The 57,671-nt window shown below is 55.6% G+C and carries 51 protein-coding genes (1 of these 51 running past the window's edge); 27 read left to right on the forward strand and 24 right to left on the reverse strand.

The window, feature by feature from the left end:
- Window positions 1–211 precede the first annotated feature (211 nt).
- Window positions 212–1,495, forward strand: a complete 1,284-nt coding sequence (locus tag ACXAIA_RS00005; RefSeq protein ID WP_475347528.1) for an MFS transporter — start codon at window positions 212–214, stop codon at window positions 1,493–1,495.
- 168 nt (window positions 1,496–1,663) lie between these two features.
- Here the strand turns inward: ACXAIA_RS00005 and ACXAIA_RS00010 are convergent, their stop codons facing one another.
- Complete coding sequence (locus tag ACXAIA_RS00010) at window positions 1,664–1,840, reverse strand: hypothetical protein (protein ID WP_475347529.1); 177 nt, start codon at window positions 1,838–1,840, stop codon at window positions 1,664–1,666.
- A gap of 139 nt (window positions 1,841–1,979) precedes the next feature.
- Between ACXAIA_RS00010 and ACXAIA_RS00015 the strand changes: the two genes are divergently transcribed.
- Window positions 1,980–2,963 (forward strand): LysR family transcriptional regulator, encoded by a 984-nt coding sequence (locus ACXAIA_RS00015; protein ID WP_044830178.1) that lies wholly within the window; start codon window positions 1,980–1,982, stop codon window positions 2,961–2,963.
- A 9-nt stretch (window positions 2,964–2,972) separates the two neighbouring features.
- On the opposite strand, the gene ACXAIA_RS00020 is transcribed toward ACXAIA_RS00015, so the two are convergent.
- Window positions 2,973–3,518 (reverse strand): GNAT family N-acetyltransferase, encoded by a 546-nt coding sequence (locus ACXAIA_RS00020; protein ID WP_475347530.1) that lies wholly within the window; start codon window positions 3,516–3,518, stop codon window positions 2,973–2,975.
- A gap of 164 nt (window positions 3,519–3,682) precedes the next feature.
- On the opposite strand from ACXAIA_RS00020, the gene ACXAIA_RS00025 reads away from it, so the two are divergent.
- Window positions 3,683–3,934, forward strand: coding sequence for a hypothetical protein (locus tag ACXAIA_RS00025; RefSeq protein WP_475347531.1), 252 nt, complete (start codon window positions 3,683–3,685; stop codon window positions 3,932–3,934).
- 54 nt (window positions 3,935–3,988) lie between these two features.
- Here ACXAIA_RS00025 and fmt read toward each other — a convergent pair whose 3' ends face one another.
- Complete coding sequence (gene fmt / locus ACXAIA_RS00030; RefSeq protein WP_475347532.1) at window positions 3,989–4,918, reverse strand: methionyl-tRNA formyltransferase; 930 nt, start codon at window positions 4,916–4,918, stop codon at window positions 3,989–3,991.
- A 71-nt stretch (window positions 4,919–4,989) separates the two neighbouring features.
- Between fmt and ACXAIA_RS00035 the strand changes: the two genes are divergently transcribed.
- Window positions 4,990–5,994: a methyltransferase type 12 gene (locus ACXAIA_RS00035; protein ID WP_475347533.1), complete on the forward strand. Its 1,005-nt coding sequence runs from the start codon at window positions 4,990–4,992 to the stop codon at window positions 5,992–5,994.
- A gap of 72 nt (window positions 5,995–6,066) precedes the next feature.
- On the opposite strand, the gene def is transcribed toward ACXAIA_RS00035, so the two are convergent.
- Together def and ACXAIA_RS00045 are read right to left on the reverse strand one after the other, a co-directional pair.
- Window positions 6,067–6,585 carry a peptide deformylase gene (def, locus tag ACXAIA_RS00040; RefSeq protein ID WP_475347534.1) on the reverse strand — a complete coding sequence of 173 codons (519 nt, stop codon included), beginning with the start codon at window positions 6,583–6,585 and terminating at the stop codon, window positions 6,067–6,069.
- 154 nt (window positions 6,586–6,739) lie between these two features.
- Complete coding sequence (locus ACXAIA_RS00045; RefSeq protein WP_475347535.1) at window positions 6,740–8,275, reverse strand: DNA recombination protein RmuC; 1,536 nt, start codon at window positions 8,273–8,275, stop codon at window positions 6,740–6,742.
- 802 nt (window positions 8,276–9,077) lie between these two features.
- Between ACXAIA_RS00045 and acs the strand changes: the two genes are divergently transcribed.
- Window positions 9,078–11,021 (forward strand): acetate--CoA ligase, encoded by a 1,944-nt coding sequence (acs, locus tag ACXAIA_RS00050; protein WP_475347536.1) that lies wholly within the window; start codon window positions 9,078–9,080, stop codon window positions 11,019–11,021.
- Between the two features lie 113 nt (window positions 11,022–11,134).
- Here the strand turns inward: acs and ACXAIA_RS00055 are convergent, their stop codons facing one another.
- Complete coding sequence (locus ACXAIA_RS00055) at window positions 11,135–12,043, reverse strand: LysR family transcriptional regulator (RefSeq protein ID WP_475347537.1); 909 nt, start codon at window positions 12,041–12,043, stop codon at window positions 11,135–11,137.
- 235 nt (window positions 12,044–12,278) lie between these two features.
- Here ACXAIA_RS00055 and ACXAIA_RS00060 point away from each other — a divergent pair, with 235 nt between their 5' ends.
- The 8 genes from ACXAIA_RS00060 (at window position 12,279) to ACXAIA_RS00095 (ending at window position 23,050) form a co-directional block, all read left to right on the forward strand.
- Complete coding sequence (locus ACXAIA_RS00060) at window positions 12,279–13,226, forward strand: tripartite tricarboxylate transporter substrate binding protein (protein ID WP_475343710.1); 948 nt, start codon at window positions 12,279–12,281, stop codon at window positions 13,224–13,226.
- Window positions 13,227–13,268: 42 nt separating this feature from the next.
- The gene (locus ACXAIA_RS00065) at window positions 13,269–15,335 is read left to right on the forward strand and encodes a tripartite tricarboxylate transporter permease (RefSeq protein ID WP_475347538.1); all 2,067 of its coding nucleotides are present in this window, start codon (window positions 13,269–13,271) and stop codon (window positions 15,333–15,335) included.
- Between the two features lie 46 nt (window positions 15,336–15,381).
- Window positions 15,382–16,458 (forward strand): tartrate dehydrogenase, encoded by a 1,077-nt coding sequence (locus tag ACXAIA_RS00070; protein WP_475347539.1) that lies wholly within the window; start codon window positions 15,382–15,384, stop codon window positions 16,456–16,458.
- A gap of 17 nt (window positions 16,459–16,475) precedes the next feature.
- Window positions 16,476–17,768 carry a glycerate kinase type-2 family protein gene (locus tag ACXAIA_RS00075; RefSeq protein ID WP_475347540.1) on the forward strand — a complete coding sequence of 431 codons (1,293 nt, stop codon included), beginning with the start codon at window positions 16,476–16,478 and terminating at the stop codon, window positions 17,766–17,768.
- A 31-nt stretch (window positions 17,769–17,799) separates the two neighbouring features.
- Window positions 17,800–18,882 carry a tartrate dehydrogenase gene (locus tag ACXAIA_RS00080; RefSeq protein WP_475347541.1) on the forward strand — a complete coding sequence of 361 codons (1,083 nt, stop codon included), beginning with the start codon at window positions 17,800–17,802 and terminating at the stop codon, window positions 18,880–18,882.
- Between the two features lie 322 nt (window positions 18,883–19,204).
- The gene (locus ACXAIA_RS00085) at window positions 19,205–20,695 is read left to right on the forward strand and encodes a SulP family inorganic anion transporter (protein WP_475347542.1); all 1,491 of its coding nucleotides are present in this window, start codon (window positions 19,205–19,207) and stop codon (window positions 20,693–20,695) included.
- A gap of 24 nt (window positions 20,696–20,719) precedes the next feature.
- Entirely contained in the window at window positions 20,720–21,574 is an 855-nt protein-coding gene (locus ACXAIA_RS00090; RefSeq protein ID WP_475347543.1) for a universal stress protein, read from the forward strand.
- A gap of 420 nt (window positions 21,575–21,994) precedes the next feature.
- Window positions 21,995–23,050, forward strand: a complete 1,056-nt coding sequence (locus tag ACXAIA_RS00095; RefSeq protein WP_475347544.1) for an alpha/beta hydrolase family protein — start codon at window positions 21,995–21,997, stop codon at window positions 23,048–23,050.
- Here ACXAIA_RS00095 and ACXAIA_RS00100 read toward each other — a convergent pair.
- From ACXAIA_RS00100 to ACXAIA_RS00125, 6 genes are all read right to left on the reverse strand, one after another.
- A complete protein-coding gene (locus ACXAIA_RS00100; RefSeq protein WP_475347545.1) occupies window positions 23,010–24,137 on the reverse strand; it encodes a helix-turn-helix domain-containing protein in 1,128 nt (375 codons plus the stop codon). The genes ACXAIA_RS00095 and ACXAIA_RS00100 overlap by 41 nt on opposite strands.
- Window positions 24,138–24,269: 132 nt before the next feature.
- Window positions 24,270–24,866 carry a hypothetical protein gene (locus ACXAIA_RS00105; protein WP_475347546.1) on the reverse strand — a complete coding sequence of 199 codons (597 nt, stop codon included), beginning with the start codon at window positions 24,864–24,866 and terminating at the stop codon, window positions 24,270–24,272.
- Between the two features lie 145 nt (window positions 24,867–25,011).
- Window positions 25,012–25,983, reverse strand: coding sequence for an Hsp33 family molecular chaperone HslO (hslO, locus tag ACXAIA_RS00110; RefSeq protein ID WP_475347547.1), 972 nt, complete (start codon window positions 25,981–25,983; stop codon window positions 25,012–25,014).
- A 138-nt stretch (window positions 25,984–26,121) separates the two neighbouring features.
- The gene (gene argF, locus ACXAIA_RS00115; protein WP_475348225.1) at window positions 26,122–27,039 is read right to left on the reverse strand and encodes an ornithine carbamoyltransferase; all 918 of its coding nucleotides are present in this window, start codon (window positions 27,037–27,039) and stop codon (window positions 26,122–26,124) included.
- Window positions 27,040–27,061: 22 nt separating this feature from the next.
- The gene (locus ACXAIA_RS00120; RefSeq protein WP_475348226.1) at window positions 27,062–28,219 is read right to left on the reverse strand and encodes an acetylornithine transaminase; all 1,158 of its coding nucleotides are present in this window, start codon (window positions 28,217–28,219) and stop codon (window positions 27,062–27,064) included.
- 232 nt (window positions 28,220–28,451) lie between these two features.
- Window positions 28,452–29,261, reverse strand: a complete 810-nt coding sequence (locus ACXAIA_RS00125) for an ABC transporter permease (protein WP_475347548.1) — start codon at window positions 29,259–29,261, stop codon at window positions 28,452–28,454.
- Between the two features lie 85 nt (window positions 29,262–29,346).
- Here ACXAIA_RS00125 and ACXAIA_RS00130 point away from each other — a divergent pair, with 85 nt between their 5' ends.
- The 5 genes from ACXAIA_RS00130 (at window position 29,347) to ACXAIA_RS00150 (ending at window position 33,045) form a co-directional block, all read left to right on the forward strand.
- Complete coding sequence (locus ACXAIA_RS00130; protein ID WP_475347549.1) at window positions 29,347–30,063, forward strand: regulatory protein RecX; 717 nt, start codon at window positions 29,347–29,349, stop codon at window positions 30,061–30,063.
- Between the two features lie 288 nt (window positions 30,064–30,351).
- A complete protein-coding gene (locus tag ACXAIA_RS00135) occupies window positions 30,352–31,311 on the forward strand; it encodes a hypothetical protein (protein ID WP_475347550.1) in 960 nt (319 codons plus the stop codon).
- 91 nt (window positions 31,312–31,402) lie between these two features.
- On the forward strand, window positions 31,403–31,738 hold the full coding sequence (arsC, locus tag ACXAIA_RS00140; RefSeq protein WP_475347551.1) for an arsenate reductase (glutaredoxin): 336 nt from the start codon (window positions 31,403–31,405) through the stop codon (window positions 31,736–31,738).
- A gap of 216 nt (window positions 31,739–31,954) precedes the next feature.
- On the forward strand, window positions 31,955–32,323 hold the full coding sequence (locus ACXAIA_RS00145; protein WP_475347552.1) for a CidA/LrgA family protein: 369 nt from the start codon (window positions 31,955–31,957) through the stop codon (window positions 32,321–32,323).
- Complete coding sequence (locus ACXAIA_RS00150; RefSeq protein ID WP_063085879.1) at window positions 32,320–33,045, forward strand: LrgB family protein; 726 nt, start codon at window positions 32,320–32,322, stop codon at window positions 33,043–33,045. The genes ACXAIA_RS00145 and ACXAIA_RS00150 overlap by 4 nt, the downstream gene beginning before the upstream one ends.
- Window positions 33,046–33,122: 77 nt before the next feature.
- On the opposite strand, the gene ACXAIA_RS00155 is transcribed toward ACXAIA_RS00150, so the two are convergent.
- Both ACXAIA_RS00155 and ACXAIA_RS00160 read right to left on the reverse strand, forming a co-directional pair.
- The gene (locus ACXAIA_RS00155) at window positions 33,123–34,826 is read right to left on the reverse strand and encodes a methyl-accepting chemotaxis protein (protein WP_475347553.1); all 1,704 of its coding nucleotides are present in this window, start codon (window positions 34,824–34,826) and stop codon (window positions 33,123–33,125) included.
- A 451-nt stretch (window positions 34,827–35,277) separates the two neighbouring features.
- Complete coding sequence (locus tag ACXAIA_RS00160) at window positions 35,278–35,748, reverse strand: hypothetical protein (protein WP_475347554.1); 471 nt, start codon at window positions 35,746–35,748, stop codon at window positions 35,278–35,280.
- Between the two features lie 159 nt (window positions 35,749–35,907).
- Here ACXAIA_RS00160 and ACXAIA_RS00165 point away from each other — a divergent pair, with 159 nt between their 5' ends.
- Window positions 35,908–36,381: a MarR family winged helix-turn-helix transcriptional regulator gene (locus ACXAIA_RS00165; protein ID WP_475347555.1), complete on the forward strand. Its 474-nt coding sequence runs from the start codon at window positions 35,908–35,910 to the stop codon at window positions 36,379–36,381.
- Here ACXAIA_RS00165 and truA read toward each other — a convergent pair.
- Together truA and ACXAIA_RS00175 are read right to left on the reverse strand one after the other, a co-directional pair.
- Window positions 36,375–37,121 carry a tRNA pseudouridine(38-40) synthase TruA gene (gene truA / locus ACXAIA_RS00170; protein ID WP_475347556.1) on the reverse strand — a complete coding sequence of 249 codons (747 nt, stop codon included), beginning with the start codon at window positions 37,119–37,121 and terminating at the stop codon, window positions 36,375–36,377. The genes ACXAIA_RS00165 and truA overlap by 7 nt on opposite strands.
- A gap of 83 nt (window positions 37,122–37,204) precedes the next feature.
- Window positions 37,205–38,425, reverse strand: a complete 1,221-nt coding sequence (locus ACXAIA_RS00175; RefSeq protein ID WP_475347557.1) for an argininosuccinate synthase — start codon at window positions 38,423–38,425, stop codon at window positions 37,205–37,207.
- A gap of 288 nt (window positions 38,426–38,713) precedes the next feature.
- Here ACXAIA_RS00175 and ACXAIA_RS00180 point away from each other — a divergent pair, with 288 nt between their 5' ends.
- On the forward strand, window positions 38,714–39,430 hold the full coding sequence (locus tag ACXAIA_RS00180; protein ID WP_475347558.1) for a M48 family metallopeptidase: 717 nt from the start codon (window positions 38,714–38,716) through the stop codon (window positions 39,428–39,430).
- Window positions 39,431–39,442: 12 nt separating this feature from the next.
- Window positions 39,443–40,072 (forward strand): LysE family translocator, encoded by a 630-nt coding sequence (locus ACXAIA_RS00185; protein WP_475347559.1) that lies wholly within the window; start codon window positions 39,443–39,445, stop codon window positions 40,070–40,072.
- An 82-nt stretch (window positions 40,073–40,154) separates the two neighbouring features.
- Here ACXAIA_RS00185 and ACXAIA_RS00190 read toward each other — a convergent pair whose 3' ends face one another.
- Window positions 40,155–41,060, reverse strand: coding sequence for a LysR family transcriptional regulator (locus tag ACXAIA_RS00190; RefSeq protein ID WP_475347560.1), 906 nt, complete (start codon window positions 41,058–41,060; stop codon window positions 40,155–40,157).
- 186 nt (window positions 41,061–41,246) lie between these two features.
- Between ACXAIA_RS00190 and ACXAIA_RS00195 the strand changes: the two genes are divergently transcribed.
- From ACXAIA_RS00195 to argE, 4 genes are read left to right on the forward strand one after another with little or no spacing between them, the layout of a single operon-like run.
- Entirely contained in the window at window positions 41,247–42,236 is a 990-nt protein-coding gene (locus ACXAIA_RS00195) for a Bug family tripartite tricarboxylate transporter substrate binding protein (protein WP_475347561.1), read from the forward strand.
- Window positions 42,237–42,288: 52 nt separating this feature from the next.
- Window positions 42,289–42,816 carry a tripartite tricarboxylate transporter TctB family protein gene (locus ACXAIA_RS00200; protein WP_475343652.1) on the forward strand — a complete coding sequence of 176 codons (528 nt, stop codon included), beginning with the start codon at window positions 42,289–42,291 and terminating at the stop codon, window positions 42,814–42,816.
- Between the two features lie 18 nt (window positions 42,817–42,834).
- Window positions 42,835–44,337 carry a tripartite tricarboxylate transporter permease gene (locus tag ACXAIA_RS00205; RefSeq protein WP_475347562.1) on the forward strand — a complete coding sequence of 501 codons (1,503 nt, stop codon included), beginning with the start codon at window positions 42,835–42,837 and terminating at the stop codon, window positions 44,335–44,337.
- A gap of 28 nt (window positions 44,338–44,365) precedes the next feature.
- Window positions 44,366–45,529 carry an acetylornithine deacetylase gene (gene argE / locus ACXAIA_RS00210; RefSeq protein ID WP_475347563.1) on the forward strand — a complete coding sequence of 388 codons (1,164 nt, stop codon included), beginning with the start codon at window positions 44,366–44,368 and terminating at the stop codon, window positions 45,527–45,529.
- Between the two features lie 286 nt (window positions 45,530–45,815).
- Here argE and ACXAIA_RS00215 read toward each other — a convergent pair whose 3' ends face one another.
- Window positions 45,816–46,238 carry a hypothetical protein gene (locus ACXAIA_RS00215; RefSeq protein ID WP_475347564.1) on the reverse strand — a complete coding sequence of 141 codons (423 nt, stop codon included), beginning with the start codon at window positions 46,236–46,238 and terminating at the stop codon, window positions 45,816–45,818.
- 152 nt (window positions 46,239–46,390) lie between these two features.
- Window positions 46,391–47,311: an EamA family transporter gene (locus ACXAIA_RS00220; protein WP_475347565.1), complete on the reverse strand. Its 921-nt coding sequence runs from the start codon at window positions 47,309–47,311 to the stop codon at window positions 46,391–46,393.
- A 146-nt stretch (window positions 47,312–47,457) separates the two neighbouring features.
- On the opposite strand from ACXAIA_RS00220, the gene ACXAIA_RS00225 reads away from it, so the two are divergent.
- Window positions 47,458–47,922, forward strand: a complete 465-nt coding sequence (locus ACXAIA_RS00225) for an Lrp/AsnC family transcriptional regulator (RefSeq protein WP_475343637.1) — start codon at window positions 47,458–47,460, stop codon at window positions 47,920–47,922.
- Window positions 47,923–48,161: 239 nt separating this feature from the next.
- Here the strand turns inward: ACXAIA_RS00225 and ACXAIA_RS00230 are convergent, their stop codons facing one another.
- A complete protein-coding gene (locus tag ACXAIA_RS00230; RefSeq protein WP_475347566.1) occupies window positions 48,162–50,177 on the reverse strand; it encodes a transglycosylase domain-containing protein in 2,016 nt (671 codons plus the stop codon).
- Between the two features lie 172 nt (window positions 50,178–50,349).
- A complete protein-coding gene (locus ACXAIA_RS00235; RefSeq protein ID WP_475347567.1) occupies window positions 50,350–52,278 on the reverse strand; it encodes a transglycosylase domain-containing protein in 1,929 nt (642 codons plus the stop codon).
- Window positions 52,279–52,672: 394 nt separating this feature from the next.
- Between ACXAIA_RS00235 and ACXAIA_RS00240 the strand changes: the two genes are divergently transcribed.
- Window positions 52,673–53,875, forward strand: a complete 1,203-nt coding sequence (locus ACXAIA_RS00240) for a M24 family metallopeptidase (protein ID WP_475347568.1) — start codon at window positions 52,673–52,675, stop codon at window positions 53,873–53,875.
- 56 nt (window positions 53,876–53,931) lie between these two features.
- Here the strand turns inward: ACXAIA_RS00240 and ACXAIA_RS00245 are convergent, their stop codons facing one another.
- The 3 genes in view from ACXAIA_RS00245 to ACXAIA_RS00255 are tightly spaced (at most 21 nt apart) and all read right to left on the reverse strand, a layout consistent with a single transcriptional unit that may run on beyond the window.
- Entirely contained in the window at window positions 53,932–55,335 is a 1,404-nt protein-coding gene (locus ACXAIA_RS00245; protein ID WP_475347569.1) for an amidase family protein, read from the reverse strand.
- Window positions 55,336–55,356: 21 nt separating this feature from the next.
- Window positions 55,357–56,262: a 2-hydroxyacid dehydrogenase gene (locus tag ACXAIA_RS00250; RefSeq protein WP_475347570.1), complete on the reverse strand. Its 906-nt coding sequence runs from the start codon at window positions 56,260–56,262 to the stop codon at window positions 55,357–55,359.
- A protein-coding gene (locus ACXAIA_RS00255; RefSeq protein ID WP_475347571.1) for an ABC transporter ATP-binding protein crosses the window boundary here: on the reverse strand, window positions 56,259–57,671 show its 3' portion. The gene runs 207 nt beyond the window's last position; 1,413 of the gene's 1,620 nt are visible here — the last part of the coding sequence; its start codon lies off the right edge, out of view; the stop codon is at window positions 56,259–56,261. Before ACXAIA_RS00255 ends, ACXAIA_RS00250 begins: the two co-directional genes overlap by 4 nt.

The raw sequence follows: 57,671 nt of genomic DNA on the forward strand, positions 1-57,671 counted from the left end.
CGTCATGCGCAAAATCATTGTAAGGGCAAACGCAAGGATGCGCATATATCATGCAGCGGTCCTTGACACTTAACACCGCTGCTTTTTCTTTGGGCATACCCCATCCATGCGGGCGGGTAGACAGCTGGCCTTGCCACCGATAAATTCCTCATACCATTTGATTTGCGCGCCCCGCTCTTTGACGAGCCCACTCTTGCCCGCCGGAACCTGCATGCAATTTCTGTCCTTGCTCCGACAAGCGCCCCGACAACTGGCCTTTGGCGCGCTCCACAGTTTCGGCTCCTCCTTCGGGCAGACCTTTCTGGTAGCACTTTTTGTGCCGTTTATCTCGGCCAGCCTTGCGCTCAATGAAACCGAATTTGCCAATATCTATGCCGGAATCACCATCGCCAGTGCGCTCTGCCTGCCGGTCGTGGGCCGCTGGATCGACAAGGTCGATATCCTGTCCTACAGCTTGGCGACCATGGCGCTGCTTGCACTTGGCTGTGTACTGATTTCGCTGGCAAGCAATGTCTGGATGCTGATCGCCGCCCTGTTTGTGCTGCGTCTCGCCGGTCAGGGCTTGATGAGCCATGTCAGCATGACCGGCATCGCACGTTATTTCTCGCGCAGTCGTGGCCGGGCGCTGGCGATTGCCAGTTTCGGCTTTCCGCTCGCCGAGGCGATCCTGCCCGCGACCTTGCTGGCCCTGATTGCCGCCTTTGGCTGGCGCACTACCTATGCCGGTTCGGCCGCCTTTATTCTGATCGTGCTGCTGCCGGTCGCGATTTGGCTGATCCGACGCGATGAGACATTCCGCAAGGCACCGGCAAAATCAAACGAGTCGCCAAGCACATCAAACGCCGACAGCACCACAACGGCCGAGCCCCCGACACCCGACTCGCCAATCGATCACCCCCGCCTGTTCAAATCGCTCTATGTCTGGTTCTGCATGCCGATGCTGGCCGCCCCGCCGCTGATTATGACCGCCCTGTTTTTCCATCAGGGCGCAATTGCCAGCCACAAGGGCATTGATCTTGGCTGGTTTGCCGCCGGCTTTACGGTTTTTGCCATCACATCGGTACTGGGGGCCTTTGGCAGCGGCCCGCTGATCGACAAACATTCCGCCCGCCGTCTGTTTCCCTGGCACCTGATTCCCATGATGGCCGGCATTGTAATCCTTGCCGCAACAAGCACACCCTGGGTCATCCTGATCTATATGGGCTTGGTAGGTATCACGACCGGTTTTGCCACGACATTGCGCACCGCCATCATCCCGGAACTGGTTCCGCTTGATGAAATCGGGGCGGTGCGCAGCACATTGACCGCGGTCATGGTTTTGGCATCCGCCATGGGTCCGGCGATTTATGGCTGGATGTTTGCCGCTGACATTTCGATTGCCATGATGCTCGTCGTTACACTGGTGGCATCCGCCGTCGTCAGTCTTGGCTCGTGGTTCTCGGAGCGGCCGGGCTTTTATATGCCGCCGGGCATCGCCCCAAAAGAAGCCGATTAACCAAAAAAATGGCCCGGATCACAAAAGTGACCGGGCCAGTCGGGAAAACAGCGTCAAATAGGGAGGAAGACGCTAGATAGAAACCGTAGTCGTAGTCCCTGCCTGCGGGAGCACCTCTTGGGGAGGAATATCAATCAGTGCTCGACCGCATACAGTTAGGAAAGTTCGTTAGGCTGCACCGCCAACGGTACCTGCCGGGTGTTTGACGTCTTTGTCATCACCTTTGAACAGGTTACGGAAGAAGGCGCCTACGAATTCAGCGCGGAGCTGCTGACCTTTGCGTACACCTGCCTCGATTTCGGTGGTGGAGATGTAGCGGGTGGTGATTTCTTCGTAAGTGGCCATGGTGACCTCCTCAAAATTTCGTTCGTTGCGACGCCATGTCGCTCTCGATGAACTCAATCTAATTTTCTTTACGGGGAAAGAGAATTCCCTCAATATGCACATTACTTGTGAATGATCGTCATAAATAGGAAGCCTGAATATGGATCGCGCCGCGGAAATGGAAATCTTTGTCCATGCTGTCGAGGAAGGAAGCTTCTCGGCCGCCGCCCGGACAATGCGCCTGTCGCCGTCAGCCGTCTCGAAATACATCTCGCGCCTTGAGGATCGCCTCGGCGCCCGACTTCTCATGCGGACCACCCGTCAGCTCAGCCTGACCGAAGAAGGCCGTGCCTTTTACGAACGTGCGCGCACGATCTTAAACGAGATCGAAGAAGCCGAAGAAGTCGTCACCCAGCTTTATGCCGCCCCGCGCGGGACCCTTCGCATCAACGCATCGGTCGCCTTTACCAAAATGCAGGTGGTGCCGCTGATCCCGGAATTCCTGGCGCGCTATCCCGATGTGCGGATCGAATTGACGCTCGATGACAAATTCACCGATCTGGTCAACGATGGCTATGACTTGGCCATTCGTCTGTCAGCACTTGAAGACTCGTCCTTGATTGCGCGTAAATATGCGGTCAACCGTCGCATGATCGTCGCATCGCCGGAATATCTTGAAAAGAACGGCATTCCGCGCAAGCCACAGGAACTCGAAAACCACAACTGTCTGCATCTGTCATCGCGCGAAAGCTTCAATGACTGGCATTTCGAAACCCCGGACGGCCATGTGTCCTTCCGCGCGCAGGGCTCATTCTCGGCCAATGATGGCGATGTGCTTCACGAGGCGGTTCTGGCCGGGCTTGGCATGGCGCGGCTGGCGGAATATCTCGTGCACGAAGATATCCGCACCGGCCGCCTGACCCCGGTTCTGACCGAATATGTCCATGATCAGGCGTGGATTTCGGCGGTGTATCCGCATAAGCGCCACCTCTCGCCCAAGGTCCGCGCCTTTGTGGACTTCCTGGCTGAAAAATTCACCCCGGTCCCGCCGTGGGAGCTCGGCTTCCGCGATGCCCGTGCCGTGCGCCGCAACAGCGACGGCACCACGGATACGACAACAACGGCGCGCGACCTCGGGAAATAGGGGAACCCCCTAGAACATCAGGGCTTCCTGATAGGCCTGAAAATCAAACCGGAACTGCCATTCCGACGAATTGGAAAGATCATCAAGAATGCGGCTTTCGCCGGTGCGCGCAAAGCCGCATTTTTCATAAAAGCGATGCCCTGCCTCAAAGCGCGTGTCGGTCCACAGCATCACGCTCTCGCATTCCGGATGCGTTTGCCCCAGCCACGCCAGCGCCTTGCCCATCAGTTTTTGCGCCATCCCCTGCCCGCGTGCGGCCGGATGCAAATAGACTTTATGCAGCTCACCCTCGCGGGTCGCGATGTCATACTTGACCCCAAAGCAGCCGACGACACGATCCTGATCATCGACCGCGACCCAGATGCGGCCATCATCGGCCTTGAAGTCATCGGCAATCGCATCAAGCTCGGGAAATTCCCCGGCGCGATCAAACACGCAACCGGGATAATCGGCAAAGACCAGCTCGATCAAATCGGCAATGCCGTCCCCATCACGGTTAAAGGCGGGCCGGATGAGCGACGGGGCAATCCAATTTGAAGCGGCAGATTTAACCATTGAGACTAAATTCCTTAAGAAAAATTACTCATTTCATAAGTCTCTGATTTTTCTTATGCTCTAGTATCGTCAATATCCACCTAAGAAGCTCAACCGAAACAACTTAAAGCTTCTTAAAATTAAGAGCTTTTCATGCAATTACTGCCATTGAAAGCGAGATGATCATGACTGATTTATACGTTTACACTCAATATGACGGCAAAGACTTGATGTCAGTGGTTGAAATTATGGGATTAGACTCAAACGGGGAAGAAGTGCTCCACAAAAAAGCCACTAGAGCTTGCGATGATATCGCAACATGTGCAGACCAAGGAGTAGACCTGTGGTCATGGCTACGAAACCAAATAGAAATACGATTGACCCAGGCAAAAATTCCTTACGACAATATATGGTTTAATGATGATCGCGGAAACTAATTTAGGCTTCCATCAATCTCTGAAACAAACAGTGTTTTGCACAACTTTTGTTTCTTAACCGCCCAACACGACTCCCTTGGCAAGCTTGTCATAGCCACGCAGCACGGCGTCGGTATCCATCACCGATTTGCCCGGGCGCTGGATCCGCGTCGGGCGAAGTGCGCCTGTACCACAGCCAATCGTCAGCTTGTCATCAATGATTTCGCCAACCGGCACGGATTGATCAATCACCTCGGCCGCCTGCACCTTGATGCGCTCCTTGCCAAACTCGAAATAGGCCCCCGGCCACGGGGTAAAGGCGCGAATTTTACGCTCAAGCGCGGCCGCATCATCGTTGAAGTCCAGCTTCGCCTCAGGCCGCTCAAGCTTGGCGGCATAGGTGACACCGTCGTCTGGCTGCTTTGTCGCGGTAAGCTGCCCTGTGGACAACTTGTCCAACGCCTCGACAATCATTTCCCCGCCAAGCTTGGCCAGATCATCATGCAAGGCATTGGCATAGGTGTCCGAGGTAATCGGCAGTTCGCCAATCAGAAGCATGTCACCGGTATCAAGCCCGACATCCATCTGCATGATGGTCACCCCGGTCGCCGCATCCCCGGCCAGAATGGCGCGTTGGATTGGGGCCGCCCCGCGCCAGCGCGGCAGAAGCGACGCGTGAATGTTCAAACAGCCATATTTCGGAGCATCCAAAATGGCTTTCGGCAGGATCAGGCCATAAGCCGCCACCACCGCAACATCAAGATCAAGGTCGGCAAAGGCCTGCTGTTCCTCAGCCGATTTCAGCGACACCGGATGGCGCACCTCGATGCCCTGCTCGGCGGCCCAGGCATGGACCGGGCTTGGTGTTTCCTTGTGCCCGCGGCCCGCCGGGCGCGGCGGCTGGGAATAGACGCAAACCACATCATGCCCGCTCGCAACCAGATCCTTCAGCGCCACAAGGGCAAAGTCCGGGCTTCCCATAAAGGCAATGCGCAGCTTGGTCATATCGCTCGTCCATTCATCTCTTAAGGCAACTTTTGACTCTTCTGGCGGCAATTTGGCGCTATCCTGCCAAAATGACAAGCCAAGCCTTACCTCAAGCTCGGAAATACCCGGTCACCCACATCTGGCATGCGGATTGGAGCCTGTCGGCCAAGGGCCGCTGGGTCGCCAAGGCCACCCGCAATGACATGGGCTGGCACATCCACGCCATCGAGCCGGTCGGAATGCTCGATCAATTCCGGCAATCCCTTGCCACCCATGGCAAGAAAGATGCGATCTGGCTTGGCCTTGATATGCCGATCGGGTTTCTGGATGCGTGGTATGAGGGCACAAAACATGATGGTGCGCATGTCAAAGACTTCAAAACCCTGCTGACGCTGCTTCAAACCGACGACTGGCAGGATTTCTTTGATGTCTGCAAAATACCGGATGTAATCCACCGTCACCGGCCATTTTACCCACAAAGCGCCGGCGCAAAGGGAAGTGTTAAACGCGATCACCTGATCACCGCCCTCGGCCTGCCAAGCTTTGATGCCCTGCATCGCGCCTGCGAATTCCCGACCGCCAAACGCAACGCCGCCTGCCCGTCCTTCTGGACACTCGGCGCCAATCAGGTCGGCAAGGCCATGCTGCACGGCCTTAAAAACCTGATCATCCCGGGATACGAAGACGGCTTTCATATCTGGCCCTTCTCGGGCGATCTTGAGACCTGCTGCAATACATCCGGTGTGACTCTGATTGAAACCTATCCCGGTGAAATCTATGGCTGGCTTTCTGATATAAGTGAGTTAACTAAATCAAATCAAAGCAGCCGCCAGAAATACCTGCACCAACTGCGCGATGACGCCCATGCCAGGGGCATTGATATCAGCCCCACGGTCTGGGCCGATATTGCGGATGGATTTGATCCGACGCACGGCAAGGACGATGCCTTTGACGCCTTGATCGGAGTGATGGGCCTGATCGAAATTGCCGAAGGCCGCCGGCCCGAAAACCTGCCGCGCACGCCAAGTGTGCTGGAACGCGAAGGCTGGATCGTCGGGCTTGATTCACGCGACCTCAAACCCCGCAAATCGTAACCCCCGTAAAACAAGCCGCAAAACAAAAGGGCCGGAAAACCGGCCCTTAGCATGCGATGCTCATCAGAAGTCTCAGGCAGATTTTTTGGTTTTCTGCAGCTTCTGGACTTTCTTCATGATCATATTGCGCTTAAGCGCGCTGAGGTAATCGGCAAACAAAACCCCGTCCAGATGATCAATCTCGTGCTGGATGCAGGTTGCCAGCAACCCGTCCGCCTCGATCTCGTGCGTTTCGCCGTTTTCATCCATATAGCGCATGCCGACTTCGGCCGGACGTTCGACATCGGCATACTGTTCCGGGATCGACAGGCACCCTTCCTGATAGATCGAGGTTTCCTCAGACTCCCAGATGATCTCCGGATTAATCAGTTTAAGCGGTTCGGGCTTTTCCTTGTCATCGGACACATCCATGACAACCACGCGCTTCATCACCCCGATCTGCGGCGCTGCCAGACCAATGCCCGGCGCTGCATACATGGTTTCAAGCATGTCATCGAGAAGGGTTTTGATCTCATCATTCACGGCTTCGACCGGTTCGCATTCCTTCTTCAGGCGCGGGTCTGGAACGATAAGAATTTCACGCAGGGCCATGGGTCTCTGATCCGGTTTCAATCGTAGTTCGGTAACTGATTATAGCGAATTTCGCGCTTCGAGATAAGGTCTCCCCACGTCCAAGTCAAGCAAACTGCCCGATTTGCGCGTGATGGCTGCCATGCCCCCCCGAAAGCCGCCTTAACGCCGCGCGCTATTCTTGCGCATCAGGCTTGGCATCTTCGCTCGCACCTTCTGCGGCATCCTCGGGCCCTGCCAGCAATTCCATCTTGGTGATATCGCGCACATGGGTTTCCGACGGGGCCGGTTCCTCGATCATGCGGTCATCGGCAACGATATGCTTTTCCTTAAGCTTGCGCGCCGACACCAGAACCGATCCCTCAAGCGTACCCAGCGTCTTGTTGTAATTCTTGACCGTGCTTTCAAGCGACTTGCCCATGGAACTGAAGTTCTTGGCAAGCGTGCCCAGGCGGTCAAACAGCTGCTGGCCGATCTCGCTGATATCGCGGGCACTTTCCGCCAGGGCTTCCTGGCGCCAGCCATAGGCCACCGCTTTCAGCAAGCCGAGAAGCGTGGTCGGCGTTGCCAAAATCACCCCGTCACGGAAGCTGTCTTCAATCAAACGCGGGTCACGTTCAAGAGCGGCCGAGAAGAAGCTTTCACCGGGCAGGAACAGCACAACAAATTCCGGGCTGTCCACCGACTTCCAATAGGACTTTTTCGAAAGCTCCGTAATCACCTTGCGCACATTGGTGACATAGGTCGCCATCAGCGCTTCGCGGCGGTCATCGTCATATTTCTCGTCAATCGCCTCGAGATAGGCCGAGGTCGGCGCCTTGGCATCGACGACGATATTCTTGCCGCCCGGCAAGTGAATGACCATGTCGGGCTTCTGAACGCCCTCGTCGGTATTGAAATGGACCTGCTCGTCAAAGTCACAGTGCTTGAGCATCCCGGCGAGCTCGACAATCCGCTTCAGCTGCAATTCCCCCCACTTGCCCGAAACCGACGAACTCGACCGAAGGGCGGAGCTCAGCGTTTGCGTTTCCTTGGAAAGCCGGGTTTGCGATTGCACAAGGGTCCCGACCTGCTCGCGCAACTCGCCGTAAGCTTCCTTGCGGTTTTTCTCAAGCTCGTTGACCTTGGTATCAAACGCCTCAAGGCGTTCCTTGATCGGTTTTACCAGCCCGTCAATTGCCTGCTGGCGCTTTTCAAGATCGCCCTTTGCCCCTTCCTGCAGGCGCGAGAAATTCTCACGTGCGAGCTTCATGAACTCGTCATTATTGACCTTAAGCGCATCAGACGACAGCGCCTTGAAGCTATCAAGCAACTTGGTCTTGGCATCTTCAAGCATCTCGAGCTTTTCTTTGGTCGCCTCACGCTCTTTCTCAAGTGCTGTTTCAAGCTCGGATCCCTTTTCGCGCCACTGATCAAGGGCAGTGCGAAGCTCCTTTAGCTCGGCCTCAAGCACCGGCACCCGGTTGGCCGTGGTTTCGGCAATGGCGCGCTTTTCCGATGCCTCAGACAGTTTTTCACGCATCTGGGCCACCTCGGTCGCAAGGTCACGGCGCGTGGTTTCCGCATGTTCGAGCTGCGATGTCAGAAGGGCTGTGCGCGACTCCGTCTCGGCCCTAGTAGCATCCTTGATGCGCTTGACCATCATGATGCTAAAGACAAGTGCCAGAACAGATGCGCCAAGCGCCCCTGCTGCCAAAGAAATCGGATCCATTATCCCACCATTCGATTACGTGCTGGATTCTTTGTATCTGTTTTGTTCCGTCAAATCCAGAACCGAACCAGCCAAATCCCCCATGCCGACGCCAAAGAAATCTAAACCGCTTCACCGGCGACTTTGGGAATTCAGACTACATTTCAATGACATAATTGAGTTCAAGCATAACAAAGCCGCCAAATTCGGCACATGCCACCCGCGCAAAAGACGGCACCGAAATGTCCCACAGCGGCCCGGCTAACCCATCGCACAAACCACAGGGTCAAAACTCATTCACATGACCGCCCCGGCAATTGATATGAGAGAAAGAGCTAGGAAAAGCCCGCAGATCGGGGTGATCCCCGGTCAAGGGGTTTGACGCAGAGGCTTTCTCTCATATCAGTTGTCCTTCGGATCTTCCGGATTTGCACGGGCTACTTTGTCGCAAAATCTTGAAAGATATAGACCTTCCTAAGATTTTGCTCCGCGTATCCGCACAAATCCGGAAGACCGGGACGATTATGTGAATGAGCTTTGACCCTTAGGATTGTTACATGCATCACCCCAAAGCCCCCCGTCTTAAGTTGTATTTCCTCAATACCTTCTGCGCACTAGCATAGGGCTCAAGCGACAGGATTGTTTTTGCCATGCCCGAACGAGCACTGCCCATGAAAACCAACCGGGCAAACTGGCAAGGCAATTCCTGAACCGCACCGAAATTACCGCATCGGATGGATGCCTTTTTCGAGCCCCTTCGAGAAGTCATCAAAGTGACCCGATGCCGACCTAGAGACCACAGGAAACGAACAAGAGGCCACATATGTCTGCGAACGTTTATCCCGTACCTGGCGACATCGCGAAGGGTGCTTTAATCGACAAAGCGAAATACGACGCCATGTACAAACAGTCGGTCGAGGATCCGGAAGGCTTCTGGGGCGAACATGGCAAACGCATCGACTGGATCAAGCCCTACAGCACCGTCAAAAACGTCAGCTACGATGCCAAAGATCTCTATATCAAATGGTATGAGGACGGCACGCTCAACGTTGCGGCCAACTGCCTTGACCGTCACCTTGAAAAGCGCGGCGATCAGACCGCGATTATTTTCGAGGGCGATGATCCCAACGTCTCCGAACACATCACCTATCGCGATCTTTATGAGCGCACATGTCGTTTCGCCAATGCGCTGAAATCGATGGGCGTTGCCAAGGGCGATCGCGTTGTCATCTATCTGCCGATGATCCCCGAAGCCGCTGTTGCCATGCTGGCCTGTGCGCGTATCGGCGCGATCCATTCCATCGTCTTTGGCGGTTTCTCGCCCGAAGCCCTTGCGGGCCGTGTTGAAGACTGCGGTGCCAAGGTCGTTATCACCTCGGATGAAGGTCTGCGTGGCGGCCGTTCGGTCCCGCTCAAGCGCAACGCGGATGAGGCCCTGTCACACCCGGGTGTGAAATCGGTCGAGAAAATGGTCGTCGTCAAGCATACCGGCAAGGACGTTGCCTGGAACGATGCGCGGGACGTCTGGTATCACGAAGTCTGCGAAGCAGCCTCCACCGACTGTCCGCCGACCGAAGTCAACGCCGAAGACCCGCTGTTTGTTCTTTATACCTCGGGCTCGACCGGCAAGCCGAAAGGTGTTCTGCACACCTCGGGCGGTTACCTCGTCTACGCCTCGATGACCCATGAATATGTCTTCGACTATCACGAAGGCGATATTTACTGGTGTACCGCTGACGTCGGCTGGGTTACCGGTCACAGCTACATCGTTTACGGTCCGCTGGCCAACGGTGCCACGACCCTGATGTTTGAAGGTGTGCCGAGCTATCCGGACGCATCGCGCTTCTGGCAGGTTTGCGAGAAGCACAAGGTCAACATCTTCTACACCGCACCGACCGCAATTCGCGCCCTGATGCGCGAAGGCGAAAGCTATGTGAACAAGGCTGATCTGTCCTCGCTTCGCATTCTTGGCTCGGTGGGTGAGCCGATCAACCCGGAAGCCTGGGAATGGTATTACGAGCATGTCGGCAAAAAGAACTGCCCGATTGTCGATACCTGGTGGCAGACCGAAACCGGCGGCATCCTGATTACGCCGCTGCCGGGGGCAACCGACCTGAAACCGGGTTCGGCGACCCTGCCGTTCTTTGGTGTTCAGCCGGCCCTGCTTGATAACGAGGGCAAGGAACTTACCGGTCCAACCGATGGCAACCTTGTCATCAAGGACAGCTGGCCGGGTCAGATGCGCACGGTCTACGGCGACCATGAACGCTTCATCCAGACCTATTTCAGCACGTTCAACAATGTCTACACCACCGGTGACGGTGCCCGTCGTGACGAGGACGGCTATTACTGGATTACCGGCCGTGTTGATGACGTGATCAACGTGTCGGGTCACCGTATGGGCACGGCTGAGGTCGAAAGCGCACTGGTCGCACACTCCAAGGTGGCCGAGGCCGCCGTGGTCGGCGTCCCGCACGACATCAAGGGTCAGGGCATCTATGCCTATGTGACGCTGAATGCCGGCGAAGAACCGACCGAGGAACTCCGCATTGAGCTGGTCAAATGGGTCCGTAAGGAAATCGGCCCGATCGCAAGCCCGGATTACCTGCAATGGTCGCCGGGTCTGCCGAAAACCCGTTCGGGCAAAATCATGCGCCGTATCCTGCGCAAGATTGCCGCCAACGAATATGACCAGCTTGGCGACACCTCAACGCTTGCCGATCCGGGCGTTGTCGATGACCTGATCGACAACCGCCAGAACCGCTAGGCTCAACAGCCAGACTATAAATTTCTGGTGGCGCCTGTCGCCAGAATACCCTTACAAGGAAAGGCTCCTGTCCCTGACAGGGGCCTTTCTTGTTTCTTGGTCACCCGCGCAGATCACTGAATCCGCGCGGTCGAGGTTTCGCGAAGTTTCCGATGAAGGAAATCGATGAAAATGCGCACCTTGGCAGAAAGATTGTGGCGTTCCGGATAAACCGCATAAATGTCCGCATCGACATGGGCATATTGTGGCAACACCAATCGCAGACGGTCCTCTTCGACGTGGCGCGCAATATCCCATTCCGAACGCATCATAATCCCGTGACCATCCAGAACCCACTGAAGTGCGATCTCGCCGTCGTTGCTGCAAAGGGTCCCCTGCACCTTGACCGTCTCCGAATGTTGCCCGCGTTGCAATTTCCACATATCGTGCACATCCTTACCCTGACGCAGGATAATGCAGTTGTGGTTGGTCAGATCCGACAATCTGCGAGGCCCCCCATAGCGTTCAAGATAAGACGGTGCCGCACAAAGGAACCGTCGGTTGCCTTGCAGCTTGCGCGCACGAATACGCGAATTCGGCAACCCGCCAAACCGAATGCCAAGATCAATCCCCTCTTCGACCATATTCATCGGAATATCGGTTAAAAGAAGCTGCACTTCGACTTCCGGATAAAGGTGGGAAAACTCTGACACCACCGGTGCGACATATTCACGCCCAAACCCGAATGTCGCATTGATGCGCAAGAGCCCCGTGGGCGTTTCACTGGCATGCGAGACCCGCTGCTCAAGATCATCAATCTGGCGCATGATCTGCTCGGCACTCTGGAAATAGGCATCCCCTTCACTTGTCAGGCTGATCCGCCGCGTTGTCCGATTAAGCAACCTGACCCCCAAACGGTCTTCAAGCTTTGCCAATCGTTTGCTTACCGCAGGGGGCGAAAGGTTCAGCTCCTGTGCCGCCGCCGACAAGCTGCCCTTACGGACCAAAAGTACAAAAAAGCCCAGATCGCTGTCGACCGACATTATTAACCTCCACGACATAATGAAGTGAGAAGTCGGAAATTATAATGAATTTCTCAAAAATATAAACTGAGGGAGTCGATCGGGCCAAAAACAATAGCCGAGCGCAGACGTCCTACAACGTCAAAACCCGATGCGACATCAGGGAAACAATGGCAACGGGATCGATCAACACGAGCCGTTCTGGTTGCCAGCACCGGCGAACTATCCGGTGAAAATTATTTCGGGAGGAATACCGATGCGTAAGCTTGCAATCGCGGCGGCAATGGCCGCTACCTTGGTTTCCGGAACTGCATTTGCGGAATATCCGGAGAAAACCATCAATTACATCATTCCGTTCAATGCCGGCGGTGAGTCCGATGTCTCGGCACGCTTCCAGCAGCCATATCTTGAAGCACTCGCAGACCAGTCCTTTGTCATCCAGTACATGGCCGGTGCCGGTGGCGCACAAGCCTGGTCGCAACTGAACGGCATGGAGGGTGACGGCTATACCATTATGGGCATCAACCTGCCCCACACCATTCTGCAACCGATGGAAAAGGATGTCGGTTACGAGACCAAAGACCTCACCTACATCAACTTCTTCCACTACACCCCCAATGCACTGTTTGTCCCCAAGGACAGCGAATTCCAGAACCTGCAGGAACTGATTGATTACGCCAAAGCCAATCCGGGTCTTGTCACGCTCAGTGGTTCGGGCTCGAACTCTGCCAACCATCTCGGTCAGGTCCAATTTGATGAACTGGCTGGCATCACCACCACTTACGTTCCGTTTAGCGGCACCGGTCCGGCAGTTACCGCCATCCTCGGCAGCCAGACCACCGGTGGCTTTAACTATGTGACGTCCGGCGTCAATAATGGCGATGGCATGCGCATGCTTGCCGTAGCATCGGAAACACGTGTTAAAGCATTCCCGGATGTCCCGACCTTCAAGGAACTTGGCCTTGATATCGTTGGCGGCGCGTTCCGTGGCGTGGCCGTCCCGAAATCCACGCCCGAGCCAATCCGCGAGAAAATCTCGCAGATGGTTACCGACGTGAACAACAATCCTGAATTCCAGAAAAAAATGGAAGATGCCGGCTTCGTTCTGACCGACATCACCTACGACTTCATCAATGATTTCGTTGCGGCGAAATCCGAAGAGTATCGTGAAATCGCCGAAAAGCTTGGCATCGCCAACCGCTAAGAAACGCAAAAATAATAATTCGGGATTGGAAAGGTCACCAACATGGAATTGCTGGGCTATTTCGTGAGCGCGCTCACGCCTTTAAACCTGCTTATGGCGCTGGGTGGCGTTATACTTGGAACAGTTATTGGTGCTTTGCCCGGACTGTCAGCAACCATGGCGGTGGCCGTTCTGGTCCCGTTTACCTTCACCATGGATCCCGCAACCGGTTTGATTGCGCTTGGCGCGATCTATACCGGGGCCATATATGGCGGCGCCTTTGCCGCCATTCTGGTCAATACACCGGGAACACCGTCAGCCATCGCCACGACGTTTGACGGTTTCCCGATGGCCAAACGCGGCGACGGTAGTCTTGCAGTAACACTGGCAACGCTGGCATCTGTTGTTGGTGGCCTTGTCGGGGGTGTGTTCCTGCTGCTGCTGTCGCCGCCGCTGGCAAAGGTCGCACTGGCCTTTGGTCCGCCGGAATATTTCTGGCTGGCGATCTTTGGCCTGACACTCATTTCAGCACTTTCTGTTGGCAATACCATCAAGGGCCTGCTGGGCGGTTGTATTGGACTGATGCTGGCAATGGTAGGCGTCGCCGTGGTTGGCGGGGATATCCGCTTTACCATGGGGACCCATACGCTGCTGGGCGGTTTTGATATCGTCTCGGCCCTGATCGGTCTTTATTGCATTCCGGTGCTGATTGATCTTGTTGCCACACCTGATCGTCACCTGAAAGTCGAGCAAGGCAAGCGTGGCATCCGTTTGCTGGAAGCATTCGGGTTGGCTTGGAAGAGCAAATTCAACGTTGTACGCAGTGCCGTTGTTGGCACTATTGTTGGAATCCTGCCCGGTGCAGGCGGTTCCATTGCAGGGCTGGTGTCCTATTCCGAGGCGCGCCGCTCGTCAAAAGAACCTGAAACTTTTGGCAAAGGTGCACCTGACGGGCTGATGGCGACAGAGGCCGCAAACAACGCCACAGTGGGTGGCGGATTTATTCCGACCCTGGTTTTGGGCATTCCAGGCACGCCGCCAGATGCAATTATTCTGGGCGCTCTGCTTGTTCAGGGCATCAAGATCGGCCCAACGCTGTTCTCACAGCAAGGCGATATCGTTTACACCTTTATTTTCGGGTTGCTGATCGCCACTGCACTGATGTTGCCGGCAGGTCTCCTGATTGGCCGCTACGCCTATAAATCAATTGCCTCGATCCCTAAAACCCTTCTGGTGCCAACCATCGCCTTCCTGACGGTCATCGGAAGCTTTGCCATCCACAGCAACCTGCATGACGTCACGATGATGATCAGCCTGGGCGTTCTTGGCTGGGTTTTGAATCGCTGCGGTTTCGCACCTTCGCCGATTGTCCTTGGTCTGGTTCTGGGCAAAATTGCCGAACAGGGGTTCGTGCAATCCTATCTGATTGGCAACGCCACCAACAACATCATGGGTATGTTCTTTGGCCGCCCAATCAGCCTTGCCATCGTTGCGCTGGCCGTCTTCACCGTGATCTACCCGCTAATTTTTGCCAAGCGTAAGGAAAAGGCTAAAAAACGCGCCCTTGATGCTGCGCGCTCCTATTCCGAAAGCAATGGTGAAACGACGGCTCCAGACATTCAGGAGTTCAAAGCCTCGTCATTCGATCCGCTTGCCGGTTTGAAAAAACAGATCGCCAAACCCCGGGATATCAGCGGAATGGTGGTATCCGCACTCCTTATAGGTGCCGCCGGTTGGGCATACAGTCAAACCGCAACCATGAGCCCGATGGGATCGGTCTTTCCAAGCACGATTTCGGTCGTCGTCATCATCCTGTCGGTCATGCTTCTGGGGCTGAACGTTCTGCGCAAGCCGGCTGAAGCAACCAGCGAAACGGCAAACGCATCAGTATCGCGGCGCGTCGCCCTGGTTCTCGTTATGGCCGGGTGGGTCGCTGTGATCCCTGCAATCGGGTTTGCATCCGCTGCAATCGTCGCCTTCCTGATCCTGTCAAGGGTGGCCTGCTACGAGATCATGGGGCCAAAACGCCAAATTATCGAGGCCTTGGCGGCAATCGCCATTGTCGGCGGCTTGTATCTTCTGATGGCTGAAGTCCTTCTGATCAGAATGCCGTCCGGCTTCCTGTTCTGATCGAACACGAACAAAACACTCAACACACAGACCAAAGAGAATGAACATGAAAAACTATCGTATTGCGGCCATCCCCGGTGACGGGATTGGCAAAGAGGTCGTTGCGGCCGGAACCGAGGTTCTGGATGTTCTGGCAAAACGCGATGGCGGGTTCACCATGAGCTTCGATCACTTTGATTGGGGTTCCGATTACTACAAGAAACATGGCGTTATGATGCCTGCAGACGGCCGTGACCACATCAAAGATCATGACGCCATTTATTTTGGTGCTGTTGGTGCACCGGACGTACCCGATCATGTCACTCTTTGGGGGCTGCGACTGGCGATCTGCCAGCCTTTTGACCAATACGCCAATGTTCGCCCGACCCGGATTCTTTCGGGAATTGAAAGCCCGCTTCGCAATGTTAAACGCACGGAGCTCGACTGGGTTATTGTGCGTGAAAATTCTGAAGGCGAGTATGCAGGTCAGGGTGGCCGATCCCACGTCGGCCTGCCAGAAGAAGTCGCAACCGAGGTGTCGATCTTCACCCGTGCCGGTGTGACTCGCATCATGCGTTTTGCCTTCGATCTTGCCCGTTCGCGCCCCCGCAAGAAACTGACCGTGGTGACCAAATCAAACGCTCAGCGCAATGGTATGGTCATGTGGGACGAAATCGCCAAGGAAGTCGCTGCTGAGTATCCCGACGTTGAATGGGACAAGATGCTGGTTGATGCCATGACGATGCGCATGACCCTGCGTCCCGAAACCCTTGATACAATTGTCGCAACCAACCTGCATGCTGACATTTTGTCTGATCTGGCCGCAGCCCTTGCCGGATCGCTTGGTATCGCGCCGACTGCGAACCTAAACCCCGAAGGAAAGTTCCCCTCGATGTTCGAACCGATCCACGGTTCGGCTTTCGATATCACCGGTCAGGGTATCGCCAACCCGGTCGCGACCTTCTGGAGCGCGGTGATGATGCTTGATCATCTTGGTGAAAAACCCGCCTCTGAACGCCTGATGCGGGCGGTCGAACGCGTAACTGCCAATCCGGACCTTCACACACCGGACCTTGGTGGCAAAGCAACCACCCGTCAGGTCACCGATGCGGTTATTGCCGCGATCCAGGGCGACAACAAATAAACACCTCAGAGGCAAAGATGAGGACACAAAAAGAAGCTCGACTCAATGACCCTGCATCAATCAAACATTTTCTGATTGATCTGTTTCAAACCGCTGTTGATGCGGCTGACCCTCAACTTTGCCTACCGTCCTTTATCCCGAAACCGCCCAAAGGGCGGACCATTGTTATTGGCGCTGGCAAGGCGTCCGCCAAAATGGCCCAGACCCTGGAACAATACTGGACTGGTGAACTTTCTGGGCTTGTGATTACGCGTTATGGCCATGCTGTAGACACCTGCAAAATCGACGTCGTTGAGGCATCCCACCCTGTTCCGGATGACGCAGGGCTGCAGGCCACGCGCCGCATCAAGGACTGCATAAAGAACCTTACCGAAGACGATCTAGTGATCTGTCTGATTTCAGGCGGGGGATCAGCGCTTTTGGTCGATCCGATACCCGAAATCCGCCTCGAAGAAAAACAGGCGATCAACAAGGCGCTGTTGAAATCAGGCGCATCAATTGACGAAATGAACTGTGTTCGTCGCCACCTATCAACAGTCAAGGGCGGCAAACTGGCAGCACTTTGCCACCCGGCACGCGTGGTTTCGCTCATGATCTCCGATGTTCCAAACGACAGGTTTATCGATATTGCTTCGGGACCGACAGTTGCCGATCCGACAACCTGCGCAGACGCGCTTGAGGTCATAACCCGCTACGACATTCCAGTACCGACCGAAGCGTTGAACGCCCTGCGTTCAGGTAAGGCCGAAACAATCAAACCCGATGATCCCAGGCTGTTGAACACAGAGGCCCATTTGATCGCGGCACCGCAAATGGCACTTGATGCCGCCGCGCAGAAGGCGCGCTGTGAAGGTGTTGATGCCATGGTCCTCGGCGACTCTCTGGAAGGCGAAGCATCCGAGCTCGGAAAATCACTCGCCGGAACAGCCAAGCATGTCGCGTCGCGTCGCCATCTAAATGATCGCCCTTGTGTCTTGTTGTCAGGCGGCGAAACCACCGTCACCGTCAAGGGAACGGGACGTGGCGGCCGAAATGTCGAATTTCTGTTGGGACTTACCATAGAACTCGATAGCGCACCGGGTATTCACGCAGTCGCGGGTGACACCGACGGCGTTGACGGGCTCGAAGAAATTGCTGGCGCGTACATTTCTCCCGATACCTTGTTGCGTGGATCACTTCTGGACATGGACGCAAAGGCGTATCTCGCCAATAATGACGGTCACAGTTTCTTTGAAGCACTCGAAGACGAAATCATTACCGGCCCTACACTTACCAATGTAAATGATTTCCGGGCAATCCTGATTATCTGAAGGACATCACATCGCGACGGAGGAAAACATCGTGACAAGCGCCACCCACAAAATCGCTGTCATCGCCGGGGACGGCATCGGAACAGAAGTCATGCCCGAAGGCATCCGCGTGCTCAAAGCCGCGGCCGAGATTTTTGACCTCGACCTGACCTTTGACGAATTTGAATTCGGTTCCTGCGACTACTATCAAAAGCACGGCCAGATGATGCCCGATGACTGGCGTGCGCAGATCGAACCTCACGATGCGATTTTCTTTGGCGCGGTTGGCTGGCCCGACACCGTGCCCGACCACATTTCGCTGTGGGGATCGCTGATCCAGTTTCGCCGTGATTTCGACCAATATGTCAGCTTGCGTCCCGCCAAACTGATGCCCGGCGTGCCATCCCCCCTTGCCGGTCGCAAACCGGGTGATATTGATTTCTATGTCGTGCGCGAAAATACCGAAGGCGAATATTCCTCGGTCGGCGGCAAAATGTATCCCGGCACCGACCGTGAAATCGTCATTCAGGAAACCATCATGTCGCGCACCGGCATTGATCGCATCCTGAAATACGCTTTCGAACTTGCCCAGAAACGCCCGCGCAAACATCTGACTTCGGCCACCAAATCAAACGGCATTTCGATCACCATGCCCTATTGGGATGAACGGGTGATCGACATGGCGAAAAACTATCCCGACGTCAGCTGGGACAAATATCATATCGATATTCTCACCGCCCAGTTCGTCATGAACCCGGATCGCTTTGACGTCGTCGTCGCCTCAAACCTGTTTGGTGATATCCTGTCTGACCTTGGCCCGGCCTGCACCGGCACGATTGGCATCGCGCCATCGGGCAACATCAACCCGGAACGCAAATTCCCATCCCTCTTCGAACCGGTCCATGGTTCCGCCCCGGATATCGCCGGCAAGGGCATCGCCAACCCCATCGGCCAGATCTGGTCGGGCGCGATGATGCTTGATCACTTGGGTCACACCGATGCCCATGACGCGATCATGAAGGCGATTGAAACCGTGCTTCTGGATGAGAATCTGCGCACCGGCGACCTCGGCGGTACCGCCGATACGCTCACCTGCGGCAAGGCGATCGAACAGGCCCTTCGCGATCAGGCCTGATCGAAAAGCGCGCCACAATCATCAAAACACGGCCTGACCCCTGTCTAGCGGGGATCAGGCCGTTGTCATTTGGCACATATGACTGGCGCCAAAAACCGGCGAACACTTGGCAAAGACTGTCCGTCCCAAGGTTGTGCAAAATCTTAAATTGGTATAGGTACAGTCTGCTGCGACGCAGCAACGAACAGGATGGTCTTGGGGAGACCTGTCGCTGAATTTCCGGCTGACGGATCATGAAGACCACCTGATGACATTCCAGCCCGGGGACAACCCATTGCAAAGTCGGGTGCAAAGTCGGGCTTGACCGAGACGGAGACTTTCTGTGAATAGCGATTTTCTGCCGCGTTTGCGGGCTGAATGGCTTGGCAACATCCGCGCCGATGTGCTTTCGGGCCTTGTCGTTGCGCTGGCCCTGATCCCTGAGGCCATTGCCTTTTCCATCATTGCCGGTGTCGACCCGAAGGTCGGGCTGTATGCCTCCTTCTCGATTGCGGTGATCACTGCGATTTTTGGTGGTCGTCCGGGCATGATTTCGGCGGCCACCGCGGCCACCGCGGTTCTAATGGGATCGCTTGTCCGTGAACATGGCCTTGATTATCTGTTAGCCGCGACGGTTCTGGCCGGTGTCATTCAGATGCTGGCCGGTGTGTTCCGGCTTGGCAACCTGATGCGCTTTGTCTCCAAGTCGGTGATGACCGGGTTTGTCAATGCGCTCGCCATTCTGATCTTCATGGCCCAGCTGCCCGAACTGACCAATGTCAGTTACATGACCTATGTGATGGTCGCAGGCGGTCTTGCCATCATTTATCTCTTCCCGCGCATCACCAAGGTCATCCCGTCACCGCTGATTTGCATCATCGTTCTGACCGGTCTGTCGTTCTTCATCGATGCCGATCTGCGCACCGTGGGCGATATGGGCGCACTGCCTGATGCCTTCCCGGCGATCTATTTCCCGGATGTGCCGCTTAATCTTGATACCTTCCTGATCATCCTGCCCTACTCGGCAGCGGTCGCGGCGGTCGGTCTGCTCGAAAGTCTGATGACGGCCCAGATCGTTGATGATCTGACCGACACCACGTCCAACCGTACGCGTGAATGCTATGGTCAGGGGATCGCCAACTTCTTTACCGGCTTTATCGGCGGTATGGCGGGTTGTGCGATGATTGGCCAGTCGGTGATTAACGTCAAATCGGGGGGCCGTTGCCGCCTGTCGACCTTCCTTGCCGGTATCTTCCTTCTGATCCTGATTGTGGTTCTGGGCGATCTGGTGGCGATCATTCCGATGGCTGCCCTTGTTGCCATCATGATCATGGTATCGATCGGGACATTCAGCTGGTCCTCGATCAAGGATCTCAAGGACCATCCGCGCAGCTCGTCGATCGTGATGCTGGCAACCGTCATCACGGTGGTGGGTTCGCATAACCTGGCGATTGGCGTTCTGGTCGGTGTGTTGCTGTCGGGCATTTTCTTTGCCTGGAAGATCGCACAGATTTTCCGCGTTACCAGCACGCTGTCGGATGACAGCACCCATCGCACCTATGAAGTACGAGGCCAGATCTTCTTTGCCTCGGTCGAAGACTTCACCAAGGCGTTTGATTTCCGCGAAGCGCTCGACAAGGTCACGATTGATGTCAGCCACGCGCATATCTGGGACATTTCAAGTGTTGCAGCCCTTGATATGGTCGTGCTCAAATTCCGCCGTGAAGGGGCCGAAGTCGAATTGATCGGCCTCAATGAAGCCAGCGAGACAATCGTCGATAAACTGGCCATCCACGATAAGCCCGGCGCGCTTGAACGCCTGATGGGCCATTAAGGCAACTGGGAAAGGAAACGATCCATGACACATCTGATCGCCCTGATCGACGGATCAGGCTATTCGCAAAGTGTATGTGACCTGACCCGCTGGGTGGCAGAACGGACCGAGGCATCGGTCGAACTGCTCCACGTGCTTGGCCGTCGCAATACCGATTCCGAACCGGCAGACCTCAGTGGCAACCTCAAGCTCGGCGCGCGTTCCGCCCTGCTAAAAGAACTGGCGGATCTTGACGAGCAAAAAAACAAGCTCGAACTCAAGCGCGGCCGCCTGCTGCTCGAAGAAGCCAAAACCGGCATGACCGAACAGGGCCTTGGCACTGTCACCACCAAGCTGCGCCATGGTGATCTGGTCGAAACCATTGCCGAATTCGAAGGTGATGCGGATCTGATCCTGGTGGGTAAACGCGGTGAAGCCGCCGATTTTGCCAAGATGCATCTGGGCTCGAACCTTGAACGGGTGGTGCGTTCGGCCAAGAAACCGATCCTGGTCGCCTCGCGCGCGTTCAAGCCAATCAACAAATTCCTGATTGCCTTTGATGGCGGCGAAAGTGCGATGAAGGCCGTGCGCCATATCGCAACAGGCAAACTGTTTACCGGCCTGCCCTGCGCGCTGCTTTCTGCTGGCAAACCAAACGGAAATCTTCAGGAAAAGCTTGATGAAGCGGCCGCAATCCTGCGCAAGGCGGGCTATGAGGTTGATGCCGGCTTTGCCTCGGGAGAGCCCGAAGACGTCATCAAGGACAAGATCGAAGCGGAAAATATCGACCTTCTGGTCATGGGCGCCTATGGCCATTCGCGCATCCGCAACCTGATCATCGGCAGCACCACCACCGAAATGGTCCGCTCCTGTCATGTGCCTGTCATGCTGTTCCGCTAGGAATATCCTTTAATCAAGAATTCCGATTTAATACCAAGGAGTAGAAATAGTCACCTATAGAGACACCTTATCGCGTTCTCTGGTTAGGAGAGGCTCGCGCGGCGATGCGGAGCATCGGAAGTGAGCTACGACTCGATCAGGAGGGCGCGATAAGGTGCCGTCCCGGTCGCGCAAACAAACTACCGGCTGGCGTCAGATCAGCTTGAAGATGTACCGCATCGCCTGCACTGTTCTTCCTAGCAAATAGCTCGTTTGCACGATCTCTATTGATGAGTATTTCTGCTCCTTGGTATAAGGCCCGGTCAGGTGACTGGGGCCTTTTTCTGTGCGTGAAAGGTCCTAGATCGCGTTCAAGGACGCCAGAACCTCGCCAAGCGGTAAAACTCCTCGCATCATTTCATCTGATTTGGAGGATCAGGCATGTTGCGTTTCACCTTTCACACAATGGCCGCTTTGGCCTTTCTTGTTCTTTCCATCCCGTCAAATGCATCGACCAATGCTGTTGGCTTTCGCGAAATCGCGATCGCAGCAACACAAGACGACCGGGCTTTGGCCGGTGCAATCTGGTACCCAACAACGGACACAAATCCGGCAACCACTATCGGCGAAAACCCGATCCTTTTCGGTCAGATGGTCCAACCTGACGCCAAGACCATGGACGGACGCCATCCTTTGGTCGTCATGTCGCACGGCTTTGGTGGCAACTGGCGCAATCAGGGATGGCTTGCTGTCGCACTTGCCCGTGCCGGTTATGTCGTTGCCGCAATCAACCATCCCGGCACCACCAGCCGCGATGTCACCGCCGAAGTCGGCTCGAAATTGTGGCTCCGCCCGCGCGATATCTCTCACCTGATTACATCGCTTTCCGACAACCCGACATGGTCCCCTTATCTCGACACGACCAACATCACGGTCATCGGGCATTCATTGGGCGCATGGACAGCCCTTGAACTGTCCGGAGCGCGAATGGATATGGATCTGACCGATGCAGATTGCGCACAGAATCCTCAATTCGCCGCCTGTGACGGCATCGCCACCCTTGAAGTCGGTCGCAAGACCGCTGATCGGAAAAAGCTGGCGGCAAATCTCAAAGACGAACGGATCGGTGCTGCCATCTCACTTGACATTGGCCTTGCGCGCGGTTTCACCCCCGAAAGCCTGGCAGCCATCGACATCCCTTTGCTGGTGATAGCCGCCGGTTCGCCCAATCCAAAGATCCCCAAGGATCTTGAATCAGGCTATCTCATCCGCTACCTGCCAGCAGAGCTGCGCCAGTACCACGTTTTGCCCAGGGCCGCGCATTTTACCTTCCTGCCGGAATGCAAACCAAATGCCGCAGCACTGCTTGAAAGCGAAGTTCCCGGCGATGGCATCATCTGTCTTGATGGCGACGACCAAGCGGTTCGATCAGAGCTGCATCAGCAGACCATCACCCTCATTCTCGACTTTCTCCGTCAGCGAGAAACAGCTTCCTGATTGGACCAAAATCTTTACCGGCATCAAGGTCCGGGTCCACGGCGCGATAGGCCCGTGGACCCATTCCCGTGATGCGCCCGAATTCTCGGTTAAAGTTCGATTTGGTCTGAAAGCCGCATTCAAACATGATGTCGGTAACCGGCTTTTCCGTGCTATGCAAAAGCAACTGCGCTTCTGCAATCCGGTACTCATTGACGATCTGTGAAACATTGCGCCCAAACCGGCGGTTGATCGCGCCGGAAATTTTCCGTGCCGGCATCACCACGCGGCGGGCCAGACGATCCAATGTCAGATCAGGATCACGGTACAGATGCTTCTCGCGTATGACGTCATCAATCACCGCAAGGATGGCATCATCGTCCCCAATATCATCGTTATCAGTCTGACGATCATCTTGTTTTGGCGAAACGCTGGGTTCTGGCTCGACATCGTGCGCATTTGCGGTCTGCGGGCTTAACCGCTCCAACCGCATCATCAGGATCGCCAGCACCACCAGAACAACCAGTTGCGCGTAACTTACAATCGCGGCTGCATGTGTGCCCTTTGTGAGCCTGAAATCAAGCGCAATCAATACGTCGACCAGGCCTGAAAAAATCAGCGCACAGCCAACCAAGGCGACAATGCCGCGAACCGATCCGACATCCCCCAGTCGCGCCTGTGCAAAGCGCTCCTCGCCCCGGCTGGCCAGCACCATCAGTGCAATTCCATATCCGGCAAACTGCAGCGCAATCAGGAAATCAACTGGTATATGCCATTTTTTCCAGGTCAAAATGGCAACAAGAATAATCAGAACCGGAATAACGTGCAGCCATGCCCATCGGCCGCGTGAGGTTTCCTGCGTCCCGAGCGCCGCAAAGCATGCCCAGGCTATCGGTGGCAGCATCGCGGCAAATAAAGGGCGCATGAATCGGAAGATCCACACATCAAACTGCCAGCGCAATCCAACCATAATGACCAGCGCCAGACTGGCGGCAATAAAGATCCGCATGCCCCGGCCGACCGGCCCCGCAGGCCCGCGCAGGATCAACCGCACCAGCAAAATCGCCAGCAACAAGGCAACAACAAACGGCAGGGGTATTTCAAACATGATGCGCGGCACAATCTTGCTACGGGTGAACCTGATGGTTTTCCCGCGTGTCACCTTGGCAGGCAACAAAAAAAGACCGCGGGGCTTACTTCACCGCGGTCTTGGGGTTTTAAATCCCGGGCTGCTCGCCAATTAATGCAACAGGAACCGGCCCAGATTGTTGTTGATCTGGCGTTCCAGTTCGCGGTCCAGATCCATCAAAAGCGCGGTGGTTTCGTCATATATCGCCTGTTCGCGCTCGGACACCGACATCGATTCAGAAAGGGTACGCGACCGCGCTGCCATCGCACTGACTTCGCCTTTGGGCGTGCCATTGGCATCAAGCAGTTCAAGCTTGGCCGCGACCTTCAGATCAACCTTGTCAGACTGATCGTCGGTAAACACACCCTTGATGCCCTTGGTGGTTTTAAGCGCGTTTGAGGTGACCGAGGCTTCGGTGACGCTATAGCGCAACATGTCGCTCGTACCTGCCGTCTGGATGCGGTCATCGGGCCAGTTCATTGCCATACGGCCGAGATTGAACGGCAGGGCGGATTCAAGCGATCCTTCGCCCCCGTTTGACCAGGCCGCAACCTTTTCAATCGGTCCGGCAGCAAAGACAATCGGATCAAGATGGCGCCATGTCACATCGGGATAGGTCGCAACCGGGCCGCTTGTGCAAGCCGTCATCAGCGCAAGTGCCGCCCCCGCAACAACGGCGCGCAGGCCCTTGATGGACATAACCGTCATGTCTTCGATCTCCTTTGATCAATCACACACATACATAAAAAAACAACGCCACCATGGCGTGTCAGGTTCCAGACCCTCGCATGGTGACGTTGCTTTATGATTAAGGCAAGGCTGTGACGCACACAAAGCGCGTAGGCCCGAACCCCTAGATTTTCGGCGATGCCGCTTCGGGATCGTCGGCCTTAAGTGCGCGCAGATCGGCTTCGTTAAAGCCATAGCGCGTATTGCAGAACTGGCACGATACGCCGACCTCGCCGGTATCCGCCTCGCGCATCGACAGAAGCTCGTCCAGCGGATAGGTGACAAGCGCGCCTTCGATCTTTTCGCGCGAACACCGGCATTTGAACTGAAGCGGCGTCAGATCAAACACACGCGGTTCTTCGTCATGGAACAGACGCCAGATCAGGTCATGTGCCGAAAGCGAGATATCAACAAGCTCGTTTTGCGTGGCACTCGCCATCAAAATGGTCGAGCGGTTCCAGTCTTCCGCAACCTTTTCGGCTTCTTCCGGGGTGGCAGCTTCGCCAGATGCGCTGACAGGCATTTTCTGCAGGAACAGACCACCGACCCACCAGTCATCCGTCGTCTCGCCGCGATGAACTTCGATCTTGAACGACGTTTCAAGCTGCTCGGACTGACGGAAATAGGCTTCGGCACATTGCGCCAGCGTCTCGCCCTCAAGCGAAACAATGCCCTGATACCGGTCATGCTCATCGCCCTGATCGACCGTAAAGGCAATATGCCCGCGCCCCATCAGTTTCAGAACCTGACCACGCAATGCTTCCTCGCCGCCTTCTTCCTCGGCGATCATGGTTTTCAGGCGCTCTTCATCCACCCGCAGGCAGGCGCGCACATTGCCATCACTATCAACATCAACCACCAACATGCTGATCGGCCCGTCCGAGCTGGTCTGAAGGGTAAAAAGCCCTTCATATTTCAGCGACGAAGACAACAGCACAGCAAGGCCAATGATCTCGGAAAGCAGATGGTTGGCAAGCGGCGGATAATTGTGTTGGCCGATGATGGTCTGCACCGTCGGGCCAAGGCGCGTGAAGCGGCCACGGATATTGGAATGATCCAGCGTGAAGGGCTGGCAAAAATCGACAGCGATCTGCATTTTCGGGTTCCGCGTTTTTACGTGTTCCGGGGCGTATAACAACGGCCGAACCCCATTGTCCAGCCGCGTCTCGCCAAAGCAAAGGGGCGAACATCGCTGTCCGCCCCGAAAATCATGATGCTTATTTAATCTGCATCCTCAGGATGGCAAGCCGTTAAAGCAGTATAGCAGAACCCCTTTCTGCGCATGCAGACGGTTTTCGGCTTCGTCAAACACCACCGACTGCGGCCCGTCAATCACCGCATCGGTGACTTCCTCGTTCCGGTGGGCTGGCAGGCAATGCATGAAGATCGCATCATCCTTGGCCTGTGCCATGGTTGTCTCGTTGACCTGATAGGGCGAAAGGGCCGCCATGCGGGCATCGTAATCTTCATCACCCATCGAAACCCAGCAATCGGTCACCACCACATCGGCATCGGCCAAGGCGCTGTCCATATCGGTCAAACGCACTTGGCCCCCCTCGGCATTCGCACTTTCAATCAGGCCCTGATTGGGGCGATAGCCCGCCGGGCAGGCCATATCGAGTGCAAAGCCGAATTTCGGCGCGGCATGAATGAACGATGCCGACACGTTATTGCCATCGCCAAGCCATGCGAATTTAAGGCCCTCAAGCGTGCCTTTATGTTCCTTGATGGTCATCAGGTCGGCCATGATCTGACACGGGTGACTCTGATCGGTCAGGCCATTGATCACCGGCACGGTGGCGTATTTCGCCATTTCGTGCAGTTTGGATTCATCTGTGGTCCGGATCATGATCGCATCGACAAAGCGCGACAGAACGCGCGCCGTATCGGCAATAGTTTCCCCGCGGCCAAGCTGGCTGCTGTCGGCATCAAGCACAACAACATCACCGCCAAGCTGGCGCATGCCGACTTCGAACGACACGCGTGTGCGGGTCGAAGGTTTTTCAAAAATCAACGCCAGCGTCTTGCCCGCCAGCGGCTTGTCCCCAAACGGGGCGTTGCCGGCCTTCTCAGAGTCGCCGAGTGCAAGAATGTTCATAAGCTCGCTTGCCGACATTTTGTCGAGATCGAGGAAATGGCGAATATCAGTCATCATCAGTCTTCCTTACGCGCCCTTATTTACCAAGGGCGGCTGCGGCTGCATCAATGGCAACCAGCGCTTCGTCAACATGGGTTTTGGTGATGTTGAGTGGCGGCAACAGACGCACCACATTGTCACCTGCGGGCACCGTCAAAAGGTTCAGCTCACGCAGTTTGGCGACAACATCAACATTGGCCGGCTTGGTTTTCATCCCCAAAAGCAGGCCCATGCCACGCACTTCTTCAATAAAGCCCGGATGCTTGCGTTCAATCACATCAAGCCCGTCATGGATCAGGCGGCTCATTTCCAGAACATGGTCCATGAAACCGGGACGCAGAACCTCATCAAGCACCGCATTGGCAGCCGCCGTCGCAAGCTGGTTCCCGCCAAAGGTCGTGCCATGCATGCCCGGTGAAAACGCCGCTGCTGCCTTTTCATTGGCAAGCAGTGCGCCAATCGGGAAGCCACCGCCAAGCCCCTTGGCCGAGGATACGATATCGGGCTCCATGTCCGACCATTCATAGGCAAACAGCTTGCCCGTCCGGCCGATACCGGTCTGAACTTCGTCAAACATGACCAGCATGCCGAACTCATCGGCCGCCTTGCGCACACCTTCAAGGTATCCTTCCGGCGGACGGCAAATGCCGCCTTCACCCTGGATCGGCTCAAGGATGATCCCGCCGGTATTGGGCGTGATCGCATTGCGCAATTCATTAAGGTTGCCAAACGCCACACGGTCAAACCCGTCCGGCATCGGACCGAAACCTTCGCGGTATTTCTCGCTATAACCGGCAGTCAGGGTGCCAAGCGTTCTGCCATGAAACGCATTGGTCGCAACCAGAATGCGGTTCTTTTCCGGATTGCCCGCCACATGCTGATAGCGACGCAGCATCTTGATGCCCGCCTCATTTGCCTCGGCCCCGGAATTACAGAAAAACACCGTATCGGCAAAGCTGTTGGCAACCAGCCGTTCGGCCAGTTTTACCTGACCGGGCATCTGATAGAGGTTCGAGGTATGCCAAAGCTTGCCAACCTGCTCAGACAGTTTTTCCACCAGATGCGGGTGCGAATGACCCAGCGTATTCACGGCAATACCCGACCCGAAATCAAGGAATCGTCGGCCGTCCTGCGCATAGAGATAAGGTCCTTCACCTTTCTCAAAGGCCAGATCGGCCCGCGCGTAAGTCGGCATGACGGGAGTAATCACTTTCTTATTCCTCAATTCGGGTAAAATCACATTCCTGACTATCTGGTCAGGTTCCAGCAGACTGCTGGGAAGCCGAGGAGTATCAAGAGATTCATACCCCCTGTCAACGTCGCAAAAAGCACTTAGAACGCGGATTAGGAAAAGGTCATCAAAATGAAAAAAGGACGGTCTTCATTCTGAAGCACCGTCCTTGTTTTCCGAGCGATCAGAAGTCGCCCTAGGCCTTGAGCTTGTAGCCGCTCTTGATCATGCGATAGCACAGCATCCAAAGTGCGGCATTAACCAGCGCCAGAACGACAACACCAGTCATGATCGTGCCGTCCGAAATCCCGGTAAAGCCATAGCGGAACCCGTCAATCATGTAGAAGAACGGGTTGAAATGCACCAGGACCTGACCGGCTTCCGGCAGGCTTTCGGCACTGTAAAACGTACCCGACAGGAACGACAGCGGGGTGACAACAAAGTTGGTCACAACCGCGATATGGTCAAATTTCTCCGCCCAGACGCCGCCGGCAATTCCCAAAAGCGCCAGCATCAGGGAAGCCGAAACACCGAAATACAGGATCGCCCAGATGTTATGGATCGCGACATCCACAAAGAATGACATGAAGATCGCGGTCACCAGACCGACAACCACCCCGCGCGTCACCGCGCCAAAGGCAAAGCCGGCAACCATTTCACCGGCAGATAACGGCGGCATCAGGATATCAACGATGTTGCCCTGAACCTTTGCAATCGTGATCGAACTCGATGTATTGGCAAACGCGTTTTGCACCATGGTCATCATGATCAGACCAGGTGCCAGGAAGGTGGCAAACGCAATACCGTTCACCGTTTCAACAGCACGGCCAAGGGCCAACAGGAAAACAGCAAGAAACAGCAGGCTGGTCACGACCGGCGCTGCAACGGTTTGCAAATATACATTTAAAAACCGGCGGACTTCTTTGGCATAAAGTGTCCAAAGCCCAAGCCAGTTCACAGCCCCCATATGACGCGGGGCAAGAGCAGCTTGCTCTGACTTGTTCATGGAATTTCCTTCGGAAAAATGCAGACAATTGCGCGTAAAATAGGGAGAGTGGGGGCACACTTGCAAGGGTGTGAATTCATTCATAATGGCAGCCATGCGTAACAATCATCGCCAAAGCCCGGAAACCAGCGACTCTGAGCCGGAAAAAAAGCCCGGCGGCAATGCGCGTTTTTCCGCTCCGCGCGACAAAAAGTCCAAAGATCAGAAGCGCGAACCCAAACGCCCGCGCAAGGTCACCCGTGACTATCTGATGAATTACGCCACCTGGTATCTCGAACGCTTTGCTGCCTCACGCGCCCGGCTTGAAAAGCTCATGCGCTCTAAAATCCGCCTTTCCATCGCCGAATACGGCACCGACCCCGATGAAGCCGTCGAATGGATGAATTCGGTTTTATCGGCCTGCGAGAAGGCTGGCTTCATCAATGACGATGCCTACGCCAAGGGCCGCGCGCGCTCCCTGCTTAGGCGCGGCAAGGCACTCCGCGTCATTGCTGCTGACCTGTCATCGCGGGGCATCGCCAGCGATCAGATCGATGCCGCCTTGACCGAGCTTAAAGCCGAAGCCGAAGACGCCGCCTATGAAGAAGTGCGCGGCACCGATCCCAACATCGCCGCCGCTGCGGCCTATGCCCGTCGCCGTCGCCTTGGCCCGTGGCGCCGCCCGGACATCCGCGAAGAAAAACGCGACAAAGATATGGCCGCTCTCGCCCGTCAGGGCTTTGGCTATGACACCGCCACCCGCATCATCAATAGCGAGATCGAAGAACTCGAAGACCTGCTGTCGATGATTGACGGAATTTGATTGCATCCCCAAAGCCGGGTATCAATGAACAAATCCATTTTGATACGGAGACCCAAACATGATGGTCCGCATCTACCACAATCCGCGCTGCTCGAAATCGCGCCAGACCCTGACATTGATAGTGTGCGTGACGGTGATTTGATAGAAGCACATTCCACCCATTCACGAACAATGGAACGCCCAAATATCGTCGGTAGGGACAAGCTGGCACTCGGCCACCCGCCAGAAAATATTCTAGAAATCCTCCAGAATCTTCTAACAAGAAACTGGGTTTTCAAGGAGAGTAGTATGAAAGCGGTTGTCGCATCCCTTATATTTCTAGTGGTTCCTTTCTTTGCGATTTCGGCGCCTGCAGACTGCGGGAAAAATATTGAAGAAATTTTTTCTGGTGGCAATGTACCTCAACCTGATCAGATGCGCTCATGTGTTGAAGATGGATCAGTTGAAGACAAATCTTATCTCCAATCATTATTCTTGATTGGACTATTAGACTTCAATAATTACGATATAAATATTAATGATGTATTATCTGATGAGAATTCCTCATCATCTTATAAGTCATATTTAATTAGCAATTATATTACTAAAGACATAGATCTGGCAGAACATTATTTTTTATCTTCGATCTCAAAAAAATCTAAGTTTGCACATAAAGATCTCGCAATATCTATTGTGAAAAGAAATTATGATAAAATAGAAAAGTCATCCAGTTTTGCAGGATTGTATGGGGTAAATTACTACCTAGCGCTAAGCATATTAGACTACTCTATATCACAAGAATGTGCACATAATTACATTGTAATACCTTATCAATACAAGAAACGTATCGAAAAAATATTTTACGAATCCCCTTACATATCGCAATCATACACATTCCTGAAGAACGTTGATTGCTACAAAAATAGCGAAAGATCTATCGATTTTATCGAAAACTTGGGATCAACGGATGGGTTTTTCTTCACAGAATTGTCTGCATATTTGAACACAGTTGACTATGAAGAGAAAAATTACAGTTACGCCAATACATTAAAATGGATAGAGAATAATTTGTCTTTATACAGCAACTCACCTCTACACTGGTGCCTTGAAAACATATCAGAAAATTTAAGAGAATCCGAAAAATGCTTAAAATATGCGTTCTTCGATGACTACGTTTGTTCTTCCTATTCTGAAATAGGCCAAGAAAGTGGTTCCTCTGAATTTGTTTATGGCGCGTGTCGCTATGCTCAAATAAAAAAACAGCGATAAGTTTATTGCGGCCCTTACCCAGCGCAGATTTGATTGCGTCTGCAAAGACCGTTATCCAGCACCGAACCCATTCTGATACGGAGACCCAAACATGATGGTCCGCATCTACCACAATCCCCGCTGCTCGAAATCGCGCCAGACCCTGGCGCTGATCGAAGAACAGGGCATCACGCCCGATGTGATTGCCTATCTCGACACCCCGCCGACCCCGCAGGAGCTGTCGGGCATCCTTGATATGCTCGGCATGAAACCCGAAGACATCCTGCGCAAAAAAGAAGCGCGCGAAGAAGGCATTGCCGATCTGCGCGGCGATGAACTGATCGAAGCCCTCTGCGCCCATCCGCGCGCCCTTGAACGCCCGATTGTGGTCAATGGCAACAAAGCCGTTCTCGGCCGCCCGCCCGAAAACGCGCTGGAAATTCTGTAACGCCGCCATCAACAGGTTCCTGCCTTCGCGGGAACGACAGAACAGTTGGTGTCATGCCCGCGCAGGCAGGCACCCAAACAGCGCTGAAAACAAACGATCTCAAACGCCTGTGCCACATCGGCACGGGCGTTTTTCGTAATTAATAAAAGTCGAACATCCTCACAGCTATTATGTCTTGCGCAGAAAAACATGCATGTACCTGTGGGGAGGTCGTCGATGATTGCTGCTTTTGCCCTGATCCTTGTCTGCCAGCTATTTGGCGAAGTGGTCTCGGAACTGTTTGATTTACCCGTACCCGGGCCAGTAATTGGTCTGGTGTTGCTGTTTGTCGGACTTCTGATCAAACGCAACCCGCCCAAGGTGCTGACCGATGCGGCCGACAATCTGCTGATCCATTTTTCCTTGCTGTTTGTGCCGGCCGGTGTGGGCGTTGTGACCCAGATTGATCGCCTCAAGGGGGACTGGCTGCCGATTTCTGCGGCCCTGATCATCTCCACCCTGCTTGCCATGGTGCTGACCGCGCTTTTGATGTCGAAATTGCTGCCCAAAGCCAAACCGGGTGAGACGCTGGAGGACGGGCAATGAACGAGACCGATATCACCCAGCTTTGGGTTTACCTGTCGGCCAAGCCGCTCACGGGTCTCACCATCACCCTTGTCGCTTATGCCATTGGTTTCTGGCTTTATCAGAAAAGTGATCGCAACCCGATCTGCAACCCGGTGGTCATCGCCATTGCCCTGATTGCCCTGTTGCTCAAAGTCACCGGCACGCCCTATGCGACCTATTTCGAAGGCGCGCAGTTCGTGCACTTCCTGCTCGGGCCGGCCACGGTCGCACTCGCCGTGCCACTATTCCGGCAGACCGAAACGCTTAAACGTGCTTTGCCGGTGATTGCCTTTGGTGTTCTGTTCGGGTCCCTGGTCGCCAGTGCCAGCACGGTCATTCTGGCCTGGGCACTGGGCGCAAGCCCCGAAACGCTGGCCTCATTGGCACCCAAATCGGTCACAACACCGGTCGCTATGGGCATTGCCGAAAATATCGGGGGGGTGCCGGCCCTCACCGCGGTCTGTGTGATTGCGACGGGCATTGTTGGCGCCACCCTTGGCCCGATGGTGATGAATATGGCCCGTCTCAAGGATTGGCGCGCACGCGGCTTTGCCATGGGCGTTGCATCGCACGGCATTGGAACCGCGCGGGCATTCCAGGTCAATGAAACCGCCGGTGCCTTTTCCGGCCTCGCCATGGGCCTCAACACACTGGCCACGGCACTGACCATCCCGTTCCTGTGGCACTGGATATTCGGGTAGTTACAAAAAAGGGTGGGCCCTGACGAACCGGCCCCACCCTTTCTGCTCGTATCCCGCTTAAACGGATTTTTTTGTGATCAGCCGGCGCGCAATTGCGACAGGAAGTCCGAGACGGTTTTTTGCAGGCTGTCGACCTGGTTGACCAACGCCCCGACCGTTTCATCAAGTTCGCCTGCGGCTTCGCCGCTGCTGTTTGCCGCTTCGTTGATCTCATTGATGTTTGAAACCACGTCGATCGAGCCTTGCGAAGCACTCGTCGCACTGTTGGCAATCTCGTTAACAGCCGCGTTCTGCTGGCTGACAGCGGATGAAATGCTGGTTGCAATCTCGTTGATCGATGAAATGGTCTGGGTAACCTTTTCGATCGCTTCAACCGTCAACTTGGTTTCATCCTGGATCGCCCCGATCTGCTGGGCAATCTCGTCAGTCGCCTTGGCCGTCTGGTTGGCAAGGTTTTTCACCTCTTGCGCAACAACCGCAAAGCCCTTGCCGGCTTCACCGGCACGGGCCGCCTCAATCGTCGCATTCAGCGCCAGCAGGTTAGTCTGGGCAGCAATGTCATTAATCAGGCTGACAACCTCACCAATGCGTTCGGCGGCTTCGGCCAGACCGCCGACCATTTCGTTGGCCCGCGATGCTTCACCCACAGCTGTTTCGGCAATACTTGTCGATTCCTGAACCTGACCACCAATCTCGCTGATCGATGCCGAAAGTTCTTCGGTTGCCGAAGCCACGGTCTGGACGTTGCGTGCCGAATCGTTGGCCGCTTCCGACACTTTGTGGCTTTGGCGAACAGTATGATCAGCGGATTCACGCATCAGTTCGGTTGACTGCTGCATGCCACTTGAAGCCTGGCGCACAGAAGCCACGATCTGGCCGATAGACTGTTCAAGTTCCTGGGCCAATCGGTTGCGCTGATCAATCTGTTCCTTTTGTACACGCTTTTCAGCCGCAAGGCGGGCAGTCTCCGCTTCCTCGATTTTCTCCGCCGTCTCACGCCAGCGCAAAAGACCATGGGCAATCAAGCCAATTTCATCCTTGCGCTCGGTATAGGAAACTTCCTCCGAGAAATCGCGTTCGACAAAGCGCGAAATGGTCTGCCCCAGATCTCGAAGCGGCCCCAACTGCCAGCGCAGCAACAAGAACAGGAATACGGCAGAAGCGACAGCAACGATCACACCGACAATCGCAATACGGGCTTGAATCTCGCTGGCGACCGCGGCAACTTGGGCCTTTTCGATGCCGACATACAGGATACCCAACGTATCGCCCGACGGTGATGTGATCGGCGAGTATTGCGTCACATATTCCGTGCCCAGAATAAGTGCTTCGCCCCGGAATGTGTTGCCCGACATGATCGGCTCATAGGCCGCACTGCCCTTGCCCAACATCGTACCAACCGCACGTTTGCCATCCGGCTTGATGATGTTGGTCGAGACACGTACGAAATCCTGCTCGGCCGGAACAAAGGCAAACACGGTTGCCGTCTGGCCGGTGGTGGTCCCGATCTGGTCAATCAATTCGTGCGATGACAAATCCGGAATTTCCGGGATCACCAGATTGGTGGTCTCACCGTCTTTACTGATCTGCATCGAGAAATCAGGGTAATGGTCGCGCAAAATCGTGGAAGCCACACGCATGTTAAGCTTCTGGGATTCCAGACTGTCGCTTGCAACCTTCTCATCAATGCGCATCATGATCAGCAAGCCCAGCAACACAATGCCGCCAATCAGAATGGCAACGGCAGCCAAAGCCACCTTCAAAATCAGACTTTTCGACATACTCACTCTCACTTCAGTTTGACGACCCGAAAGGTGGTCGGCGCGCGTCATGGAATTTGTGCATTAAAACCGGATCTTAAGTGTCCGGATGAATCTGTTTTATATTGTATTAAATATCATAAATTAAACTTTCGTATACAACTAAACTTTTGATCATATACGCCGCGACTTATATCTAGAAGTTAGTCCTCGCAGAGGAGATAGCCCCTATATTTCATGCTTTTAGGGACTATACATATCGTCTGACACGTATAGTTCTCTTTGAGCTCGAGTCAGATATGGGGATTGGTTTTGAAAAAACGCGAAAAATTTTGCGTTGAATGTTGAATTCGATCTTCTTCATCGAAGACGCCATTTTCCCTATCCATAAACCGGACCCGGTAAAACCAAACCCGCCAGGCGGAATTGCCTTCGCGGCGGATTGGGACAAGGGTGTCATGGAAAATGGGGCTTAGACCCGCAGTGTTTTGGGACGTTCACCGCGCAAACGCATCCCGTCATGGATATTCAGACCAATCAGATAGATATTGATGGCCCCGGCCAGAAGCTCGATCCCCTGTACCGCGACAAAGATACTGTCAAAGCGGCCCTGTTGGGCCAAAAGTGCCAGCGTAATCGCCGATGGCGCCAGAATCAGGACACCATTGGCCGCAATCATCTGCATGCGACGCAATTTGGTTTTTAAAATCCCTTTGGGGTTTCCCCCTGACAGGGCAAAGCCCGACCCGCCTGTGGTGATCAATACCGGGATCAACCCGATCAAACCCCAGGCAATCGCGGCCTTCACCAACGTGATCTCGCTGGTGTCTCCGCGCAGTTCGACAATAACCGTCGCCAGCCAGAAAGTGGCGATAAAACCAAGGGCCGCCAACCCGGCAACACGATGCAGGTAGGGCAGCACGGAACGATAGGATGTGGACATCGAAATCTCTCATGTAAGGGGGAAGATCACGATGTGGCGCCACACTCGTTTCCTGCCATGAACCGACCAAATAAAACACTCGCGACCGGTCGGGTCATTGCGTAAGGTAGGATATTAAATAGCATACTATGTATTATATAGCAAGCTATGTATTGTTGAATGCGAGAAGCTGTTATGCCGCTAAACCGCCACCAATCTGCCGGATACATGACCAACTGGGCCGCACGCCTGTTTGCCCGCGCCATTGACCAGAAACTCAAACCGCTGGGGATTAGCAGCGGCTATCTGCCGGTGTTCTTTGCTCTGGCCGATGGCAGTACCCGCACGCAAAAACAGCTGGCCCGCGATGCCGGGATCGAACAGCCCACCATGGCGGCAACACTAAACCGCATGGACCGCGACGGACTGATCTGCCGCGAAAAGGACGCAGAAGACCGCCGCATCACCCATATCCGGCTTAGCGATGAGGCGCGCGAAAATGCCAAGGATATTCAGGCCATCGTCGATCAGGTCAACGAAACCGCCCTTTCGGGATTAAACAGTCTGGAACAACGGGTGTTTCTTGATGCGCTGGGCAAGGTCACGGCATCTCTTGCCACGGCCGAGGATACGCCCAAGCCTGATGATCAGTAATCGACCTTGACGAAATAAAGCCCATCGGCCGGGGCGGTTGGGCCGCCCGCGGCACGGTCGCAAGCCTCAAGCGCATGCTTGACGTCAATCGGCTTCCAATTGCCCTTTCCGACCAGAACAAGGGTGCCAACCATATTGCGCACCTGATGATGCAGGAAAGACCGGCTTTCGGTATGGACCCGAATTTCCAGCGGGTTTTCAATACTGCGCGTGACTTCAAGCTTTTCAAGCGTCTTGATCGGGCTCTTCGCCTGACATTCGGTTGCCCGGAAGGTGGTAAAATCAAACGTGCCGATCAGGTGTTGGGCCGCTTCATTCATCGCATCGACATCAAGGGGTTTGTAAATACCCCACGCCAGGCCAGCCTCAAAGGTCAGCGGTGCGCGGCGATTGATGATGCGATACATGTAGTAGCGTTTCTTTGACGAAAACCGTGCGTGGAAGTCCTCAGACACTTCCTCGCACACCTTGATCGCCACCGGATCGGGTTTGAGATGATGATTGATCGCGTTCATCACCGCATCGCGCGGGTAATATTTCGGCAGATCGAAATGCACCACTTGGCCTAGCGCATGCACCCCGGCATCAGTTCGGCCCGAAACATAGACGCGCACAAATGTCCCGACGAACTTTTCGATCGCGGTCTCAAAGACCTTCTGAACCGAAATCACTTCGTCCTGGTACTGCCAGCCATGATAAGGCCGGCCATCATATTCGACGGTGCATTTATAGCGTTGCATGCGGGGTCTTATATCGCCTGATCAAAAAGAAAACGAGGGGCAATCATGCCCCTCGTTCGCGATCCATCACAGCAGATGCGTGATTATTTCAGATCGTCATTGCCATAGCCAAGACGCAGGCGCAGGGCATTCAGCTTGATAAAGCCTTCGGCGTCATGCTGGTCATAAACCGTGTCTGCTTCGAACGTGACGTGTTCTTCCGAATAGATCGAGTTCGGCGATTTACGGCCGGTCACCGTGACATTGCCTTTATAAAGGTCAAGGCGCACGGTGCCGTTAACAGAACGCTGGGTGTCGTCGATCAGGCGCTGCAGGGCCTGACGTTCCGGCGACCACCAGTAACCGTTATAGATCATCTCGGCATAACGCGGCATCAGCTCGTCTTTCAGGTGACCGGCGTTACGATCAAGCGTGATGCTTTCCATCGCACGGTGCGCGGTCAAAAGGATCGTGCCGCCCGGGGTTTCGTATACGCCGCGCGACTTCATGCCGACATAGCGGTTTTCAACCAGATCAAGACGACCAATACCGTTTTTACCGGCCAGCTCATTCAGCTTGGTCAGCAAGGTCGCCGGGCTCATGCGTTCGCCATTGATGGCAACCGGGTCACCTTTTTCGAACTCGATTTCAATCGTGGTGATCGCATCCGGTGCGTTCTGCGGCGAAACGGTACGGACAAACATGTTTTCGTCCGGCTTGAGCCACGGATCTTCCAGCGCCTTGCCTTCATAGGAAATGTGCAGAAGGTTGGCATCGGTCGAATAGGGCGGCTCATCGCCACCGGCCTTGTCGGCCGAAATCGGAATCTGGTGTTTCTGGGCAAAGTCCAGAAGTGCTGTACGCGAATTCAGATCCCATTCACGCCACGGCGCAATCACCTTGACGTCCGGCTTCAGGCCATAATAGCCAAGCTCGAAACGGACCTGGTCGTTGCCCTTGCCGGTCGCACCGTGCGATACCGCGTCGGCGCCGACTTCCTTGGCAATCTCGATCTGACGCTTGGCGATCAATGGCCGCGCGATCGAGGTGCCGAGCAGGTAAACACCCTCATACAGCGCATTGGCGCGGAACATCGGGAAGACATAGTCACGGACAAATTCTTCACGCAGATCTTCGATAAAGATCTGTTTGACGCCGAACATCTCTGCCTTTTTACGGGCCGGCTCAAGCTCTTCGCCCTGGCCGAGATCGGCGGTGAAGGTCACGACTTCGCAGTTATACTGTTCACGAAGCCATTTCAGGATGATGGAGGTATCCAGACCGCCTGAATAGGCAAGGACGACCTTTTTGACCTGATCGCTCATTGGAGTGACGCCTTTCTTTTTCACTACACTTCAGGGGCAGCCAAACATGGTTGGTTCCTGCCCCTGCCACAGACGCAATCCATTGATTGCGTCAGGCCCCGGATCGCCCTGAAGAGGGCTCCGTCGGCTCTTTATATAAAGCCCGCAGATTTTATATAAAGAGCCCTAGACCTTGAGCGCGGAGTATAGGAAAACACTACTAAGGGGCAAGACCCAAGATGGGCTTGGCTCCAAAAAGGCACAAAAAGATCGCACTTTTTGCCAAGCTTTTGGAAAAATCCGCACCGAATGCTCAAGAATACCGAAGAAACCGAGATCGATCTGCCCAAAATCGGCCCGTTGCCGGTCCGTTTGAGGCCCAGTGCGCGCGCGACGCGACTCAAACTGCGCATCGATCCGACGTTTGATGGCGTTGAAATCGTCGTGCCCAGCGGGGTGTCGCGCAAGATGGCGATTTCGATGCTCCATCAGCATGGCGACTGGGTCACCGCCCATATGCAACGCCTGCCCGAACGGGTGCAATTTGCCCCGGGTGCGTGGATTCCGTTTCTGGGCCACGATCACGCCATTCGCGCCGTGCCCGATGCCAAGCGCGGAGTCTGGGTCGAAGCCGGAGTCATCTGGGTATCAGGCCAGCCCGAACATACCAACCGCCGGGTGACGGATTTCCTCAAAAAGCAGGCCAAGCTTGAAATCGCGCCACGTGCGCATGCCTATGCCGAGCAGATCAATAAAAAGGTCAATCGCATCTCGCTCAAAGACACCCGTACGCGCTGGGGAAGCTGCTCGTCATCTGGCAATCTGTCCTTTAGCTGGCGGCTAGTGCTGGCCCCGGAAGATGTGCTGGATTATGTCGTGGCGCATGAAGTGGCGCATTTGCAGGAACTTAATCACTCTGCCCGCTTCTGGGCCGTGGTCGACGATCTTTATGGCCCCTCGAAAAAGCAGCAACACTGGCTGAAGAAACACGGACCGGCCCTGCATCGCTATGGTGCCGGAACCTGAGGTACGCGAATTATGCTGATCCCCTTGGAAACACTGGCAATTTTTATCCCCACCGCTCTGGCGCTCAATATGACGCCGGGCAATGACATGCTGTTTTGTCTGGGTCAGGGCATCAAATCGGGCCCCGCCGCCGGCAATGCGGCGAGCTTCGGGATTGCCACCGGGGCGCTGATCCACACAGCCTTGGCCGGGCTTGGTTTGGCGGCCCTTGTTGCGGCCCATCCAGTCGCACTTGATGTGTTGCGCTGGGCCGGAATTGCCTATCTGGTGTGGTTGTCGATCGGGGCGTTTCGAAGCACAGACCAGCACCTAAAACCCGCACAAACCAAGCGTTCCAGCGCACTCACAGCATGGCGGGACGGGATTGTGGTGAACTTGCTCAATCCCAAGATCATTGTCTTTGTGCTGGCGTTTATTCCGCAGTTTGTCGATGCGGCGCGTGGGTCGGTTTTGGTGCAGTTTCTGATTTTCGGGCTGATCCTGAATATCGGCGGGACGATTATTAATTGTCTGGTTGGCAGTTTTGCCGGGAAAATCGGACAGGTTTTGTCGCGTTCAGCCAGGATTACCCGCGCCTTTCAGATCGCCACGGGTTGTATCTTTTTGGGGCTTGCCGCCAAGCTGGCCTTTGACCGGAAATAATGAACAATAATGTCCATTATTCAAATTCAGTGAATAATGGCTAATTTCCGGCCATCGTGGCAAAACCGGCTAAATCAAATCCTCATACAATACAGCCGCTGGCGCGCAGATTTGGCAATTCAGCACGCAGGAATGCGAGGAAGCTTTTTTCCACCGCACTCAGTTCGCGTGAGGACGTAAACAGCGCGACATCCCATTCGATGGTTGGCGTGAGCGTGCGGGCAACCACCTTGTCGGTGTCAACCAGAAGGGCTGCGAAGGGATCACTGACCGAAATGCCGACATTGTGTTCAACCAGGCGCGAGATGGTGCGGATGGTGCGCGCCTCGACCGCGATTTTGCGCGGCCAGCCGGCAATCTGGAAAATATAGTCGATCTTGGTGCGCAAGGGCGACCCGATAGAGAGTTCGACAAAGTCCTCGCCGCGCAGCAAATCGATATCGATAGTTTCAAACTTTGCCAGCCGGTGATCGACCGGCATCAGACAAACCGCGCGTGATTGCGCGAGTGGCGTGATCAGAACATCCGGGTCCTGCAGATCAAGGGTAATGCCGATGCCAAGATCGCACTGGCGGGTCGAAATCATGTCGAGCATACCTTCAAGGCCCGTATCGGTAATACTGATCGAAACGTTGGGGTGGGCCTGTTTGAACTTTGCAACAACATCAAGAAGATAGGTATCGACATAGATCGGCTGGGCGGCGATGCGGATGGCACCGAGCTGATCATTGGCAATCGCACGCGCCTGGGTTTCTACTTCTCGAAACGCATTCAGCGATCGCAGCACAGTTGCGTGGAACTGCTGGGCCTCGGAAGTCGCGGTCAGCTGATTGCGCTTGCGCGTAAACAGTTCAAACCCCACAGATTTTTCAAAATTGTTGAGCAACCGGCTGACCATCGGTTGCGAGATATTCATCGCCTGCGCCGCACCCGTCACAGAACCGTGAGTCATGAAGGCATTGAAGCTTTCGAGTTCGCGCAGTTTCATCGTGCTGTCCCAAATCCGGATATTGTCGGCAATCGACCGTTCAGTATGTATTTTAGTTATACTGGAATTAATTTTTTGCGTCACCGGTTATGGTTTGTCTATGCAGGAGGCAGAAAAACAAAAGACAGAGTGAAAACCCGTCTGAGCTCCGGCAATCCTGCCACCACCATCCAGGGAGACATGAAAATGTTTCAACAGCTCAAGAAAGCAGCCGGGATAGCTGCCGCCATCCTTGCGACCACAACCATGATTTCGACCGCCCAGGCTGACGCCTATCCTGAAAAAGCCGTGACGCTGGTCGCACCGTATGGTGCTGGCGGTGCATCTGACCTGGCAGCCCGTGCGCTGGCAGAGACCGCAGGCAACTATACCGGCGGGCAGCCGGTTGTTGTTGTCAACAAAACCGGTAATGGCGGCATGAATGGCGCGCGCTTCGTTTCCGAAGCCGACCCGGATGGCTACACCCTTCTTCTGTCGCGTGTCGGCATGGCGCTTTATCCGGCCGTTTACACCGACAGCCCGGTTGGCTGGGATGCCTACACCTTCCTTGGCATGCTTGAAGCAACCCCGATGATCCTGGCGGTCAATGCCAATTCCGACATCCAGACCATCGACGAGCTGCTTGCCAAAATCAAAGACAGCAATGGTGCCACCACCTATGCCGCATCCGGCCCCACCGCGATTGACGGCTTTACCGTTCAGGCGCTTCTGTCTGACGTTGGTCTGGACCCGCTGACCGCTTCCACCCTCGTGCCATATAAAGGCGGCTCTGCTTTGGCCGCTGCCCTTCTTGGCGGTCACGTTGACTTCCTCGCCATTGCAGCAGGTTCGCTGATGCCCCATATCGAAGCCGGTAAAATGCGTCCGCTGATGGTTTATTCGCCGAAACGTATGGCAGCCCTGCCGGACGTTCCGACCGCCAAAGAACTGGGTTATGCCCAGGCCGGTCAGGTTGGCGGCTGGAGCGGTTTGTATGCTCCGAAAGGTCTTCCGGAAAACGTCGTTGCCAAATGGACCGAGATCCTGGGTCAGGTTGCAACGGATGAGCAGTGGCTTGACCTTGCCGCCAAGCGTGGTTCGACCTCGATCATTGGTGATCAGGACCCGGCCGCCTTCGTCAAGAGCCAGTTCGAGCTCTATAACGGCATGGCCAAGAAGTTCGGCTACATCCAGTAAGCTGACGTTTTCTGATATCCTTTAATTCAGACTTTTGATGCGAGACGGAACCATGAACCAAAATCGCGATTTTTATGCCGGACTGGTGGCCACGGTGTTCTTTGCCGTCATCCTGTTCGTTCTGATCCCGATCTATGTGAAGGTTCCGTCTTTCATCCCGGGCTTTGCCCCGCCGCCTGACATGTGGCCGCGCGTGGTCGCCGTGATCGGGCTGGTGATGGGTGTGCTTGCGCTTGTTCTGGCCTTTCCGAAAATGCGCGATGCCAGCCGCGATCAGGTCGCGGGTCTTGGCAGCCGCATCCTTGGCAACAAGACCCATCTGATGCGTTTCGGTGCTGTGCTGATTTTGTTTGCCGCCTTTGTCTATGGCATGCCGCTGATCGGCTTTGTCCCGGCGACGGTTTTGATGCTGGGCGCGCTGTTCATCATGACCGGCAATTTCGAACGCAAATTCTGGATGATCGGCCTTTCGATCATCTTCCCGGTCTTGCTTTATCTGCTGTTTACCAAAGTCACACACACGCCCTTCCCCGAAGGCAAGCTGTTGTCTTTCAGCCTTTCTGACCTCGTAACACTTTAACCGAGAGCCCCATCCGTTATGTGGAATGAATTGCTTTATGCCTTTGAGGCGGTCGCGACCCTTCCCAACTTTCTGGCGATGTTTGCCGGGATCTGGGCCGGTGTGATCATTGGTGCCATTCCGGGCATGACCGGAACCATGGCCGTGACCCTTGCGCTTCCCTTTACGTTCTATCTGCCGCCGGTCACCAGTATTTTGCTTCTGGTTGCGCTTTATAAGGGGTCAACCTATGGCGGGTCGATTTCGGCCATTCTGATCAAGACGCCGGGTACGGCATCAGCCGCCTGCACGGTGCTGGATGGCTATCCGCTGGCGCGTGCGGGCAAGGGTGGCAAGGCGCTGAACATGGCGCTGGTTTCAAGCTGTATCGGCGACTTTATTTCAAACATTTCGCTGTTCTTCCTGGCCATTCCGCTGGCGACCTTTGCACTGCGGGTTGGTCCGCCGGAATTCTTCATGCTGATGGCGTTTTCGCTGACCATTGTGGCGAGTATTTCCGGTCGTTCGCTGGTTCTGGGCATCATTTCGGCCTGCCTTGGTCTGCTTCTGGCAACGGTTGGCGAAGACATGTATGGCTCGTTCCGCTTTGCGCTGTCTGAAGACATGAAATCGGGTCTTGGCATGGTGCCGGTTCTGATCGGTCTGTTTGCCCTGCCTGAACTGATCAAGATGGTCGTGTTCCGCCCGGAAGATAACGCCGCCGCCCTTAAACTTGGCGACAACCGCCTGTCGCTGTCGGAGTTTCGCGGGTCGATCAAATCGATTTTCCGGGGATCGATCATTGGCGTGATGCTGGGCGCAATCCCGGGCATTGGCCCGTCGACCGCTGCGTTCTTTTCCTATAGCGAAGCGCGCCGGACATCGAAAAACGGCGACAAGTTCGGCGAAGGTGAGCTTGAAGGTATTGCTGCGTCCGAGTCTGCAAATAACGGGTCGTGCGGTGCGACGATGATCCCGCTTCTGGCCCTTGGTGTGCCAGGCGACGTGATTACCGGTGTGATGCTGGGTGCGTTCATGATCCACGGCCTGACGCCGGGACCGCTTCTGTTCCAGAACAATCTGGGCGATGTCTATGCGCTGTTTATCGGCATCCTGTTTAGTTCGGTCTTCCTGTTTATCGCAGGCAAGGCGACGGCGGGTGCCTTTACCAAAATCTCGCGCATTCCCCAGACGCTGCTTTTGCCCTGCATTCTGATCCTGTGCGTTTATGGCATCTATTCAATCGGGGCGAGCCCGTTTGATGTCACCGTCCTTCTGGTGATGGGTGTGGTCGGCTTTGTCATGATGTTGCTCAACATCCCGGCAGCGCCGTTCCTGATCGCCTTTATCCTTGGCCCGATGTTTGAAGACAATATGCGCCGCTCGCTTGCGATTTCGCGCGGGGATCTTGGCGTCTTCTTCCAGTCATGGATTTCCTGGGGCTTCTTTGCCCTGACCGTTCTGTTCGTCATTCTGACCATTCGCCGCGAATGGAAGAAATGGCGTGACAACCGCAATGCCGATGCGGCATCCGCAAATTAAATCGAGCAAAACAATGTCCAAGCCAAACATGTCCCGTCTCCACAATGCCATTGATCTGCTTGGCAAACTGGTGGCGTTCGACACGACCAGCAAAAACTCCAATCTTGGTCTGATCCATTTCGTCCGCGACTATCTGGCCGAATACGGCATTGAGTCGACCCTGATCCATGACGAAACCGGGCAGAAGGCCAACCTTCTGGCAACCATTGGTCCAAAAGGGGTGCCCGGTATCGCGCTTTCGGGCCATACCGATGTGGTGCCAGCGCTTGAAACCACCTGGGTCAGCCCGGCATTCGAGCTGACCGAGCGGGATGGCAAGCTTTATGGCCGTGGTGCGGCGGACATGAAGGGCTTTTCAGCCTGTGCGCTGGCGATGATCCCGGAACTGGTCAAACGGGATCTTGAAATCCCGTTCCATCTTTGCCTGTCCTATGACGAGGAAGTCGGCTGCATCGGGGTTGGATCGATGGTCGACCATCTGGCCGCGATGGATACGCCACCGCGTCTGGCGGTGATTGGCGAGCCGACCGACATGAAAGTGATCAACGGCCAGAAGGGCAAATATTCCATGCGGGTTGGTGTGACCGGCACGGCCGGACACAGTTCCTTTGCGCCCAACCACGTCAATGCCATCGAATATGCGTCACGTGCGATTAACCTGATCGCCGAGAAAGCCCGTGAGTTTGAGACAAACGGCCCGTTTGACGAAGATTTCACCGTGCCGCACAGCACGATGCTGACCACGACGATCAGTGGCGGGACGGCGACCAACGTCACCCCGGAATATTGCGAATTCACCTTTGAAATCCGCCATCTGCCCGAACATGACGCCGAAGCGGTGATTGCCGATCTGCAGGCCACCATCATGGACACCCTTGAAGGGGAAATGAAGGCCAAGGCGGACGAGACCGGGTTTAGCTTTGAGAAGATCTTTTCCTATCCGGGGATGGGCGATTGCACTGATGCCGAAGGTTTTGAGTATGTGCGCAATGTCATCCCGGAGATTTCCGGCAAGGTATCCTACGGATCGGAAGGCGGCGTGTTTGAAAAGCAGGGCAACATCCCGTCGATCATTTGCGGCCCGGGCAGCATCCGTCAGGCCCACAAGCCCAACGAGTTCATTGAAATTTCGCAGATCGAGGAATGCCTTGAGTTCCTTGACGCGCTCACCAATCAGGCCATAGCGGCCTGATATCTCACCATGACGAAGCGCCACCCGCACCGTCAGTCGGAACCCTGCAGCCCGTCTCCCTTACCGATGCTGCGTCCCGAGGGTTCCGACAGGTGAGAAACTCCCGACCACATCCTCCCCCGATGTGGTCAAAGCAAGCCAAACTCACGACCGGCTCGATTTTCGATGCCGGTCTTTTTTTTATGGTTTTAGCGGAAAGACGGAGAAATAAATCTGTCCCCTTTTTTCCTTTCAGGAGATCAAGCAAACCTATTGAAATGGGTGAAAACACCGTCCACCAACAGATTTATCTAAATAAATTAGAATGTTTTTTAAAATAACTAACCAAGCATTTGTAATAATTATAATAAATACCGTCTGTAACAACCATCGAAAAATTTATAACCATACCATCCACATCAGAAAGACCAACAATTGCGCAAGATCTATTTGAACTCACAAAATCATCAATATTGCCACGATTAAAATCTTCATTTCTGCCTAGAGATGATATTAGATTGTTGAAATCTAGTTCACTTTTGGAAAACCATATAACATATTTCCCACCATTATCTTCTAGAGAAACCTCTCCTTCGCCCAAAACCAATCCATTTATTAAACCAAGAATAAAATAGGAAACACCTCCTCCATAAACCCCGTAAAATCCGCCAAACTCGTCAGGATGATCATATAAGTCACCCAACTTCATTTCTTCTCCTTCAATACTCACATAGCGCTCCTCAGATTGAGCCTCCGCCGGCAAAGTAACGAAGATCAATAACAGCGCAGCAAACAAACGTCCGAACAAACCAATCACCTTCTCTTAGACTCTCACCACGATACCGCAACATCGGGCCAAGCACATATTCTAGTGGAAAGAATCTAACATTTGGAACGCCCGGTTTCTTGTGGCTCTGCCGGGACGGGCATTGGTGCGGGTTTGTGAACGGCGACGCCTGTCATGACAAGGACCACGCCCAGGACATCGACAGCGCTTGGAATTTGGCGCAGGACAATTGCACCGATGATCGTGGCGGAAGCCGGCAGGAGGGCGAGCAGGAAGGCGAAGCTTGCGCGCGGCAGACGGGCCATCGCCAGCTGATCGCAGACATAGGGGATAACCGACGAACAGATCCCGACACCAATCCCGGCCATCACCAGCAAAGGTGCGCCGAAGGCGTCGAGCGCTTGCAGGAACCCGATTGGCATTACGAAGATGAAGGCCGCTGTCATGGCCGCCCCCAATCGTTCCACACCACCGGACGCGCCGCCTTCGGAAATCTTGTGACCGAGGATGATGTAGAGAACGAAAAGCGCGCCGTTCAGCACCGCCCAGAACAGGCCGAGCAGGTCGGACATCAGTGCAGGGCCGCCGGCCGCCATGAGTGATGGCACGTCGATCAGAAGCGCCACACCGATGACGGCGAGGGCGAACGCCAGATAGTTGCGGCCGGTGCGCAAACCCCACAGCGCGATCCCGATGGTGCCGACGAATTCAATGGCAGCAACCAGCGAAATCGGAAGCCGGTCAAGTGCCAGATAGAAAGAGCTGTTCATCACGGCAAGGCAGCCGCCAAGGGCAAGAAACAAAACACGCTCGCGGGGTGATGCGTTCTTGAAGGTGCGCCAGGGCTTCGTGATCGGTGCGAAAATCAGGGCTGCCGAAGCAATGCGGAACCAGGCAACGCCAAGCACGCCAACGACCGGGAAAAGCAGGACGGCGAACGCCGGTCCGAGATAATGGAAGATGGCGGAAACGCCGAACCAGGCGTGTGGAGGAACGGCCTCGGACATGCGCGACATGGCACCGGTGGCGCCGGGGGCGTTGGTGAGGACGGGTTTTGGAGGGGCTTGATTTGTCATACCCCTACAATACAAGGTATAATCGGATCGCAATATGGAGATCATATATCCCACAGGCGATATTACATGCATGAAAGAAGGAAAAAATGACCAATAACCTTCGATCAGAAGAAACCGGTCTTGATCGCATCGACGCCGCAATTCTGCGCGAGCTGTGTGCCGATTCCCGCATTCCGCGTGCCGAGTTGTCGCGCCGCGTTGGCCTGTCTGCCCCGAGTGTTGCGGATCGTGTGCGGCGTCTTGAGGATGTCGGCATCATCACGGGGTACGGCGCACGCATTGATCCGGCCCGGCTTGGCTATGGCCTGACCATCCTGATCCGTGCGCGGCCGCTGCCGGGTGAAATGAAGAACATGATCAAGGCGATCCAGGAAACCCCGCAGATCGTCGCCTGTGATCGTGTTTCTGGCGAGGATTGCTTTGTCGCGCGCGCCCATGTCCGTGACGTAGCCGAGATGGAGGCGGTGATTGACCGGATCGTGCCATTTGGTGCGACGAACTCTTCCATCGTTCAGTCGTCACCGGTTGAAGAGCGGTTGGTGGAACTTTGAGCAAGACCCGTTCGTCACTCGATACCGGTCTTGTAAGGGATGCATTCACATCAGATTTTCTTGGTGAGAAACTCAAACGTCATTCCGGGCGAAGCGGAGCGTAGACCCGGAATCCATGCAGCGTTGCAACCGTCGTGGATTCCCGCCTTCGCGGGAATGACGAACAACCGGGTTGGGTTTGAACGAAAACAGGCGGCCCGAAGACCGCCTGTAATTTCGTTAAAGACACTTGAGGGGCCTTACTGCTTGGTATTGCCCGAACTGTAGCCAGCGGTGAAGTCGCGCCAGCTGTCGTCCTCGCCGATCTTTTTCGAGCGGGCCAAGGCCGCCTTGCCAAGCGATCGGACCGGGATGTTTTGGTGGGCATGCAGCATGAAATCACGCCAGAGGGCGGCCGGAAGGCCACCGCCGGTGACCTGTTCATCCATCGCGCTGCCATCGTCATTGCCCATCCAGATGCCGGCCACCAGATCGGAGCTATAGCCGATAAACCACGCGTCGCGGTAATCGGAAGTCGTACCGGTTTTGCCCGCGGCCGGGCGGTCGATGATGGCGTTGCGCCCGGTGCCCTTGGAGACGACCGATGCCAGCATGTTGTTCATTTCCCCGGCATGGAGCGGGTTCATCAGACGGACCGGGAAATCGTCATAGCGTTCATAAAGCACTTCGCCGCCCTTGCCGGTGATCTTGCTGACGGCGTGTGGGAAGACGGCAAAGCCACCATTGGCAACGATGGCATAGGCGCCGGTAAGTTCGAGCATCGAGACTTCGCTGGTGCCGAGCGCCAGGCTTGGTTCGGGTTTGAGTTCCGATGAAACGCCCATGTCACGGGCCTTTTTGATGACCTTATCAAGGCCGACTTCGAGTGAGAGTTGGACTGCGATCGAGTTGTTCGAGGTTGCCACCGCATCACGGATCGACATGGTGCCGTGATGTTTGCGATCAAAGTTGCGCGGCTCCCAGCCGTCAATGACGATCGGTCCGTCGCGCATCCAGTCGTTCGAGCCAAAGCCGTTTTCAAGCCCGGCGAGATAGACAAACAGCTTGAAGACCGAGCCCGGCTGACGGCGGGCCTGGGTCACGCGGTTATACTGGCTTTCATAGTAATCGCGTCCGCCCACCATGGCGCGCACCGCCCCGTCTGGCGTCATGGCCAGAAGGGCGGCCTGCCCGACATGGTGGGTCTTCGCACCGTTACTGGCGAGCGCACGGTGCAGGTTTTCTTCGGCGATTTCCTGCAGACGGGAATCCAGTGTGGTGTGGACCAGAAGATCCTGATCGACATAACCGACATAATCGCGCACGCGATCCAGCACCCAGTCGGCGAAATAGCGCACACCCGGCCCGGCCTGTGCGGCGCGCGCGGTGCGGACGCGGGTCTGTTTGGCGCGTTCGGCCCGTGCCTTGGTCAGCGCCCCGGTTGATGCCATCGCGGCGAGAACAACATTGGCACGATCGGCCGATAGTTTTGGATCGACCATCGGGTTATAGCGACTTGGCGCCTTGGGCAGGCCGGCCAGAACGGCGGCTTCGTAAAGGTTCAAGCGCCGCGGGTCCGTGCCGAAATAATGACGCGCGGCGGCATCGATGCCATAGACACCCGATCCGAAATAAATCCGGTTGAGATAGAGCGAGAGGATCTGTTGCTTATCGAATTTGAATTCCAGCCAGAAGGCCATCAGGACTTCTTCGATTTTACGGCCAAAGGAACGTTCAGGTGACAGGAACAGGTTCTTGGCCAGCTGCTGGGTGATGGTGCTGCCGCCTTCGGCGATGCGCCCGGCGGTGACGTTGGCCCAGGCAGCCCGCATGATGCCGACGATATCAATGCCGAAATGGTCGTAAAAACGGCGGTCTTCGATGGAAACAAAGGCCTGGGCGACATATTCCGGGAGGTCGCGGACCTCGACCGGATTGCCATAACGGTCGCCATAGGCCGCGAGGTTCTGGCCATCGATGCTAATCACGCGGATGGACGGTTTGCGTTCGCTGGCGACATTAAAGCTGACCTTGTCGGTCAGGCCATAGCCGTAATAGGCGATGACGCCACCGCCAAGCACCATGACCCAGATAAAGCCCAGAACGATGAATTTTGCAATCGCTTCGGGGCCCGGGATCATATCGCCGAGGCGGGCAAAAAGACTGCCGCCTTTCTTGCCCGAGCTGCTGACCCGTTTTTTGGTCTTTTTGGAACCCTTCGATCCCTTTGATCCCTTACGGACACTTTTTTGTCTTTTGAATTCTCTTTGCGCCACAAACGCACCTATCGGTCTGGTCCGGGTTTTGCGCACACAAACCGGCCTGTCATACCAACGCAACCCCAACTTGCGTCCGACAGGCGATCGCGCCGCATTTTCCGGCGTATTTCAGTTTTTATGTCCCAACCGAGGAGGGAGTCCCCCGTCTCCCCGTTATGCGACGGTTTTATCAGTTATTTTCCGCGGCGCCCAGCTTCCAGAGATCCTTGACACCGTCATTGGCGCGACGGCGTTCCGAAGATGCGCGGACCATGGAACGGATGGGCAAACCATCGTGCGCTTCCAGCATAAATAACCGCCACAAAGACGCAAGTTCTACCTCGCCGCGCACATCCATTCCCGAACGATCATCATTGCCCGCCCAGACGGTGGTGATCAGATCCGATGAGAACCCGACATACCATGCATCGGACCGCCCACCAGCCACCGTGCCATAGCCGGCAAAGGGGCGATCAAGGCGGACCTGCGGATCGGTGACACTGGCAAACAGAACATACGATCCCTGGATGGCTTCGTCGGTCAGGCGTTTTTCCTGAACCTTTTCAACGCGCTGATAGACCGGCGGGCTGCCATCCGATCCGGTATAGAACACCCGGTTGATCAGCGTCATCTGGGCCGGTTTGCCGGAATTTTGCGGCAGGGCGTGAATGGCTGTGACATCGGCAATCGTCACCGGATCCAGCCCGACAACAGTGCGGATATCGGTCGAAAGCGGGCTTTTGATGCCGATATTGTGGGCATATTGCCGCACATTCAAAAGACCGTAATGGTCGGCCAGATTGGTGGGCACCGTGTTGACATCACGCACGAACGCGTCGCGCAGTGAAATCATCCCCTGATAGTCGTGATCGGGGTTGATGGGGCGCCAGCCGCCGACTGCCATGCGGTTATCACGCACCCATTGCGCCGGATCGCTGTTTTCATTAAGCGCATAGTAATAGGTCGCGACCTTGATCATCCGCCCGGCAGAACGTCGGACGTCGGTCACACGGTTGCGCTGAAACGGTGAATATTCCGCCCCGCCAATCAGGGCACGAATGCGTCCCTCGGGACTGATGGACAGAAGCCCGGTCTGTTCGGCCCCGCGCGGTTCGATGCGCAGTTTAGCCACCTCGGGCACAATTTGCTGGGCAAGGTTCTGAATCGTCCAGTCAATGCTGGTGACAACATCAATGTCGCGGCTGCTATAGCCGACAAGATCGGCAACTTCTTCAAGCACCATATCAACGACATAGCCCGACAGGACGTTTTCGTCATACTGAACGTCGAGTTTTGGCTCTAACAACGTCAGGGCGGAAACACGGTTGGCCTCGATGAAGTTATACTGGGCGAGACGCCCCAGGATCTTGTTGGCTTCTTCGGCGGTTTCGCGCGGGTAAAACAGCGGATTGAAGGTTTCCGGATCGCTGATGGCAGCGGCCAGAACGGCGGCCTGATGCAGGCTCATGCGCTCGGCCGGGCCGCCATACCAAAGGCGCGATGCCGCCGAAATACCGAAAATGCCGCGCCCGACATAGCTGCGTTCAAGATAGCTTCGCAAAATGGTCTTTTTGCTGAAGCTCCAGTCCAGCCACAAGGCGACGAGGAATTCCTGCATGTGGCGGCCGGGGCCGCTATCCTTGCGTTTGAAGAAGCTGCGCGCGACCTCCATGGTGATGGTCGATCCGGGCATGTCGCTGGTCGAGAAAATGCGGGCGAAATCCGCCCCGGAAACGCCGAAATGATCAAAGAATTCCGGATCGGCAGCGGCGACAAAAACGTTTTGCACCCGTTCGGGCAAGGTGGTCAGCGACACATCCTGGCTGTAGCGGCCCTTGATGGTTTCAAGCAGCGCGCCGTCATAGCCCAGAATGCGGATTTCGGGGCTTCGGACCATATTGCGGCTGAGATCAAGGTTGGAATTGATCGAATAAATGATGCCAAAGATGGTCAGAAAGATCAGCGAAAAGCTCACCCCGAACAGGATCATGCGCTTGCGGCGTTGCCATTTGCGTGCCTCACGCAGTTCCTTTTCGGCGATGCGTTTCATCGCCGCCTTCGCAGCTGTTCTTGCGCCTGCGCTGTTTTCGTCTTCGCCGTTTTCGTTTTCTTCTGCCACGCCGCGTGTCCGTTTTTGCCCGCGTTTCAAGTCGCTCTCTGACAGTAAAGCGCCAAGCTGTTAAGAAATCACTGTTAACCATACGTTTGTATGGTGAGGCCCACGCAAGGGTCGTTTGACCCTGTCAGGGTATCGGGACCATAGCCGAGCGCGCAGGGTGGTGCTGTGATCTATGCTATGGGCTTCGAAAAATTTGCTTGCCTATTTGCGGCTTCACCCTCAATAGTTTTTGCACGGGCAGGCGATGGCGTCGCCAGCGTGAGGATGATGTCAACCACGCGCCCAACCATCACCACACATATCCTGAACGCCGGGATCTTGCTTTGTCGTTGTCATGACAGGGGGAGGTCTTTGTCCCTTTTCATGCGCAACGCGTAAAAGAAGGAACGCGCTTATGGATCGCCCAGAATTTTACCGTTTCCACCAAGGTGACCGCGTGCTGCCGTTTGAGGCGGCGGAATATGACGCCCGTCTGGCAGGCTTGCGCAAGATCATGAATGACACCGGTGTTGAGGCCTGTGTTTTCACGTCAATGCATAACATCGCCTATTATTCCGGCTTCCTCTATTGCGCCTTTGGCCGGCCCTACGCGCTTGTCGTGACCTCATCTGAAAGTGTCACGATCAGTGCCGGCATTGATGCTGCCCAGCCGTGGCGGCGCTGCCATGGGGACAACATCACCTATACCGACTGGGCGCGAAACAATTACTGGCGCGCCATCCTGTCGGTGACCGGACCGGGCAAGGTGATCGGTTATGAGGGCGATCATATCAGCCTGGCGCAAAAGGCGCTTTTGGATGAATTCCTCAAACCCGCCAGCAGCCAGGATATTGCACCGGCCACCATGCGCCAGCGCATGCATAAGTCCCCGGCCGAAATCGCGCTGATCCGTCATGGGGCGCAGGTGGCCGATGTGGGCGGCTATGCCATCAAGGATGCGATCAGGGAAGGTGTGCGCGAAATTGACGTTGCCATGGCCGGACGCGATGCGATGGAACTTGAAATCGCCAAACGCTTCCCGAATGCGGAATATCGCGATACCTGGGTCTGGTTCCAGTCGGGCATAAATACAGACGGGGCGCATAACCCGGTGACGGCAAGAAAGCTTGAGCGCGGTGATATCCTTTCGCTCAACACCTTCCCGATGATTTCGGGATACTACACCGCCTTGGAACGCACCCTTTTTGTTGGCGAAGTTGATGACGCCAGCCTCAATATCTGGAACGCCAATGTCGGGGCGCATGAATATGGCATGAGCTTGCTCAAACCCGGTGCGTCCTGTGCGGAGGTCACGGAAAAGATCAATGCCTTCTTTGCCGAACGCGATTTGCTGCAATATCGCACGTTCGGCTACGGCCACAGCTTTGGCGTGCTGTCGCATTACTATGGGCGTGAAGCGGGGCTTGAGTTGCGCGAAGATATCGACACCGTGCTCGAACCGGGCATGGTGATCAGCATGGAACCGATGCTGACCATCGCCGAAGGCAAGCCGGGCGCCGGGGGATACCGCGAACACGATATTCTGGTGATCACCGAAGACGGCAACGAAAACATCACCGGCTATCCGTATGGGCCGGATTTCAACGTGGTCGGGTAAACGTTACCACATGGACGATCAAAAAAGGGCCCGCTTTTGCGGGCCCTTTTTGCGTATCAGAGCGTCACTTGCGGCAGGCCGAAGCCTTGTTCGAGGACTTCGCCGGCCGTCAGGCAGATGTCTTCGCGCCAGGGGGCCGCGACGAGTTGGACGCCCGAAGGGATGGTGTTTTCAACGCCCGAGCAGATCGAGATCGCCGGCAGGCCCAGAAGCGGGATGGCGATTTGCGGGAGTTGGGATTCCCAAAGACGCGCGATGGTTTCCGAGCCTTCGAGGTCTTCGTCCTTGCGGAAGGGCAGTTCGGCTGAGACCGGCATCAGCACCACCGGATAGTTTTCCAAAAACGCCCGCCAGGCGCGAATAAGCGCCGAACGGCGCAGGAAGAGCTGGCTGAAGGCGGCTGTATCGATGCCTGCGGCGCGATCAGCATAATGTTCGAGCAGCGCAATCGCGCCCGGATCGTCTTCCTTGCGCGCGGCATCGAGTTTTGTGGCGTGATCGTCAGACAGCCAGAGGTCGATTTGCAGCTGCACGGCTTCGCGGATTTCGGGGATGTCGGGGGTATCGACGGTCCAGCCCGCCGCGCGGAAGATTTCGGCGGCACGTTCAAGGTCGGCCACAATGCGCGGATCGGTATTGATGCCGCCCGGATGGGTGACAAGTGCGACGCGTTTGGCAAAATCGGGACCGCGCAGCGGCATCGGCACACTCCAGGCGTCTTCGGGGGCGTAGCCCGCCATGCCTTCAAGGCCAAGCCGGAGATCATCGACACTGCGCGCAAGCGGGCCGGAGACCGCCATCAGCTGTGCGCCAATCGGGCGATCACCGCCGGTCTGATTGAACATCGGAATGCGGCCATGGGTCGGGCGCAGCCCCTGAATGCCGCAGGCATAAGCCGGATAGCGCACGGAACCGGCGATATCGGTACCGTGGCCGATATGACCAAGACCGGCCGAGGTCGAAGCCCCCGCCCCGCCCGATGACCCGCCCGGGGTCAGGTCCGGGTTATGCGGATTGAGCGTCGTGCCATGCATTTTATTGGAGGTAAACCAGCGGTACGAAAAGGCCGGTGTGTTCGTCCGCCCGATGACAATCGCGCCCTTGTCGCGCATGTTGCGCAAAAACGGGCTGTCCTGGGTTGCGATCAGATCCGCGGTCAGCATCGTGCCATTGGTGGTGGCATAGCCCGCCTGATCGGAGATCACCTTGATCGTGACCGGCACCCCGGCCAGCGGGCCAACCTGATCGCCTGCGGCAATGCGGGCATCAAGATGTTCGGCATCTTTCATCGCCTCTGCCGCGCAATCCTGCACGATGGCATTGATGCCCGGATTGATGCGCGCCACACGATCAAGCGTCGCGCGAATGACCGAGGTCGCGCTGAGCTCGCCCGCTTTGATGCGACGGGCCAATTCACGGGCGGAAAGGGAATTCGGATCAATGGTCGTGTGGGAGGTCATGTGGGGCGCTACCTTTGCTGGTTAAGCCGATAGGGGCACGAGTTGGAGTTGGGTGCGGCGGATGGACAACACCGTCGTTTGCGGTTCGCAGATGCTGGCGACATGCGGGGTGACGAAAACCTTGGGGTGGCTCCAAAGCCGATGTTCGGGCGGCAGGGGTTCGGGATCAAACACATCGAGCGACGCGCCCGACAGATGGCCAAGATCAAGGGCAGCCATCAGGGCGTCCTCATCGACTTGCCCACCACGGCCCAGATGAATCAAAGCCGCCCCTTTGGGCAGTTTGGCAAGATTTTCCGTCCCTAAAATGCCGCGGGTCTGTTCGGTCAGGGGCAGGACATTGATCAGGATATCGCTTTGGGCGAGGAAATCATCAAATGCGCCGGCGGTGTAATGGGTGACCCCGTCCATGGACGGTTGCGGCATGGAGCGGGAATAGCTTGCCACCGGATAGCCAAGCGCAACCAGCCCCTTGGCCACCGCCCGGCCCATATGGCCAAACCCGGCAACCCCGATCCGGCGGGATTGGGGCGACAGGCCGGTCAAATGGCGTTCCCAATGGGCGACTTTCTGATTGGCGAGGTAATTGCCCATGTTGCGATGATGCCAAAGCACATGGAAGGCCGCGAAACCGGCCATCTGGTACGCCTGATCAGGGTCTTCGACGCGATGAACAGCCACATCGGTTGGCAGGGACGGACAGGCCATGATCGCATCCACCCCGGCCCCGATGGAATAGACCGCCTGCAGATTGGGATAGGCGACAAAGGCGTCTTCGGCCGGGATGAAAGTGACCATGAAGCTGACATCTTCGGGCCGGTCGATTTCATGTGGCAGGCGGAGATCAAGCTCTGGCGCCAAGGCCTCGAAATGCGGGCCATAAATGCCCCGCAAATCGAGTCTGCTGCACGAAAGAACGCCAATCATGCCATGGCTTCTTCCGGTTGGGCCCAGTCCGCCCCCGGCACAGCGGCGAGAAGCTGACGGGTATATTCCTGCTGCGGGTTCAGGAAGATGTCCTCAACCCGGCCGATTTCAACCAAGCGGCCCTTTTGCATCACCGCAATCCGGTCACAAAGCTGGGCTGCGACACGCAAGTCATGGGTGATGAACAGGATGGAAAGCGACAGCTTTTCACGCAGGTCGCGCAACAGATCAAGCACCTGCGCCTGAATGGACACATCAAGGGCCGAGACGGCCTCGTCAGCGATGATCAGTTCCGGTTCCATGGCAAGCGCACGGGCAATGCCGATACGCTGACGCTGCCCGCCGGAAAATTCATGCGGATAGCGCGTGGCGGCATCCGCACCCAGCCCGACAATCTCAAGCAATTCTCGGGCTTTGGCCTGTGCGTCTTCTTTCGGCACGCCACGGTTGATCGGGCCATCGGTCAGCGCCCCCATGATCCGCTGACGCGGATTGAGCGAGGCATAAGGATCCTGAAACACCATCTGGACCTTATTGCGCTGCTTGCGGAGTTCTTCCTCAGACAAAGCTGCAAGATCAACCCCGCCGACCATGACATGGCCGCCATCGGGGGTCACCAGACGCACCGCCGTTCGGCCAAGGGTCGACTTTCCCGAGCCGGACTCGCCGACCAGACCAAGCACCTCGCCACGTGCAACGGTAAGCGACACGTCATCCACCGCATGGACTTCGCGGACAGGCTTGAACAGCCCACCGCCCGTCCGGAAGGTTTTGCGCAGATTTTTGATTTCAAGCGCAGGTGTCTCGCTTAATTCACGTGCTTCTGGCAATTTTCCGGTCGGAATCGCATCGAGCAGACGTTTGGTGTATTCGTGCTGCGGGTTATCAAGGACCGCTGCCGCGTCGCCGCGTTCAACCACCTTGCCTTCGCGCATCACGATGACCTGATCGGCGATTTCGGCGACCACACCAAAGTCATGGGTAATGAACATCACCGCCATGCCACGGCGTTTGCGCAGATCGAGAATAAGCTTCAGGATCTGGGCCTGTGTCGTGACATCAAGCGCGGTTGTCGGCTCATCGGCGATCAGCAGTTTTGGTTCCAGCGCCAAGGCCATGGCAATCATCGCGCGTTGGCGTTGCCCGCCGGAAAGTTGGAACGGATAGGCGCGAATGATTTTTTCCGGGTCCGGCAGGCCGACCTCACGCACGAGATCAAGCGCGCGTTTGCGCCGTTCGGCCTGAGTATACAGACCATGGGCGGCGAAAACCTCGGAAATCTGATCGCCAATGCGCATCAGCGGGTTCAGGGCCGTCATCGGCTCCTGAAAGATCATGGCGATCTGTGCGCCGCGCAGGGCCTGTTTGTCGGCCTCGGACAGGCGCAGAACGTCACGTGATTCAAACAG

The sequence above is a fragment of the Thalassospira sp. ABL2_045 genome, assembly GCF_056161285.1.

Excerpts from the sequence above, each read along its gene's own strand:
- ACXAIA_RS00005 (WP_475347528.1), top strand. The coding sequence starts at position 212 with ATGCAATTTCTGTCCTTGCTCCGACAAGCGCCCCGACAACTGGCCTTT.
- ACXAIA_RS00010 (WP_475347529.1), bottom strand. The coding sequence starts at position 1,840 with ATGGCCACTTACGAAGAAATCACCACCCGCTACATCTCCACCACCGAA.
- ACXAIA_RS00015 (WP_044830178.1), top strand. The coding sequence starts at position 1,980 with ATGGATCGCGCCGCGGAAATGGAAATCTTTGTCCATGCTGTCGAGGAA.
- ACXAIA_RS00020 (WP_475347530.1), bottom strand. The coding sequence starts at position 3,518 with ATGGTTAAATCTGCCGCTTCAAATTGGATTGCCCCGTCGCTCATCCGG.
- ACXAIA_RS00025 (WP_475347531.1), top strand. The coding sequence starts at position 3,683 with ATGACTGATTTATACGTTTACACTCAATATGACGGCAAAGACTTGATG.
- fmt (WP_475347532.1), bottom strand. The coding sequence starts at position 4,918 with ATGACCAAGCTGCGCATTGCCTTTATGGGAAGCCCGGACTTTGCCCTT.
- ACXAIA_RS00035 (WP_475347533.1), top strand. The coding sequence starts at position 4,990 with ATGACAAGCCAAGCCTTACCTCAAGCTCGGAAATACCCGGTCACCCAC.
- def (WP_475347534.1), bottom strand. The coding sequence starts at position 6,585 with ATGGCCCTGCGTGAAATTCTTATCGTTCCAGACCCGCGCCTGAAGAAG.
- ACXAIA_RS00045 (WP_475347535.1), bottom strand. The coding sequence starts at position 8,275 with ATGGATCCGATTTCTTTGGCAGCAGGGGCGCTTGGCGCATCTGTTCTG.
- acs (WP_475347536.1), top strand. The coding sequence starts at position 9,078 with ATGTCTGCGAACGTTTATCCCGTACCTGGCGACATCGCGAAGGGTGCT.
- ACXAIA_RS00055 (WP_475347537.1), bottom strand. The coding sequence starts at position 12,043 with ATGTCGGTCGACAGCGATCTGGGCTTTTTTGTACTTTTGGTCCGTAAG.
- ACXAIA_RS00060 (WP_475343710.1), top strand. The coding sequence starts at position 12,279 with ATGCGTAAGCTTGCAATCGCGGCGGCAATGGCCGCTACCTTGGTTTCC.
- ACXAIA_RS00065 (WP_475347538.1), top strand. The coding sequence starts at position 13,269 with ATGGAATTGCTGGGCTATTTCGTGAGCGCGCTCACGCCTTTAAACCTG.
- ACXAIA_RS00070 (WP_475347539.1), top strand. The coding sequence starts at position 15,382 with ATGAAAAACTATCGTATTGCGGCCATCCCCGGTGACGGGATTGGCAAA.
- ACXAIA_RS00075 (WP_475347540.1), top strand. The coding sequence starts at position 16,476 with ATGAGGACACAAAAAGAAGCTCGACTCAATGACCCTGCATCAATCAAA.
- ACXAIA_RS00090 (WP_475347543.1), top strand. The coding sequence starts at position 20,720 with ATGACACATCTGATCGCCCTGATCGACGGATCAGGCTATTCGCAAAGT.
- ACXAIA_RS00095 (WP_475347544.1), top strand. The coding sequence starts at position 21,995 with ATGTTGCGTTTCACCTTTCACACAATGGCCGCTTTGGCCTTTCTTGTT.
- ACXAIA_RS00100 (WP_475347545.1), bottom strand. The coding sequence starts at position 24,137 with ATGTTTGAAATACCCCTGCCGTTTGTTGTTGCCTTGTTGCTGGCGATT.
- ACXAIA_RS00105 (WP_475347546.1), bottom strand. The coding sequence starts at position 24,866 with ATGACGGTTATGTCCATCAAGGGCCTGCGCGCCGTTGTTGCGGGGGCG.
- hslO (WP_475347547.1), bottom strand. The coding sequence starts at position 25,983 with ATGCAGATCGCTGTCGATTTTTGCCAGCCCTTCACGCTGGATCATTCC.
- argF (WP_475348225.1), bottom strand. The coding sequence starts at position 27,039 with ATGACTGATATTCGCCATTTCCTCGATCTCGACAAAATGTCGGCAAGC.
- ACXAIA_RS00120 (WP_475348226.1), bottom strand. The coding sequence starts at position 28,219 with ATGCCGACTTACGCGCGGGCCGATCTGGCCTTTGAGAAAGGTGAAGGA.
- ACXAIA_RS00125 (WP_475347548.1), bottom strand. The coding sequence starts at position 29,261 with ATGAACAAGTCAGAGCAAGCTGCTCTTGCCCCGCGTCATATGGGGGCT.
- ACXAIA_RS00130 (WP_475347549.1), top strand. The coding sequence starts at position 29,347 with ATGGCAGCCATGCGTAACAATCATCGCCAAAGCCCGGAAACCAGCGAC.
- ACXAIA_RS00135 (WP_475347550.1), top strand. The coding sequence starts at position 30,352 with ATGAAAGCGGTTGTCGCATCCCTTATATTTCTAGTGGTTCCTTTCTTT.
- arsC (WP_475347551.1), top strand. The coding sequence starts at position 31,403 with ATGATGGTCCGCATCTACCACAATCCCCGCTGCTCGAAATCGCGCCAG.
- ACXAIA_RS00145 (WP_475347552.1), top strand. The coding sequence starts at position 31,955 with ATGATTGCTGCTTTTGCCCTGATCCTTGTCTGCCAGCTATTTGGCGAA.
- ACXAIA_RS00150 (WP_063085879.1), top strand. The coding sequence starts at position 32,320 with ATGAACGAGACCGATATCACCCAGCTTTGGGTTTACCTGTCGGCCAAG.
- ACXAIA_RS00155 (WP_475347553.1), bottom strand. The coding sequence starts at position 34,826 with ATGTCGAAAAGTCTGATTTTGAAGGTGGCTTTGGCTGCCGTTGCCATT.
- ACXAIA_RS00160 (WP_475347554.1), bottom strand. The coding sequence starts at position 35,748 with ATGTCCACATCCTATCGTTCCGTGCTGCCCTACCTGCATCGTGTTGCC.
- ACXAIA_RS00165 (WP_475347555.1), top strand. The coding sequence starts at position 35,908 with ATGCGAGAAGCTGTTATGCCGCTAAACCGCCACCAATCTGCCGGATAC.
- truA (WP_475347556.1), bottom strand. The coding sequence starts at position 37,121 with ATGCAACGCTATAAATGCACCGTCGAATATGATGGCCGGCCTTATCAT.
- ACXAIA_RS00175 (WP_475347557.1), bottom strand. The coding sequence starts at position 38,425 with ATGAGCGATCAGGTCAAAAAGGTCGTCCTTGCCTATTCAGGCGGTCTG.
- ACXAIA_RS00180 (WP_475347558.1), top strand. The coding sequence starts at position 38,714 with ATGCTCAAGAATACCGAAGAAACCGAGATCGATCTGCCCAAAATCGGC.
- ACXAIA_RS00185 (WP_475347559.1), top strand. The coding sequence starts at position 39,443 with ATGCTGATCCCCTTGGAAACACTGGCAATTTTTATCCCCACCGCTCTG.
- ACXAIA_RS00190 (WP_475347560.1), bottom strand. The coding sequence starts at position 41,060 with ATGAAACTGCGCGAACTCGAAAGCTTCAATGCCTTCATGACTCACGGT.
- ACXAIA_RS00195 (WP_475347561.1), top strand. The coding sequence starts at position 41,247 with ATGTTTCAACAGCTCAAGAAAGCAGCCGGGATAGCTGCCGCCATCCTT.
- ACXAIA_RS00200 (WP_475343652.1), top strand. The coding sequence starts at position 42,289 with ATGAACCAAAATCGCGATTTTTATGCCGGACTGGTGGCCACGGTGTTC.
- ACXAIA_RS00205 (WP_475347562.1), top strand. The coding sequence starts at position 42,835 with ATGTGGAATGAATTGCTTTATGCCTTTGAGGCGGTCGCGACCCTTCCC.
- argE (WP_475347563.1), top strand. The coding sequence starts at position 44,366 with ATGTCCCGTCTCCACAATGCCATTGATCTGCTTGGCAAACTGGTGGCG.
- ACXAIA_RS00220 (WP_475347565.1), bottom strand. The coding sequence starts at position 47,311 with ATGTCGCGCATGTCCGAGGCCGTTCCTCCACACGCCTGGTTCGGCGTT.
- ACXAIA_RS00225 (WP_475343637.1), top strand. The coding sequence starts at position 47,458 with ATGACCAATAACCTTCGATCAGAAGAAACCGGTCTTGATCGCATCGAC.
- ACXAIA_RS00240 (WP_475347568.1), top strand. The coding sequence starts at position 52,673 with ATGGATCGCCCAGAATTTTACCGTTTCCACCAAGGTGACCGCGTGCTG.
- ACXAIA_RS00245 (WP_475347569.1), bottom strand. The coding sequence starts at position 55,335 with ATGACCTCCCACACGACCATTGATCCGAATTCCCTTTCCGCCCGTGAA.
- ACXAIA_RS00250 (WP_475347570.1), bottom strand. The coding sequence starts at position 56,262 with ATGATTGGCGTTCTTTCGTGCAGCAGACTCGATTTGCGGGGCATTTAT.